Source organism: Lutibaculum baratangense AMV1 (assembly GCF_000496075.1).
GTDB classification, from domain to species: domain Bacteria; phylum Pseudomonadota; class Alphaproteobacteria; order Rhizobiales; family Tepidamorphaceae; genus Lutibaculum; species Lutibaculum baratangense.
The window spans coordinates 1-56,185 of sequence record NZ_AWXZ01000019.1 but is presented as its reverse complement, the minus strand read 5'-3'; the positions used below and the strand labels follow the sequence as shown (position 1 = coordinate 56,185).

The window sequence follows — 56,185 nt, the reverse complement described above, 5'->3', positions numbered from 1 at the left end:
GCGAGCTCCCGCTTGATCGCGCGGATCGCCTCGGGAGCCTCGCCGTCGGCGCGGATGCAGGCGTGGAGCGTGACCATCCTGCGCTTCTCCGTGATGGCCCAGACGTGGATGTGGTGGACCTCCTCCACAGCGTCGATCGCCGCGACGAGGGCGGGGCCGATCCGCCGGGAATCGACCTCCTTCGGCGATGCCTCCAGGAGGATGTGGGCGCTCTCGGAGACGACGCGCCAGGCCGATCGCAGCACGATCGCCGCGATGACGACCGAAAGGATCGGGTCGATCGGCGTCCAGCCCGTCGCCATGATGACGCCTGCGGCGATCAGCGCGCCGACGGAGCCGAGGAGGTCGCCGAGAACGTGCAGCGCCGCGCCGCGCATGTTCAGGTTGTCCCTGTCCCCGCCATGCAGCAGGCAGAAGGCGACGATGTTCACGACGAGCCCCGCGACGGCGACGGCCATCATCAGCCCGCCCTCGATCGGGCGCGGGTCGGCGAAGCGCTGCCACGCCTCGTAGACGATCCAGCCGCAGATGAAGAACAGCGTCAGCCCGTTCGCGAAGGCGACGAGGATCTGGAACCGGTCGTAACCATAGGTGCGTTGCCAGTCGGCCGGCCGCCGCGCCAGGCGGAAGGCGAACCACGACATGGAGAGCGCGGCGAAGTCGGTCAGCATGTGGCCCGCGTCGGCGATCAGCGCCAGCGAGCCCGACAGGACGCCACCGACCACCTCCGCGAGCATGAAGACACCCGTGAGGGCGGCGGCGATCGCCAGGCGCGTCTCGCTCGCATGCGCGGCGTGGTCGTGGTGGCCGTGCGAGTGGTCGTGCCCGTGATGGTGGTGATGTTCGCCCATCCGGATCGCCTCAGCGGAAGGTCTTGCGCGGGTCGAAGGCGTCGCGCACCGCCTCGCCGACGAAGATCAGGAGGCTCAGCATGATGGCGATCACCGCGAAACCGGTGAGGCCGAGCCACGGCGCCTGCAGGTTCGCCTTGCCCTGCGCCAGGAGCTCGCCGAGCGAGGGCGAGCCCGGCGGAAGGCCGAAGCCCAGGAAGTCGAGCGAGGTGAGCGTGGTGATCGAGCCGTTCAGGATGAACGGCATGAAGGTCAGCGTCGCGACCATCGCGTTCGGCAGAAGGTGGCGCCACATGATCGTCAGGTCGCTGACGCCGAGCGCGCGCGCCGCCGCGATGTACTCGAAGTTGCGCCCGCGCAGGAACTCCGCCCGCACCACGCCGACGAGCGCGACCCAGGAGAACAGGAGGAGTATCCCGAGCAGGAGCCAGAAGTTCGGCTCGAAGAAGGCCGCGATGATGATCAGGAGGTAGAGCGACGGGATCGACGTCCAGATCTCGATCGCGCGCTGGAAGATCAGGTCCGTCCAGCCGCCGAAATAGCCCTGCAACGCGCCCGCCACGACGCCGACGATCGAGGAGAGAATCGTGAGGATGAGGCCGAACAGGACCGACAGGCGGAAGCCGTAAATCAGCCTCGCCACGACGTCGCGAGCCTGGTCGTCGGTCCCGAGCCAGTGGAAGTTGCCGATCGTGCAATTCGGGTCGTCCTGGCCCTCGTAATAGGCTTGGCAGCGCGTTTCCTCGTCCATCATCCAGAAGGGCGGGGCGGGCGCGGGCACGGGAATCTCGAGGTCCACAGTCTGGTAGCTGTAGCGGATCGGCGGCCAGAGGATGAAGCCGTCCTCCTCGATCAGCTCCTGCACGAACGGGTCGCGGTAGTTCGCCTCCGTCTCGAAGTCGCCGCCGAAGGTCGTCTCGGGATAGAAGTTGAAGACGGGCGCGTAGTACTCGCCCTGGTACTGCACGAGGATCGGCTTGTCGTTCGCCAGGAACTCCGCAAAGAGCGAGAGAACGAACAGGACGAGGAAGATCCAGAACGACCAGTAGCCGCGCTTGTGCGCCTTGAAGTTCTGCCAGCGGCGGCGGTTGAGGGGCGACAGCGCGAAACGGCCGGTCCGCGTCGGCTCCGGCGGCGCCGCCTCCGCGCCCGGCGTCGGCGGCAGGGGCACCTCCGTCTTCGCCTCCTCCGGGGTCTCGCCCTCCTGTGCGCCCTTCCGGCGCAGGTCCTCGCGGGTCTCGATCATCGCGTCACACCTCCCGCGCCTCGAAGTCGATCCGCGGATCGACCCAGGTGTAGGTGAGGTCGGAGATCAGGTTCACGATCAGGCCGAGCAGCGAGAAGATATAGAGCGTGGCGAACACGACGGGATAGTCGCGGTTGATGATAGATTCGAAGGAGAGGAGCCCGAGCCCGTCGAGGGAGAAGATCGTCTCGATCAGGAGCGATCCCGTGAAGAAGGCCGAGATGAACGCGCCGGGAAACCCCGCGATGATGATGAGCATCGCGTTGCGGAAGACGTGGCCGTAGAGCACCCGGCGCTCGCCGAGGCCCTTCATCCGCGCCGTCGTCACGTACTGCTTGCGGATCTCGTCGAGGAAGGAGTTCTTCGTGAGGAGCGTCGTCGTCGCGAAGGCGCCGAGCGCCATCGACGTGATCGGCAGCACGAGGTGCCAGAAATAGTCGAGGATCCTCTCCGGCCAGGACAGGCTCTCCCAGTTGTCGGACACGAGCCCGCGCAGGGGGAAGAGGTCGAAGAAGCTGCCGCCCGCGAAGAGCACGATCAGGAGGATCGCGAACAGGAAGCCCGGTATGGCGTAGCCGACGATGACGACCGCGCTCGTCCAGGTGTCGAAGCGCGATCCGTCCCGCATCGCCTTCGCGATCCCGAGGGGGATCGAGATTCCGTAGGACAGAAGCGTCATCCAGAGGCCGAGCGAGATCGAGACCGGCATCTTCTCGATGATCAGGTCGATCACCGAGATGTCGCGGAAGTAGGAGCGGCCGAAGTCGAAGGTCGCGTAGTTCACGATCATCATCAGGAAGCGCTCGTGCGGCGGCTTGTCGAAGCCGAACTGCTGCTCGAGCTCGCGGATGAAGTCCGGGTCGAGACCCTGCGCGCCGCGGTATTTCGCCTGCACGCCCTCGCCGGCGCCTCCTGCCGCGCCGGCGCCGGAACCGCCGACGTCGCCCTGGCCTCCGCCGCCGATCCGCGCCGTGGCGGAGACGTCCGTGCCCTGAAGCTGCGCGACGATGCGCTCGATCGGCCCGCCCGGGGCGAACTGCACGATGACGAAGGACACGAGCATGATCCCGAGGATCGTCGGGATCATCAGGAGGAGGCGTCGGAGGATATAGGCGCCCAAGCGGTCTCTCCTACTGAGCCTGCGGGGTGGTGTTCTGGGCGGGCGAAGCCCACCAGAGATCGATGACGCCGCGCGTGTAGCGGGGCTTCTCCGCCGGGCGCTCGAAGAGGTCCCAGTAGGCGATCGTGTGCTCGCGCTTGTGCCACTGGGGGATCCAGTACCGGCCGCTCCGGAGCACGCGGTCGAGCGCCCTCGCCGCCGTCACCTGCTCCTCGCGGCTCGACGCGTTGACCACCCGGTCGGTGAGCTCGTCGATGACGGGATCGGCGATGCCGGCGAGGTTCGGGGAGCCCGGCGTGTCGGCGGACGACGACGTCCAGAAGCGCTTGATGCCTTCGCCCGGGGTCGGCGACATGGAATAGCGCCTCGATACGAGGTCGAAGTCGTAGTCGTTGAGCCGCGACTGATACTGCGAGGCGTCGACGATGCGCAGGCTCGGTGCGATGCCGAGCATCTCGAGGTTGCGCATATAGGGCTGGATCACCCGCTGGAAGGTGGAGCTCGCGTCGAGGAACTCGATGCGGAACGGCTCACCCCGTTCATTCCGGAGGACCCGGTCCTCGATCTCCCAGCCCGCCTCCTTCAGGAGGTCCACGGCGCGGCGGAGGAGCCTCCTGTCGCGCCCCGACCCGTCGGAGACGGGTGGGGTGAAGGGTGGGCCGAAGACCTCGTCCGGCACGCGGCCGCGATAGGGCTCGAGCAGCGCGAGCTCCTCCGGCGACGGCTCGCCCGTCGCGAGGAGGTCGGAGTTCTCGAAGTAGGAGCTCGTTCGCTCGTAGAGGCCGTAGAACAGCGTCCGGTTCGTCCACTCGAAGTCGAAGGCGCAGATCAGCGCCTCGCGCACGCGCGGGTCGGCGAGGTGCGGCCGGCGCGTGTTGATGAACCACCCTTGCGCGCCCGACGGCGTCTCGTCCGGCAGCGTCTCGCGCTTCACCCGCCCGTCGAGCACTGCCGGGAAGTCGTATCCGGTCGCCCAGGTGCGCGACGTGAACTCCTCGCGGAACGTGTACTGGCCGGCCTTGAACGCCTCGAAGGCGACGTCGCGGTCGCGGTAGAACTCGTAGCGGACGACGTCGAAATTGTACCTGCCCCGGTTCACCGGCAGGTCCTTCGCCCAGTAGTCGGGCACCCGCACGTAGTCGACCGAGCGCCCGGCCCTGAACGGCCCCACCCTGTAGGGGCCGGAGCCGAGCGGGGGCGTCATCGTCGTCGCCTCGAAGTCGTTGTCCGTGTAATAGCGCCGCGACACGATGGGCAGGCCCGTGATCAGCTGCGGCAGGTCGCGCGAGCGTGTCGGCTTGAAGCGCACCTCGACCTCGTGCGGGCCGATCGCCGTGGCGTCCTCCATGTCGAGGATCGACTGGCTGATCGAGGGGTGTCCCTTCTCCTTCAGGAGGAGGAACGAGAACGCCACGTCCTCCGCCGTCAGCGGGGTCCCGTCGTGCCAGCGGGCCTCCGGTCGCAGGTCGAAGCGGTAGATCGTTCCCTCGGCGTTCGCCTCGACCTCCCGTGCCACGAGGCCGTAGACGGCGTCCGGCTCCTCGAAATTGCGCACCATAAGGCTGTCGAAGATGATGTCGAGCCCGACCGGCGCGTCTCCCCGCAGGATCAGCGTGTTCATCGTGTTGAACGTGTCGGGGTTCTGGTTGAACGCCCAGGAGGAGGGAACGAGCGCGATCCTGCCGCCCTTCGGTGCCTCGGGATCGGCGTAGGCGAAGTGCCGGAAATCCGGCGCCAGCGCGAGGTCGCCGAAGATCGACATTCCGTGCCGCGCGGCGACGGGAACGCCGGCCTCCGGCGCGGCGATCGTCGTGAACGGACGGAGCGCGCCCGCGGCCGCGAGCCCGGCGAGCACGACCCGGCGTGTCGGGCGATGAGGCGTCATCGCCGTGTCAGGATCCACTCTTGATCGTCGCAGCCTTCTCCTCGTCCCACCACCAGATCAGCGGACTGAAGGCGTAGTCCGGCATCGTCTCGGGCAGGCCGAACCTGTCCCAGCGCGCCGTCCTGATGTCGGGCGTGTAGAATTGCGGCACGAGATAGTGGTTCCACAGGAGAACGCGGTCGAGAGCCCGGCTCGCGGCGACCAGGGTCTCGCGGTCCTCGGCGTAGATGATCCGGTCGATCAGGCGGTCGACCGCCTCGTTCTTGATGCCGATCGTGTTGCGGCTTGCGGGCGTGTCGGCGGCGGCCGAGCCCCAGAAGTCGCGCTGCTCGTTCCCGGGCGACAGCGACTGCGGGAAGAGGTCGACCGTCATGTCGAAATTGAAGTTGTCCATCCGGTTCTGGTACTGCGCGCTGTCGACGTTCCGGATCGTCCCCTGGATGCCGAGGCGCTCGAGGTTCCGGATGTAGGGCGACAGGACGCGCTCCGTGTCCGGCTGCGCCGTCAGGAACTCGACCCGCATCGCCTCGCCGGTCTCCCGGTTCACGCGCTGGCCGCCCTCGACGATCCAGCCCGCCTCGGTCAGGAGCTCGCCGGCGCGCGCGAAGTTCTCCCGCACGTTGCGGCGATCGCCGCCGACCGGGTTCTTGTATTCCTGCGTGAACACCTCCGGCGGCACCTTGTCGCGCACCTCTTCGAGAATCTCGAGCTCCTTGCCCTCCGGCAGGCCCGTGGCGGCCAGCTCGGAGTTCGGGAAGTAGCTGCCGGTGCGCTCGTACTGGCCGTAGAAGATGTTCTGGTTCAGCCACTCGAAGTCGTAGGCGAGGTTGAACGCCTCGCGCACGCGGGGATCCTGGAACCGCTCGCGGCGCAGGTTGAAGATGAGGCCCTGCATGGGCTCGGCCTGCTTCGTCTGGAACGTCTCCAGGACCACGTCGCCGCGCCTCGCGGCCGGGAAATCGTAACCGGTCGCCCAGCGGGTCGCGCTGTTCTCGGAGCGGAAGTCGAAGCGGTCGGCCTTGAAGGCCTCAAGCGCCACCGTCATGTCGCGGTAGTACTCGTAGCTCAGCTCGGCGAAGTTGTTCGAGCCGACCCTCACCGGCAGGTCCTTCGCCCAGTAGTCCTCCACGAGCTCGTAGGTGATCGAGCGGCCGGCCACCGCCGACTTGATGCGATACGGCCCGGAACCGAGCGGCGGCTCGAGCGTCGAAGCCTTGAAGTCGCGCTGGTTTCCGTTCGCGTCGGTGCCTTCCCAGTAGTGCTTCGGCAGCACGTAGATCTGGCCGGTGATCTGCGGCAGCTCGCGGTTGCCCTTCTCGTCGAAGGTGAAGGTGACCTCGTTCTCGCCGGTGACCTCCGCTTCCACCACGTTGCGGTAATAGGCGTTGTAGAAGGGGTGCGCATCCTTCAGCGCCTCGAGGCTCCAGACGACGTCCTCCGCCGTCACCGGCGTGCCGTCGTGGAAGCGCGCCTCGGGGCGGAGCCTGAAGGTGACGGAGGAATAGTCGTCGGGATGGCTGACCGATTCCGCGACGAGGCCGTACTCAGAGCTCGGCTCGTCGAGCGACGTGGCCATCAGCGTGTCGTAGGTCAGGCCGAGCCCGGTGGCCGGCGAACCCTTGATGTTGAACGGGTTCAGCGTGTCGAAGCTGCCGATCGCCCCCTGGCGGAAGCGGCCGGCCTTCGGCGCGTCCGGGTTGACGTAGTCGAAACGCTCGAACCCCGGGCCGTATTTCAGCTCGCCGAACAGCGAGAGCCCGTGGTTCCAGTCCCGCTCCGTTCCGCCCTCCTGGGCCGCGGCGGCGTGCGCCGAAAGGGCCAGGCTGGCGACGAGAAGCAGGCGGCCGGCGAGGCTCTTCATCTTCGTTCTCCGCAAAGAGGCAAAGGCAAGGTCGAGGCTAACTTAGCGGAGGAGGCCGTGGCTTGCGACGGGCCGCGGGCAATATGACCGATATTTAATGGCCGCACCTGCCGCGCTCGGCCAAGAAAAAGGGCCCCGCAGGGCCCTTGATCCATCGCCGTGAAGGTGCGCCTCACTGCAGCGGCTGCGGGTTCTCCTGCAGCGTGTAGAGGTAATGCAGCAGGGCGTGCCGGTCGTCCTCGTCGCGGATGCCGGCGAACGCCATCTTCGTGCCGCGGGCGAACTCGCGCGGGTTCGCGAGGAAGGCGTCGAGATTCTCAAGCGTCCAGTCGCCCTCGATACCCTGCAGCGCGTCGGAGTAGTTGTAGTCGTCGAGGCTCGCGATGTCGCGATCGACGACGCCGTAGATGTGGGGGCCGACCCGGTTCGGCCCGCCCTCCTCGAGGCTGTGGCAGGCCGTGCACTTGCGCGCCTGGGCCTGGCCCTCCTCGACGTCGGCGGCCGCGACCGCGGCGAGAAGCGCGCTGTCGCCACCGGCGGCTGCGGCCTGCTCCTGCTCGGCTGCGGCCTCCTCTTGCGCCGGCTCGGCGGCACCCTGCTGGTCGCCCGCGGGGGCTTCCTCTGCGGGCGCTTCCTCCGCGGGAGCCTCCTGCTGCTCACCCTGCGCGGACTGCTCCTGCCCGGCGGCAGGCTGCGCGTCCTCGTCCGCACCCTCGGCCGGAACGGGCGTCTCGTCGCGGGCCCCGGCGATCGACTCCTGGTCCTCGGGGGCCGGCTGCACCGGAGCGCCTTCGCCCTCGGGCGTCTGCTGCACGTCGGTGCCGAGATCGGGGCTTGCCTGCTGCGGCTCGCCCGAAGGCTCGGCCTGGTCGGTCGCCTGGGCGCCCTCGGCCTCCTCCTCGGCGGCCTGCTCCTGCGGCTCGGGTTCGGTCGGCTGTTCCGTTGCCTCGCCGTCCTCGAGCGTCGGCTGTGCGGCGCCGTCCTCTGCCGCCGCCTCGTCTCCGGCCGGCTCCTCCTCGGGCTCCGGCAGCGGCGGCGGGTTCTCGGTCTGGCTCGCGAGGTAGGCGATCAGGTCGGCCCTGTCCGCGGCGTCGCGGACGCCGGCGAACGCCATCGCGGTGCCGGAGATGTATCCGCGCGGATTGGCGAGGAAGCCGTCGAGATGCTCGTAGGTCCACTCGAAGCCTTCGCCGGCCAGCTGCTCGAAGGCCTGCGAATAGCCGAACCCCTCGACATGCGTGATCTCCGCGCCCACCACGTCATGCAGGTTCGGTCCGACCTTGTTCGCGCCGCCGGCCTCGAAGGAGTGGCAGGACACGCATCGCCTGGCGATGGCCTCGCCGGCGCTCGCATCCGCGGAAGCCAAGAGCACCGCGAGCTGCGGGCCCTCTTCCTCGGCAGGCCCGGCGCCCCCTTCGCCTGCTTCCGGAACGGCCACGGCCCATCCCGGTTGCTCGGGCGCTTCGGCATGGAAAAGTGCTTCTCCGAGCACGCCGATGGCCATGGTGGCGAGGAGAGTGCCGAGGACCGCGCCGGCAATCTTGTTGAATTCGAAACTATCCATTCGGGGCGGGGCTCCAGAGTGTCCGGTGCGCCGGCTCGAACATGGTCGGTCCGGCCGGCGCGGCAGGTCGGAAGGCCGGTGGTTGATACTCGGAATTGCTCTAACAAGGCAACCTGTATAAACGACGCAGCCGTCGATCGGAAACGCCTGAAAGGACGTGGCCTTGTCCGCCCTCGTCGTCATCCCCGCCCGCCTGGGCTCCCCGCGCATTCCCCGCAAGCCGCTTTCGGTGATCGCCGGACGTTCGCTCATCCTGCATGTGCTCGACCGCGCACGCGAGGCCGATGTCGGCCCCGTGGTGGTGGCGACGGACGCGCCGGAGGTCGCCGATCTCGTCAGGGCGGAGGGCGGCGAGGTGGTGATGACGCGCTCCGACCACACGAGCGGTTCGGATCGTGCCGAAGAGGCCGCGCGGCTCTACGATCCCGAAGGCAAGGCCGACGTGGTGATCGATTTCCAGGCCGATCTGCCGACCTTATCGGCTGAGATGGTGAGAAGCGTCCTGCCGCCGCTTCAGGACGACGAGGTGGCGATGGCCACCCTTGCCGCGCCGATCGTCAGCTATTCCCAGCGGAGCGATTCGAGCGTCGTGAAGGTCGTCGGGTCCACCATCGCCGAGCGCCGCATGCGCGCGCTCTACTTCACCCGCGCCGCCGCGCCGTGGGGGGATGGGCCGCTCTACCACCATGTCGGGCTCTACGCCTGGCGCCGCACGGCTCTGACGCGGTTCGCATCCCTCTCGCGCAGCGTGCTGGAGCGGCGCGAACGGCTCGAGCAGCTCAGGGCTCTCGAGGCCGGGATGAGGATCGATGTCGTCATCGCCGACGACGCGCCCGTCGGCGTTCACACGGCCGCCGATCTCGTGCGCGCCGAAGCCGCGCTCGAGGCGCAATGAGCGGGACCGGTTGGAGTGCTGATCCGATGAGCCGCCGCATCGTCTTCCAGGGAGAGCTCGGCGCGAACTCCCATTTCGCCTGCCGGGATGCCTTTCCAGACCACGAGCCCGTTCCCTGCGCGACCTTCGAGGACGCGCTTCTGGCGGTCGCGGACGGCAGCGCCGAGCTCGGCATGATCCCGATCGAGAACTCGGTCGCAGGCCGCGTCGCCGACATCCACCACCTGCTGCCGACGGCCGGCCTGCACATCGTCGGTGAGTACTTCCTGCCGCTGCACCACTATCTGATGGCGCCCAAGGGGGCGAGCCTTCAGACGGTGAGGACGGTGCACAGCCACGTCATGGCGCTCGGCCAGTGCCGCAAGGCTATCGCGAAGTACGGCCTGAAGGCGGTCGTCCATGCCGACACCGCGGGCGCCGCCCACGAGGTCGCCGACAGCGGCGACATGACGCGGGCCGCCATCGCCTCCGCGCTGGCCGCGGAGATCTACGGGCTCGACATCCTCGTGCGGGACATCGAGGACGAGGCGCACAACACGACGCGCTTCATCGTGCTCGCGAAGCATCCGGCCTGGGCGGCGCGCGGCTCGGGCTCGATCGTCACGACCTTCCTCTTCCGCGTGCGCAACCTGCCGGCCTCGCTCTACAAGGCGCTGGGCGGCTTCGCGACGAACGGCATCAACATGACGAAGCTGGAGTCCTATCAGCTCGAGGGGCACTTCTTCGCGTCGCAGTTCTTCGCCGACATCGAGGGCCATCCGGAAGATCCGGCGGTCGCCCGCGCCTTCGAGGAGCTCGACTTCTTCTGCCGCGAGTTCAAGGTCCTGGGCGTCTACCGGGCGAGCCCCTACCGCGACAAGATCCGCGAGACGCTGAACGGCGGCTAGAGGCTGGCCGGGGCCGCGCGCTCAGTCGCCCTCGGCGAAGTGGCGCATCAGCTGGTGCGCGATGGCGGTGGGCGGCGGCACGAAGATGCCCTCCGGGTGCTCCTTCGCGATCATGCGGGTGACGTCCTCTCTCGAGAACCATCGCGCCCAGGCGATCTCGGCCGGGTCGATCGTGAGCTCTCGCCCCTTCGCCTCGGCGAGGCAGCCGATCATCAGCGAGGAAGGGAAGGGCCAGGGCTGGCTCGCATGGTAGGTGACACGACCGACCTCGACGCCGGTCTCCTCGACGACCTCCCGGCGCACGGCATCCTCGATCGTCTCGCCGGGCTCCAGGAAGCCGGCCAGGGTCGAGACCATGTTCTCGGCGAAGCGGGGCTCGTGCGCGAGCAGGCATGCTTCGCCATGGGTCACGAGCATGATCACGACGGGATCGGTGCGGGGGAAGTGCTTGGCGCCGCAATGGCCGCAGTCCCGGCGGTAGCCGAAGTCCGCGAACCGCGTCGGGTGGCCGCACGTCCCGCAATAGCCGTGCCGCCGGTGCCAGTCGAGGAGGCTCTTCGCCTGCGCCACGACACCCAGCAGGTCGGGCGGCAGCAGGCCCTGGACCGCGATCGAGCGGGCGTCGATCGCCTTGATCGTTTCCTGGGGCGGCTCCTCCGGGACGGGAAGGGCGAAGACCGGACCCTCGTCGTCGTGCCCCAGGAGCAGGGGATCCGCCGGGGATGCGCCGAGAGCCTCGGCCTCCGAGCGGGAGAAGAGAAGTCCGAAGCCCTCGCCGTCGAGCCTCAGCAGCGCTCGGTCGTCCGTCATGAGAACGCATCTCGCGCTCCCGAACGCAGCCTCGACCCTCGGTCCGTCCTGGCGAAGCGTCGAGCGGCGGTCGAGACGATTGGCGGAGAAGCCTGCCTTTCGGCTATTGTCTGGCGTCGTCACAGGCGCACTTAGCTCCTAGGGCCGTTGAGAGGGCGCTGCATGAGGCCCTCATACCGACAAGCGCCGCGGGCGTCCAAGGGAACGGTCCGCGCGATCATCGGGCGGCGTGCGAGACGATCCGCCGGGTGCGGTTGAGCCGCAAGCCGCCCAACGCTTCGAGAAGGCAAGAGCGATGAGCGATTCCAGAACGAAGCCGCGCACGAAGGCGCAGCCGAAGACGGAGCGGCCGCGCCTCTACAAGGTCATTCTCATGAACGACGACTTCACGCCCCGCGAGTTCGTGGTGTCGGTGTTGAAGGCGGAGTTCCGGATGAACGAATCGCAGGCGCAGCAGGTCATGATGACGGCGCACCGGAAGGGCTCGTGCGTCGTGGCGGTCTATCCGCGCGACGTCGCCGAAACGAAGGCGACGCGCGCCTGCGACGCCGCTCGCAGCCGGGGCTACCCGCTCCTGTTCACGACGGAGCCGGAGGAGTAGTCTGGATAAAGGCGAACCCCGCGTTTCTCGGACAGAGGCCCTGCTTGCGCGACTTCTCGAACGAGATTCATCGGCTGGAGACGCAGATCGAGCATCTGTCAGACCAGATCGAGCGGTGTCGGAAGGCGGATCTGGCGGCGCGGCTCGCGATGCTCCTCGGCGCGGCGTGGCTCGCCGCCGTCGTCATGGGCTTCCTGCCGGGAGACGGCGCGGCCGTTCTCGTGGCGATCGCCGCGCTTCTGTTCGGCATCGTCCTCTTCGGGTCTAACCGCTCGACCTGGCGCGGGCTTCGCGAGCGGCTCGAGGCCGCAGAGGCGCAACGCAACGCGCTGATCGACCGCAGCGACCTCCTGTCCGTTTCCGAACCCCGGCTCCCTGAGTCCTTGTCCCGCTGATCCTTTTTCCTTCCGCCCCCATGGTTCGGCGCCGGGCGCGAGGGCATCTTCTGCAACTTCCCGAGCTTCCGGACGTTTTCGGTCCTGGCTCGGTGGGGCGGTCCATTTCGGGCGCCGGGCATCCCCCCACGGCCGGCCCTGGCGAAGCGTTCGGCTCGGCCCGGAGGCGGCGCCCGGCATCCTGACAACGGCTCCTCCTCAAGGAGCGGAGAAGAAGGCGAGCGACGGGCATGATCAAGGACAGGACGCGGGTACTCGTGACCGGCGGGTCGGGATTCATCGGCTCCCATCTGTGCGAGCGGCTGCTCGAAGACGGTCACGAAGTCTTGTGCGTGGACAATTTCTTCACGGGGCGGCGGATCAACATCGAGGGCCTGCTCGACAACAGGCGCTTCGAGCTGTGCCGGCACGACGTGACGATCCCGCTCTGCATCGAGGTCGACGAGATCTACAACCTCGCCTGTCCCGCCTCGCCGGTCCACTACCAGCGCGATCCCGTCCAGACGGCGAAGACGAGCGTGCTCGGCGCGATCAACATGCTCGAGCTCGCCAACCGGCTGAAGGCGAAGGTGTTCCAGGCGTCGACGTCGGAGGTCTACGGCGATCCGACCGTGCACCCGCAGCCCGAGGGCTATTGGGGCAACGTCAACCCGATCGGGGTGCGAGCCTGCTACGACGAGGGCAAACGCTGCGCGGAGACCCTGTTCTTCGACTTCTGGCGCCAGCACCAGCTGCGCATCAAGGTGGCCCGCATCTTCAACACCTACGGGCCGCGCATGAAGCCGAACGACGGGCGCGTGGTGTCGAACTTCATCGTGCAGGCGCTGCGGGGGGAGGACATCACGATCTATGGCGAGGGCCAGCAGACGCGGTCCTTCTGCTACATCGACGATCTCGTCGATGGGCTCGTCCGCCTCATGAACTCGCCCGACGACGTGAGGGGGCCGTTCAACATGGGCAATCCCGACGAGTTCACGGTGCGCGAGCTCGCCGAGATGGTCATCGACCTCACGGGGTCGCGCTCCCGCATCGTCCATCACCCGCTTCCCGCCGACGATCCCAAGCAGCGGCGTCCGGACATCACTCAGTCGAAGAAGAAGCTCGGCTGGCGGCCCGTCGTCCCGCTTCGCACCGGCCTCGAGCGGACGATCCGCTACTTCGACGAGCAGCTCGCCAGCGGAGACGTGCTCGAGCTGCTGGAGGCCTGAGCCGCGGTGGGAGCCAGCGCTTCACTTGGACGCACGCGAGTGATGGTAACCGAACCTTAATCCGCCCAGGGCTCGCCAAGCCGGCCCGGAAATGCTCTCATCGCACCATGCGGTCACCGAGCACCATCTACGTTCCCCGGACGGACCTGCGCGCCATGCGCGAGCTTGTCGAGCGGTTCATCCAGCGCCACGAGCGGGAAGGCCGCCTGCTGGACGCGGACGTGATCGCGGAGGCGCTTCGGCGCTACCTGCCGGAGGACACACAGGACGAGCGCACGCTGCGCGAGCTTCGCAGGCTCGTCATCGCGGTGGCGAGCGAGCGCTTCGTGCCGGTCCGCTGGGGCCGGATGGCCATGCCGAAGCCCCCGGCCGCGCCGCCGGCCCGGGCCCCCTCGCGTCCCGGGGCCTGAACCACGGGTCCCGCGACAACGTCGGTAGAGGGAATGATCGAGGTCGCGCCCGGTATCGCTCTCGACGAGTCCGAGCTTCAGGAGAGCTTCGTGCGGGCCTCGGGGCCGGGCGGCCAGCACGTGAACAAGGCGTCCACGGCCGTGCAGCTGCGCTTCGACGCCCGCCGCTCGCGCGCCCTCCCGGACGACGTGGCCATCCGGCTCATGAAGGCGGCCGGATCGAGGCTGACGCGCGAGGGGGTGATCGTCATCACCGCCGATGCCCATCGAAGCCAGCAGCAGAACCGGGACGACGCCCGCGAGCGCCTCTTCGAGATGATCCGCGAGGCCGCCAGGCGGCCCGTCGCGAGGCGCCCGACGAAGCCGACCCGGGCCGCCAAGCAGCGCCGGCTCGAGGCGAAGGGCAAGCGCGCCGCCGTCAAGTCGCAGCGGACGAAGCCGATCCTCGACTAGCCCGCCCAAGAATGCCGCGGCGTGCCCGCTCCCAATCCGGCGACCGGTAGCCGTGATCGGCGATGCCGACAATTGTAGCCGTGCGCTTCAGAAAGCCATGAGGGCGAGAGGCTATCTTCCCCGCCTTCCATGGAGATCGGAGCCGCTGCACTCATGGCCACAACGAGCAGGAGGGAAGCCCGCCGTCTCGCCGCGCTTCGATCCGTGGATATCCTCGACACCCATCCGAGCGAGGAGTTCGACGCCCTGTGCCGGGCGGTCGCAAGGGTGATGGAGATGCCGATAGCCCGGGTGGCGCTGATCGACGAGGACCGCCAGTGGCTGAAGGCGGCCCATGGCACGCCGCGCGTCGAAGCGCCGCGCGCCTTCACCTTCTGCAACCACACGATCGAGCAGGACGACGTGCTGGTCGTCGAGGACGCGGAGGCGGACGCGCGCTTTGCCGCCGCCGTGCGGTCGGGTGCGCATGCCGGGATCCGCTTCTATGCCGGGGCGCCGATCCTGCTCGCCGGCCGCCATCCGGTCGGCGCGCTCTGCGTCATGGACAGCACGCCGCGCACCCTCGGAGCGCGCGAGACAGAGGTCTTGAAGGAGTTCGCCGCCGTCGCGGCCGGGCTGATCGAGGGGCATGCCCACGCGCGCCAGGCGCGGCGCGATCGGTGCAAGCTCTCCCGGCAGGTCGGCAAGCTCATGCGCCAGGAGAGGGACCTCGACCGCCGCGACAGGATGCTGCTGCAGACCGAGCGCATGGCCCAGATCGGCGGCTGGGAATGGGACGTGGAGAGGCGGCGCATCCACCTCTCTGTGGGGATGTACAGGCTTCTCGGCCGCACCGGCCGTACCCGCCGCGAGGTCAACGAGGTCATGCGGTTCTTCCCGCCGGAGTCGGCGCGCGCCGTTCACGCGGCCGTCTACCAGGCCCGCACCACCGGCGCGCCCTTCGACATCGAGATCGAGTTCCGCAGCGTCGCCGGCGAGATGCGCTGGGCGCGCATCGTCGGCGAGGTGGAGCGGCACGAGGGCGCGGCCCGGCGCGTCTTCGGCAGCTTCCAGGACGTGACCGAGCATCGCAGGCTGCACGAGCGGCTCTGGCAGACGGCGAACTGCGACGACCTGACGGGGCTCGCGAAGCGGGCGCGCTTCACGCAGACCTTCGAGGAGGCGCTCGTGGCCGCCCGGTCGGCCGGCGAGCAGGTCGGGCTGCTCGTCATCGACCTCGACCACTTCAAGCACGTCAACGACACGCTCGGCCACCGGGCCGGCGACGTCATGCTCATGGTCACGGCCGACCGGTTGCGCGGCTCCGTCGGCCCGGAGGACTGCGTCGCGCGGCTGGGCGGCGACGAATTCGCCGTGATGGTCCGCCGCGCCGCCGGCGCGGAGGCGCTGCTCGATCTCGGCAGGCTCGTCTCCGAACGGCTCGCCGAGCCGATCGACTACGAGACCGAGACGCTCTCTCCGGGCGGCAGCGTCGGGTGCGCGCTCGCGCCGCTGCACGGGGCCAGCGCCGACACGCTGATGCAGAACGCGGACATGGCGCTCTACCGGGCCAAGAGCTCCGGCCGCGGCGGCGCGGCGATCTTCGAGCCGCGGATGCGGCGCGCCGTGCAGGTACGCGCCGAGCAGATCACCACCTTCCGCGACGCCTTGAAGACGGGACGGGTGGTCCCGTTCTATCAGCCCCAGATGCGCCTCTCGGACGGGCGGGTCTGCGGCTTCGAGGCGCTGGCGCGGTGGCGGATGCCGGACGACCGCATCGCGACGCCCCAGGCCTTCCGGCATGCGCTCGAGGACGGCGACGTCTGCACCAGGCTCGGCCTCGCGATGCTGGAGCAGGTGGCGGCCGATGCGCGTCGCTGGATCCGCGAGGGGCTCGATCCCGGCAGGATCTCGGTCAACGCCACCTCGGCCGAACTCATGCGCCCGGACTACTGCGACCGCGTGCGCCAGATCCTGGACCGCCACGGCCTGGACGGAAGCCTGCTGACGGTGGAGGTGACGGAGACCGTGTTCCTCGGCAGCGGCGCGGGGCGCGTCGAGCAGAGCCTCCTTGCGCTGCGCGAGATGGGCGCCTCGATCGCGCTCGACGATTTCGGCACGGGCTTCGCGTCGCTGACGCACCTCAAGACCTGCCCCGTCGACACGATCAAGATCGACCGCTCCTTCATCGCCGGGCTCGGCAAGCGCGCCGACGACCAGGCGATCGTCGCCGCCATCATGCATCTCGCGCGAAGCCTCGGCATCGAGACGGTGGCGGAGGGGGTCGAGCGACGAGAGCAACTCGCCTTCCTCCGCATGATGTCGTGCGACAAGATGCAGGGCTTCCTCCTCAGCGCGGCCGTGCCGGCGGACGAGGTGCCTCTCTTCCTGGAAGCGCGCTACTCGGCCCTCACGGCCTGACGAGCGGCGCAGGGATAGCCCGAACGCGGTTCGTCCCGGCGCGCCGCCCGAAGCCTTCCCAAACGAAAGAAGGCGCGGCCGGGGCCGCGCCTTCGCATGCCGTCTGAACGCCCCTCAGGAGCGCGTGAAGAGGATCAGGTCGTTGTCCGGGGTCACCTGGGCCGCGACGATGCTCTCCACCTGAAGGCCGCTGCCCTCGATCTGCTGGAGAAGCACGGGGTTGCCGCGGATCGCATCCTGAAGGTTCGTCACCTGCTGCGGATTGTCCTCGACAGCCTGGTTGACGCGGTCGACCGCCTCCGGTCCCGCGCGCTCGTCGATCATCACGACGCCGATGCGCTGCATGGACGAGTTGGAGATCGCCTCGACGGACTCGCTCGAATCCGAGATGGAGGACACCACCGTGTCGACGGTCATGCCGGCACCGGCCTGACCGGGGGCCGCCTCACCGGTCTGCGCGGCCGTGCCGGGCGCGGTCTGCGCGCCGGTGGCGGCGCCCGCGTCCGGCGTGCCGTAGGTCGAGCCTGGCGTTCCCGTGGCGCCCGGCGTTTCCGTGGTTCCGGTCGCGCCCGGCGTGCCGGTGGCGCTCGGCATCTCCTGGCCGCCCATCGTGTCGGCCTGCTGGGCGACGCCGGCGACCGTCATCGCGGGTACGGCGATCACGGCGGCCGCGGTCGTCATCAGAATCCTGTGCATCGTCTTTCCTCTTCCGAGTTGGGACTTTCCTGCGTCGAGGCAGGGCGAGACACAACGCATGCTCTCCGGGGCCGGGTCCGGGCGGAAGGTTGGGCATTTCAAGGCGATTTCGTGGGGCGGGACGCGTGGCTGCCGCACCACTTGCCGCCGCGGTCGTCCTGCGGGCGTCCAACCTGCGGGTGCCATGCCGACCGGGGACAGTGCCACGCCCCGACCATGGCGGTGAGGCCCCGTCGGCAGTGCACGGCCCCTCTGCGTTCCCGCCACCTTTTCGCCGTGTTCGGAGCGGTCTGCGCGCGACCGTACCAAACCGCGTGCGAGCCCGGGCGGACGACTGGGTCGACCGTCCGCTCTCCTCCCGGGCTCGGATATCTCGCCGTCCCGGCGGCGATGGCGCGGCTTGAGCCGTCTTTGTTTACTTGCCCTTAGGGTTACGAGGGAGCTGTCAACAAAACTTCTGGCCGCCACAATCTCTCCATGCGAACCGCTCACCTTGATTCCGATCAATGACGATCGGTTAGCGAGCGAGGGTTACGGCTTTGAAGGATGCGGACGAGCACGAGCGCATGCTGGTGAGGGTCACTGCCAACATTGTTTCAGCTTATGTCGGTCAGCACGGGCTCTCGGCGCTGGAACTGCCCACCCTGATCGGCGACGTGCACCGGGCCTGCCGCCATCTCGGTCAACAGCGGGAGCCGGAGGAGGTGCTCGAGCCGGCCGTCGCGCCCAACAGGTCGGTGAAGCGCGACCACATCGTCTGTCTCGACTGCGGGAAGACCTTCAAGTCGCTCAAGCGGCATCTGAGGGCAGAGCACAACCTGTCGCCGGAGCAGTACCGGGAGCGGTGGGCGCTGGCCGCGGACTATCCGATGGTGGCGCCGAACTACGCCGCCACACGCTCGCGCCTCGCCAAGGAGATGGGTCTCGGAGGCAAGATCGAGGACTCCGGCAGGGGCAAGAGCGGCGCCTAGGCAGCTCGCCCTGCCTGCGGCTCGAGGACGACGCCCGGCCCCCGCGCCGGGCGTCTTCGTCTCCCGGTTGTTTCGCCTCGTGGCGCGGACGCAACGACAAGGGGCGGGGCATCACGCGCGTCCGGGCGCGTCGTCCTCCCGGTCCTCCTCCCGCTGCCCCAGCAACTCCTCCCGCATGATCTTGAGCCGCGCCCGCTGGGCGTGGCGGATATGGCGCCGGGCCGCGGCATCGGCGCGCTCCGGATCGCGTGCCGCGACGGCCTGGATCGTTTCCAGGTGCTCGGCATGCGCGGTCTCGTAGCGTCCCTCGACCCTGAGGCTCGTTCCGCCGAGAAGCGCCATCGAGTCCCTTAGGTTGATCAGCGATCGCTCGAGGTAGCGGTTGTGCGCGGCCCGGTAGAGGGCGGAGTGGAAGAGCCGGTTCAGCTCGGCGAGCTGGTGCGGGTCTCCCCTGATCGCTTCCTCCGAGGCGACCATCTCCTCGAGCTCCTCGATCTCCGCCGCCGAGGCGTGGCGCGCGGCGAACGCCGCCGCCGTGCCCTCCAGCACCTCGCGCAGGTCGTAGAGCTCCATCGTCTGCTGGTGGTCGAGCCTCGATATGATGGCGCCGTGCCGCGGCACGAAGGAGATCAGCCCCTCCGATTCCAGGCGCCGGATTGCCTCCCGTGCCGGGGTGCGGCTGATGCTGAGCCGGTCGGCGATCTCGACCTCCCGGACGCGCGTGCCGGGCGGGAGCGTGCCGTCCTGGATGGCCTGCTTCAGCTTCTGGTAGGCGATTTCGCCGCGCGAGGCTTCGGTGCCCATCGTGTTCCATCTCTGTCTCGCTCGCACTCGCTCAATGGCGGTTCACGAGCGTATACGCATGCACCAGCTTCGCGAGCCGATGCCCTCGTCGTGTCCGAGGGAATCCTGAGTGGCAGCATAGCAGCTATGGCACGCCGCTTCTGCGACGGCGGCCTGTTGAAAATCGTGCCATGCTCGTATACACCCGCATACACGTGCACGGAGGGGGAGGATGAGCAGCGAAACGGCCCGGGACCGGGCGAGCGAGATCCTTGCGCGGCGCTACGACGTTCTCGTCGTCGGCGGCGGCAACGCGGCGCTCTGCGCGGCGATCAATGCCAGGCGCGGTGGTGCGGAGGTGCTGGTCGTCGAGGCAGCGCCGAGATTCTATCGCGGCGGCAACACGCGCCACACGCGCAACCTGCGCTGCGCGCACGACGAGGCGAACGAGGTCCTCACCGGCCCTTATCCGGAGGAGGAGTTCTGGGACGATCTTCTCCGGGTGACCGGCGGAGAGACGGACGAGGAGCTCGCGAAGTTCACGATCCGGGAGTCGAAGGAGCTCTGGGACTTCATGAACGAGCAGGGCGTGCGCTTCCAGCCCTCGCTGGGCGGAACGCTCAGCCTGGGGCGGACGAACGCCTTCTTCCTCGGCGGCGGCCGCGCCCTCATCAACGCGCTCTATCTGACGGCCGAGAAGCTCGGCATCGAGGTCCTTTACGACGCCGAGGTCACCGATCTGGAGATCGAGGACGGCTTCTTCTCCGCCGCCGCGGTCAGCTATGCCGGGCGTGAGCATCGGGTGGAGGCGAAGGCCCTCGTCGCCGCGGCCGGCGGTTTCGAGGCCAACATCGAGTGGCTGACGGAGGCGTGGGGGCCGGAGGCCGAGAACTTCCTCATCCGCGGGACACCCTACAACAAGGGCTCGATGCTGCGCATGCTGCTCGACCGTGGCGTGAAGCAGATCGGCGATCCCAAGCAGTGCCACGCCGTCGCGATCGACGCGCGGGCGCCGAAATTCGACGGCGGCATCTCGACCCGTCTCGACTGCGTCGTCTTCGGAATCGTCGTGAACCGCAATGCCGAGCGCTTCTACGACGAGGGCGAGGACTTCTGGCCGAAGCGCTATGCGATCTGGGGACGGCTCGTCGCCGCGCAGCCCGACCAGATCGGCTACGCGATCATCGACTCGCGCTCGATCGACAAGTTCATGCCGTCGATCTTCCCGCCGATCGAGGCGGGTTCGATCGAGGAGCTTGCGGGCAAGCTCGAGCTCGATCCCGGGAAGCTCAGGGCCACCGTCGACGGATTCAACGCGGCGGTTCAGCCGGGCAATTTCGATCCGAACGCGCTCGACGACTGCCGCACCGAGGGCCTGGCGCCCGAGAAGACGCACTGGGCGCGCACGATCTCCGAGCCGCCCTTCTACGCCTATCCCTTACGGCCGGGGATCACCTTCACCTATCTCGGCGTGCGCGTGAACAAGCGCGCGCAGATCATCATGGATGACGGAAAGCCGTCCGCGAACATGTTCGCCGCGGGCGAGATCATGGCCGGCAACGTGCTGGGCCAGGGCTATCTCGCCGGCATCGGCATGACCATCGGCGCCGTGTTCGGCCGCATCGCGGGACGGGAAGCGGGGAATTATGTTCGCAACTAAGGATCTCGAGGAAGCCGACCGCCTGATGCGGATCTGCAATGCCTGCCGCTACTGCGAGGGCTTGTGCGCCGTGTTCCCGGCGATGGAGATGCGTCGGACCTTTTCCGACGGTGACCTGAACTACCTCTCCAATCTCTGCCACCAGTGCGGCGCGTGCTACTACGACTGCCAGTACGCCCCGCCGCACGAGTTCGACGTGAACGTGCCGCGCACCCTGTCGAAGGTCCGCACCGACTCCTATCGCTCCTATGCGTGGCCGCGAGCCTTCGCCCCGATGTTCGAGCGGAACGGGCTGATGGTGGCGCTCGTCGCGTCGCTCTCCGTCGCGGTCTTCCTCATCGGCTTCATGGCCTGGTCGGATCCCGGCGTCATGTTCTCGACCCAGACGGGGGAGGGCGCGTTCTACCGGATCATGCCGCACAATGCGATGGTGGCTGTCTTCGGGGCGGCGTTCCTCTACGCGATCTTCGCGATGTGGATGGGGTTCAACGCCTTCTGGAAGGACATCGGCGCCTCCGGCGAGCGCCTCGAGGGCCAGTCGGTCTGGCAGGCGATGAAGGACGCGGGGCAGCTTCGCTATCTCGACGGCGGCGGTGTGGGCTGCATGAACGAGGACGAGAGGCCGACCGACATGCGGCGGCACTACCACCACGCGACCTTCTACGGCTTCATGCTCTGCCTCGCCTCGACGTCGGTCGCGACGATCTACCACTACGCCTTCGGCTGGGAGGCGCCCTATTCGTGGTACAGCCTGCCGGTCATCCTCGGCACGGTGGGCGGCATCGGTCTCGTCGTGGGGCCCGCCGGGCTGCTCGGCGCGAAGTGGACGCGCGACCGGGCGATGTCGGACACCGGCCGCTTCGGCATGGACATCGCGTTCCTGGCGATGCTGTTCCTGGTCGGCGCGACCGGCCTGTTGCTCCTCTTCCTCAGGGCGACGCCCGCCATGGGAACGCTGCTCGCGATCCATCTGGGCTTCGTCTTCGGCTTCTTCATCACCATGCCGTACGGAAAGTTCGTCCACGGCCTCTACCGCTTCGGCGCCCTCGTGCGCTATGCGATGGAGCGGCGCGCGGCGGGCCTCGTCGGGGCCTGATCGAAACTCTCGGGAGACAACGAGCATGCACACGGCGATCCCCTGCCTCTTCATGAGGGGCGGCACGTCCCGCGGACCCTACATGAACCGCGCCGACCTGCCCGAGGACGAGGCGACCCTGACCGAGGTCCTGGCCACGATCATGGGCTCGGGGCACCCGCTCGAGATCGACGGCGTGGGCGGCGGCGCGGCGGTGACGAGCAAGCTCGCGATGATCTCGCCGTCCGAGCACGAATGGGCCGATGTCGACTATTTCTTCGCCCAGGTGATGATCGCCGAGCGCGGCGTCGACTACAGCCCGAGCTGCGGCAACATCCTCTCCGGTGTCGGCCCCTACGCGATCGAGACGGGCCTCGTCCCCGCACAGGACGGCGAGACGACGGTGAAGATCCGCAACACGAACACCGGCGCCCTGATCGAGGCGGTGGTGAAGACGCCGGGCGGCGAGGTGCTCTACGAGGGCGACGCGGCGATCGACGGCGTGCCCGGCACGGCGGCCCCGATCGTGCTGAACTTCATGGACGTCATCGGGTCGAAGACGGGCAAGCTCTTCCCGACGGGCAACCCGCGCGACCTGATCGACGGCATCGAGGTCACCTGCATCGACGTCGCGATGCCGATGGCGATCGCGCGCGCGGAGGATTTCGGCCTCACCGGCTACGAGACGAAGCAGGAGCTCGACGAGAACAAGGCGTTCTTCGAGCGCATGGAGCCGATCCGCCGCGTCGCCGGCGCGATGATGGGCCTCGGCGACGTCTCGAAGAAGGTCGTGCCGAAGTTCGGCCTGCTCGCCAAGCCGAGGGCCGGGGGCGCGATCACCTCGCGCTACTTCGTGCCCGAGACCTGCCATCCGAGCCACGCCGTGACCGGCGCGATCTGCGTCGGCAGCTGCGTCCTCTCGCCGGGCACGGTGGCGGAGGGGCTGGCGGCGTTCGAGCCGGGCCCGACGGTGCCGATCAAGATCGAGCATCCGATGGGCGCGATCGACGTCCAGTTCGAGGGGTCGTTCGGGACCGGCGACTTCGAGCTGAGGAAGGCGGGCGTCATCCGCACCGCCCGCAAGATCTGGAAGGGCGAGCTCTACGTGCCGAAGAGCACCTGGACGCGCTAGGTCCGGCGCGGCCGCCGCTCGTTCCGGCGCCCGGGGTTGCCATCCCGGGCCATATCGTGCGAGGCCAAGCCACTCCTGTCCGTCCAGCACCCAGGAGACGCTCTTGCCGAACCTCTCTCTCAGGCCGAACGTGCCGTTCGACCTCGCGCCGCTGTCCCGCCTCCTCGCAGACGAGGAGGAGCTCGCCCTCGTCAATCCGAGCGCGAAGGCGCCCTTCGATCCGCTCGAGTGGCAGGAGAAGTGGCTGAACGAGCCGGACGACGCCTCCTACTACCTCGTCGACGAGGCCGGCCGCGAGGTCGGCTTCTTCGCGCTACGGATCGGCGTCGGGCCGGAGGTGCGCCACCTCGTCTACGTCTTCGTCGAGAAGGACGCCCGCGGCGGGGCGGGGGGCAGCTCGCCGCCTTCGCCGAAGAGGCCGCGCGAGACCTCGGCGCGCTCTCGGTCACGCTCAAGGCCGAGACCGACAACGAGGCCGCCATGCGGCTCTACCAGGGCGCGGGCTACGAGGAACTCGGCCGCCGCCACGGCATGGCGACGATGCGCAAGGATTTCGCCTGAGCGATCTGTCCCGGCGGACCGTCTGCAGGGCCGCCGCGCCCGTCAGGCGGCCACGTGGCTGACATAAGCCAGCCCGCCGAAGAAGATCGCCGCCATCGAGGCGACGACGAGAAACGCGACTATGTCGCGCAGCACGTCGATCGTGTCGCGTAGATATGCCATGACCTCTCTCCTGGTCGTGGTGTTGGTTCGTTGAATATCGAACGCGGACGCGCCCGGCTGGTTCTCTCTTGGTACCTCCCGTACCGGACCTCTCGCGTCTCCTGAGGCTTCCCCTTCCTGCTGCACCGCGACCTGTCGTATTTTGGTCGTGGGGGCTGAGCACGCGTCGCGTGCCGGGGGGAGGACTGCAGGTGGTGAAAGACGAGGTTTCCCGGGCGGCGGTGCCGCTCGATCGCGATGTCTTCATGCGGACGCTGCTGCGCGAGCTGAGCGGCACACTCCAGGATGTGGTCGGTCTGGAAGAGGCGTCCGGCTATATCAGCGTCGTCGGCGCGGCGATCGGTGAGCAGCTCGATGCGCAGTACCGGAAGGCGCTCTCCGTCGACCGTCTGACGCGCGAGCAGGTGGCGCAGGTCCTCGTCGACCTGAAGGCGCGGATCGAGGGGGATTTCTACGTCGTCGAGGAGCGGGAGGACCGGATCGTCCTCGGCAATCGGGCGTGCCCTTTCGGCGAGAAGGTGCGCGACCGTCCGGCACTCTGCATGATGACGTCGAACGTCTTCGGCCACATCGCGGCGGAGAATCTCGGCTACGCCCGTGTCTCGATCGAAGAGGCGATCGCCCGCGGCGATCCCGGCTGCCGCGTCGTCGTCTATCTCGTTCCGGACGACAATCCCGATCCCGACGCGCGGGAGTATTTCAGGCAGGCGGATGTCTGAGATGTCCGACTTCGAGAGCCTCGCGGCCTTCGTTCGCGAGCCGCTCCTCGTGATCGAGGGCATGGACCGGATCGCGTTCGCGAACAGGGCGGCGATGGCTGCGTTCGGCCGCGACGTCGCCGGCCGCGAGCTGCGTGCGCTTCTCGCGGGGCCGGAAGAGGATTTCGCCCGCTACCTCCGCCGCGCGTCGGGGTCGAGCTCGCCGATCATCGGCTCTGCTCCGTTCAGGCTTGCCTCCGGCGAATGCCGGAAAGTTCAGATCGAGGCTGCCCTCCTTTCGCCGGACGGTGCCCGATCTCGCCTGATCCTGCGCTGCCGGATGCGGGGGCCGGAGGAATTCTCGGTCCTCCAGCACAAGATCAAGAGCCTCAACGCCGAGATCCGGAAGCGACAGCAGATTCAGGTCATGCTGGAAGAGGCGCTTGACCAGAAAAGCACCCTGTTGCGCGAACTGCACCACCGCACCCGCAATCACACCCAGATGTTGATAGGCATGTTCTCCGCCGCGGCGGCCCAGGCGGAGAGCGAGGAAACGAGAGCGCTCGTCGAAGGCGCGCTCGCGCGCCTCCGTGCCATCGCCGCAGCGCAGCAACTCATGTACGAGATGGAGCGGCTGAACGAGGTGTCGGGGCGACGGCTCGTTGAAACGGTCTGCACCTCGGTTGCCGCTTCCGCGCCGTCTGATGTAGAGATCGCCGTCGACGCGGAGGATGCGGACTTCTCGAACGACGTAGCGGTGCCCCTCGCGCTCGTTCTGAACGAGCTCCTGTCGAACGCCCTGAAGCATGGGCTCCGCTTCGGCCCAGGGCGCGTGGAGGTCTCGCTGCGGCGTGAGGGCCGCGACCTGGTGCTTCGGGTCGCCGATCCCGGACGGAGCGTGCAGGAACTGCCGGCAGGGCGGCGCCTGTCGGGCCTCTCGATCGTCAGGGGCTTGTGCCGGCAGATCGGCGGCACGTTCGAGATCACGAACGAGGGTTGCACGGTCGCGTCGGTGAGGATGGTCGATCCGGGCCTCGGGGAGGTCGGAACACGATGATGACGAGGATCTCTGTAACGGACCTCTCGGCGCCGGCGGCGTGTCCCGCCCCGCTCCTGGCCGTCGCCGGTGGTGCCGACGGCGAGGGGGAGGCCGCAGCGTCGCCGGGCTCGTTCGCCGGCGGTCGGCCGGGCCTCCGTCGGATCCTGGTCGTGGAGGACGACTGGTTCATCGGCCTCGAGATCGAGACGATCCTCAAGGAGGCCGGGCATGAGGTCGTCGACGTCGTCGCGACGGCGGATCTCGCCGTCCGGCGGGCGATGGAGACGACGCCCGACCTCGTTCTCATGGACATACGCCTGATGGGGCCCCGCGACGGCATCGACGCGGCCCTGGAGATCAGGAGCCGCGCCGACATTCCGTGCATCTTCGTCAGCGCCCACCAGGACGAGGCGACGCGGCGCAGGGCAGAGGCCTCAGCGCCTGCGGGCTGGGTGGCGAAGCCCTTCTCGCACGCCCAGCTTCTGGCCGCGATCGCGGCGGCCGGCGCCGGCTGAGGCGGCCGCCGCGGCGGAGCTCACTGCCGGTTCGGGTCCTCGGCCTGCTGCCCGTCCTCCTGCTCCCGGCGCTCGAAGGTCTGGCCGGCAAGCTCGGTGCAGGAGCCGGCCGTCTCGCTCAGCTCGAAGCCGCTCTCGGTCGTCTCGAAGCCGCAGGTCATGGGGAACTGCGCCCGGCCGACCGAGCCGGTCGCGTCCATCAGCGTCAGCCGCCCGTCCGCGTACTCGTAGCGCCCTTCGACGCTGCGGTTCCTGCCGGTCTCGGTCATCGTGAAGCTGCCGTCGGCTTGGAAGGTCGCTTCCATCGGCCCCGCGACATAGGTGCCGGGCTCGAGCCCGGCCGCGATCGCGGCTTCATGGGTGTTCGTCGCCTGCTGGTCTCCTTCGGACGACTGTGCGTCGGCTTCCGTCGCCTCCGCGCCGCCTTCGGCCGGCTGTTCGCCAGCCCCAGTCGCCTCTGTGCCGCCTTCGCTAGACGCTGCGCCGGCTGATCCCTCGGTGCCGCCATCGGCCGGCTCTGCGCCCTCCGGAACGGCCTGCGTCGGCGCCTGCGTCCCCTGAGACCCGGATCCGCTCTCGTCCTGACCGGTCGCCGCGGCGCCCTGCGTCTGACGGGCCTCTCCCTGCTGCTGGGCCTGCCCCTGCTGCTGGGGCTGTCCCTCCTGGGCGATCCGCTCTTCGGCGGCCGCCATCGCGTCGGCCTCCTGCTGCTGCAGCTGCTGCAACCGCTCCTCGACCCGCGAGAGCTGCTCCGTCCGCTGCGCGAGCGCGGCGGCGAGCTCCGTCACGCCGTCCTGCAGCTCGGCGCGCTGCTGGCGCGTCTCCTCGAGGCTCGCGCGAAGCGCCGCCTGCTGCTCCTGGAACTCCTGGACCGACCGCTGGAGCTGCTCTCGCTGAGCGGACAGCGTCTCGGCCTCCCGGCTCGTCTCCTCGAGGCGTGTCTCGGCGTCGGAAGCCTCCGTGCGGGCTTGCTGGAGCCGCTCTTCAGCCGTGGCGACCTCTTCCGACAGCGATGCCGCCTCCTCCGTGAGCCGGGCAATCGTCTCGCGTGCCGCAGCCTCGTCGGCGCGCGCTGCCTCGACCCGCTGCCCGACGTCGCGAAGGTTCTGCTCTGCCTGCGTGACCTGCGCCTGAACCTCCTCGAGCTGGCCTTGTGCGTCCTGCAGGGCCGCCTCCGCCTCGGTGGCGCGGGTCTCGAGCTGTGTCGCCTCGTCGGACCGCGCCTGCAGCCGCTGCTCGGCGTCGGCGATCTCCGCTTCCAGGCTCTGCAGCGTCCCCTGCGCGTCGTCGCGCTGGCTCGTCAGCTCCGTTCGCTGGGTCTCCAGATCCGACACCTGCGTGCGCAGGTCCTCGAGCTGGCCGCTCGCCTGTTCCTGTTCGGCGAGCTGTGTGCGGGCCGCCTGCACCTGTCCTTGGAGATCCGCCACCTGCTGCTCGTGGTCGTCTCGGGCTGAGGAGTTCGAGATCAGGAGGATGATGACCACGATCCAGCCCACCACGGCGAGGGCCGCTAGGGCCATCGGGAGGGGCGGCGGAGTTCGTTCTGCATGTCTGATGGCACGGCTCTGGGCTCCCGCTTGGCAGTGTCAGGTGCTTAACGAAGAAGGCGGTGTTCCGATCCCCGCATCATGCCGACAGGCCGACGAAATCGCCAGATGCCGTGTCCGGTCGTCCTCCGCGGCCTTCAGAACGGCCAGATCAGCGGCACGACGAGCACGGTCACGATGCCCGCGATGAGGTTGAGGGGGGCTCCCACCCTCAGGAAGTCGGTGAACCGGTAGCCGCCGGCCGAGTAGACGAGCGTGTTCGTCTGGTAGCCGATGGGAGTGGCGAAGCTCGCGCTCGCCGCGAACATCACGGCGACGACGAAAGGTCGCGGGTCGAGGCCCATGCTCGCCGCCAGACCGATCGCGACGGGCGTGAGCACCACGGCGACGGCGTTGTTCGTGACGAACTCGGTCAGCGCGGAGGCGAGGACGTAGACGAATGCCAGCATCGCCCAGGGCGGCAGGTCCCTCATGAGGGGGCCGACCGCCTCGACGATCATCTCCACCGCACCCGTCTTCTCGAGGGAGCGCCCGATCGTGATCATCGCGAGGATCATCACGATGATGCGCCAGTCCACGGCGTCGAAGGCCTCCTCGCTGTCGATGCATTTCGTCATGAGCACGAAGGCGACGCCGATCCAGGCGGCGGCGGCGATCGGCATGAAGCCGAGGCCGGAGATCGCCACGACGGCCACGAGCGCGATGGCCGCGATCGGCGCCTTCGCCGTGCGCAGCGGGCGCTCGCGCGTCTCGGTCAGGCTCACGAGCGACATGTCGTCGGCGAAGCGGGCGAGATCTTCCGGCGCACCCTCGATGAGGATGGTGTCGCCGATCTCGAGCGGCACGTTCTCCAGCCGCTCCGCTATGTTCTCGCCCTGGCGGTGCAGTGCCAGCGGATAGACGCCGTAACGGCGCCTCAGCCGCGCCTCGCGCAGCGTGCGTCCCAGAAGTCGCGCGTGCGGACCGAGCAGCGCTTCCGCGATCACCGTCGGCCGGCTCGCGACCGGTTCGACCGGATCGGCCTCCGTCACCGGCAGGGCCTCCACCGAGTTGCCGTCGCGCAGCGTGAGGAGGTCGGTCACGGGAGACTTCAGGACGACGATGTCGCCGGCGGCGAGCTCCACCTGGTCCATGTTCCGGCGCAGCGATTCATCGCCTCGCACCACGTCGACCACGCGGCGGTCCTTGCTCGCGAAGAGCGGGACCTCGCGCGGGTTCTTCCCGATCATCGGCGAGGTGTGAGCGATCAGGAGCTCGACGAGGAACTGAGGGCGCCGGCGGTTGCCCAGGAGACCCGCCACGGTCTGCCGGTCGGGCAGGAGCCAGCGCCCCACGAGCACCATGTAGAGCGCGCCCGCCGCTGCGACGGCCGCGCCCGCGAGCGTGATCTCGAACAGGCCGAAGGGCTCGAGGCCCGCCTGCCGCGCGACGCCGTCGACGAGCAGGTTCGTCGAGGTGCCGATCATCGTCATGGTGCCGCCGAGGATCGACGCGAAGGACAGGGGCATCAGGAGATGCGATTCCGACACCCCCGCGCCCCGCGCGAGCGACACGGCCACCGGGATCATCATGATCACGAGCGGCGTGTTGTTCATGAAGGCCGACGCGAACATGGTCGTGAGGAGCAGGCCGACGAGGACGGCGCTCTCCCCCAGGCTCGCCAGGCGCCTCAACTGCCCCGTCAGCTGCTCCAGCATGCCCGTGCGAACGAGCGCCGCGCTCAGGATGAACATCGCGACGATCGTCGGAGGGCCGCTGTTCGACAGCGACTGCAGCATGTCGGGGGTGTCGATGATGCCGAGGACGAGGAGGAGGGCGACGCCACCGATGGCGACGACCTCGGGCGGGTAGCGCTCGGCCGCGAAGACGGCGAAGAGGAGGACGACGACCCCGAGCGCGATGAAGGGGGCGAGCCACGGAGCCATCGTGATCATCTTGGGCGACGGCGTCCCGCCCGGCATGAAGCGCATGGCGCCGGTACGACCCGGCCATGCTGCTCGTCGTCAAATCTGGATGCCCCCACGGCAAACCCCGCACCCGCCATCGGAGGCGGCAACGTATCCGCTTTGCGGGCCGCCCGAAAGTGCCTCGCATTGCCCCTCGCGGCCGGCGGCCATACATAGCGGGCCGTCGACACCGACCGATCAGACCAACTGGAGGACTGACAAGATGAAGCGCAGTGCCAAGGCTCACTGGCAGGGCGGACTGAAGGACGGAAAGGGCACGCTGACGGCCGACAGCGGCGTGCTCTCCGAGACGCCCTACGGCTTCAACACGCGCTTCGGCGACGTGAAGGGCACCAACCCGGAGGAGCTGATCGGGGCGGCGCATGCCGGCTGCTTCTCGATGGCCCTCTCGAATGAGCTCGGCCAGGCCGGCATCTCCGGTCCGACGATCGACACGAAGGCCGACGTGACGCTGGACCCCGGCAGCGCGTCCATCACTTCCGTGCACCTGACGGTGCGGGTGGCGGCCTCGGGCGCCGACAAGGCGGCCGTCGAGAAGGCGGCTGCGGGGGCGAAGGCGAACTGTCCCGTGTCTAAGGTCCTGAACGCCGAGATCACGATGGATCTCACCGTCGAGGTCTGAGCGATGCGCGAGGCGCGGGCGGCCCGCGTGCCATCCCGCATCCGCGCTGCGCGATCGCCGCGTCAGCGGTAGAGATCGGCCCGCGTCGGCGGAAGACCGCTCGGGCCGCGCTTCCTGCGCCGCGTCGCGACCGTCTGGTTGATCTGCACCGTGCCGCGCTCGAAGGCCAGCGCACATCCGGCCAGGTAGAGGAGCCAGAGCCGCGTCCGCGGCTCGCCGATCTCGGCGATCGCCTCCGCCTCGCGGGCCTGCAAACGGTCGGTCCAGAGGCGGCACGTCCGGCCGTAGTGCTCGCGCAGGTTCTCCACGTCGTGTACCTCGAAGCCGTGCGCCTCGAGGTTCTGGAGCGTCATTCCGATGTGATCTAGCTCGCCTCCGGGGAAGATGTACTTCACGAGCGCCTTGTGTTCCGCGCTTTTGCGCCCGAAAGCGCGCCGCGAACGCTTCATCCGCCGCGTGATGGCGTGGTGGAGATAGATGCCGCCGGGGACAAGGAGGTCGCGTACCTTCGCGAAGTAGCTGTCGTAATTCGCGAAGCCGACATGCTCGAACATGCCGATCGAGGCGATCTTGTCGAACGGCCCCTCGAGATCCTGGTAGGGCTTCACCTCGATGGTGATCCGGTCCTCGAGGCCTTCCGCGGCGATGCGCTCGCGGGCGAGCGCCGTCTGCGCCTCGGACAACGAGACCCCGTGCGCGACGACGCCGTGGTGCTTCGCCGCATGGATCAGGAGCGCGCCCCAGCCGCAGCCGATGTCGAGAAAGCGCTCGCCGGGCTTCAGCCGCAGCTTCCGGCAGATGAGCTCGAGCTTGTCGAACTGCGCCTGGTCGATGCCGTTGTCCCAGCCTGTGAAGTAGCCGCAGCTATAGACCATCCTCTCGTCGAGGAAGAGCCGGTAGAAGTCGTTCGACACGTCGTAGTGGTGCCGGATCGCCTCTTTCGCGGAGCCGCTCGTGAAGCGGTCCTGTCCGGCGAGGCCCGACGGTCCGCCTGCTGCCGACGAGCCGAAATAGACCGACGGCAGATCACGGGCGAGGCGCCAGCGTGGCAGGGCCTTGAGGCGCGACTTCAGGCCGCCCTCCGGTCGCAGTCCGGCGATATCGAAGATCGTGCCGCCCTCGATATCGATCGTCTTCTCCGCCCACAGCTCCACCGCGGTGTCGAGCGAGGGGCGGCGAACCAGGCGCGTGACCGCGTCGGGGCCGTTGATCTTGACGGTCGGCCCCTCGGCCGGGCCGATCCGCTCGCCGGTCCACAGGCTCACGGCGAACGGCGCGCGAAGGGTCTCTGCGACGGCGCGGGCGATCCGCGCCGTCCTGTCGTCGGGTGTCGTCATGGCCGTGCTCCTGCGGCGTGTCGCTGCATTTGGAGCAAGGGGTATCAGGAAATGTGCTCGGCGTAGAACAGGTGGGCGCCGATCGTGCCGATGCGCTTGAGCTTCTTCGCCCAGCGGGGGCTCACATAGTCCGCGTGGTAGTGCGTCGCGCTCCAGAAGGCCGCTCCGATCCGATCGCTCGCCCGGCATTCCTCGTCACAGGCGAGCAGCTCCGCGCTGTGCGCGACGGCAGCCTTCCACGAGGTCCGGTCGGTGATCGCCTCGGATTGCCCGTCACAGGCGAATGAAAACTGGCAGGCGTTGCGACGGTGGGCGTTCTGGTAGACGACGCCGCAGACGGTGTCGGGATAGCGCGGGTCTTCGACACGGTTGAGGATCACCTGGCCGACCCCCCTCTGTCCCTTCGAGCTCTCCCCGCGAGCTTCGAAGTAAATGGCCGTCGCGAGGCACTTGGCCTCGTTCTTGTCAATCTTCGCCTCGTCGGCGTGGGCGGGCGTCAGGCAAAGGTACGCGGTCACGGCCGCAATGGATGCGGTCGAGCAGAATTTGGATAGCAACGTCTGGTTTTCCCCGTTAGCGCCACCCCTCCGGTGGCTTGATGCTCGCTCCCTGTTCGCGAGCTGCGGGCGAAATGCCTGCCAAGTTGGGCGTCGGCTCGGAGGAGACGTGGCGAAAGCAAGGAAAATATTCAGTGAAATCGGGCGCTTCTACCCGAATGGTTAGCGAAGGGTTAATGAGCCTCTTGAGGCCTGCGGCCAGCACGATACCGCTCGCCACGACGCGGCGCCGGAACGGGGCTACTGCACCGGCATTCCTTCGCTCCGACGCGCCACAGGCGGCGTCGCAACCGATGGAAGGCAACGTCTCATGAAGATCCGTGCACTTGCGGCGACGGCGATCTTGCTCGCCCTTTCCGCTCCGGCCTCGGCCCAGGATGTGGCCGATCAGGCTTTCGTCGATGAGGCTGCGGCAAGCGGGATGTTCGAGGTCCGCTCGAGCGAACTCGCGCTCGAGATGGCCCAGGACGAGAACGTCCAGTCCTTCGCCCGGCAGATGGTTCAGGACCACACGGCGGCGAACGAGCGTTTGAAGGCCGTCGCGCAGGAGGAGGGGCTGACGGTCCCGGGCGAGTTGCCGGATACGCAGGCATCCAAGCGCGCCGAGCTGCAGGATACCGGCGAAGCGGTTGATTCCACGTATCTCGAAATGCAGGTGGAAGCCCACGAGGACGCCATCTCGCTCTTCCGGCAATGCGCCGAAGGATGCGAGAGCGAGGCGCTCCGCGGCTTCGCGAGCGAGACGCTGCCGACGCTGGAGCAGCACCACGAGCATGCGACGTCGCTCGCCGGCACCTCGACTAACTGACGTTCCGCACGCTCTCCGGAAGGCGACCAGCCCCCGCCCGCTCCCTGCCTGGAGGGGGTGCTTTCGACCGGGCCTAGCCTTCCCGGCCCGTCACATCCGCGGAATGTTCCGTGCCGACATCCGGCGTCGATTGCCTCGCTTCCCCTTCCGGCTCCGTCGGCTCGGCCGGAAGCGCCGCGGCTTCGGTATCGCGAGCGCGGCGGACGCGCAGAGGCGGCGCGTCGCCCTTCTTGTCCTCGCCCCACCACAGCGTCATGTGCGGGAACGGGATCTCGATGCTCGCCTCGTCGAAGACCTCCTTCAGGATCTCGTTGTAGGCGCGGCCGACGGCCCACTGGTCCCCCGGCCGCGTCTTGATGCGCGCGCGCACCATGACTGCCGAATCGGCGAACTCCGTCACGCCGTGCATGTCGAGCGGCTCGAGGATCTTGGGCCCGTGCTCGGTTTCCATGAGCCTGTCGAAGGCGATGTGCATGTGCGCCTTCACGTCGGCGATGTTCTCGCGGTAGGCCACGCCGATCTCGGCCTTGTGGTAGCCGAAGCCGCGCATGAAGTTCGACACCGAGTCGACCGACGAGAACGGGATGAGGTGGTAGATACCGTCGATGTCTCGCAGGCTGACCGACCGCACCGTCAGCTTCTCCACCACGCCCGAAATGCCGCCCACCGCGACCACGTCGCCCTCGTTCATCGCGTTCTCGAACTGGATGAAGATGCCGGTGATGATGTCCTGGACGAGCTTCTGCGCGCCGAAGCCGATCGCGAGGCCGAGGACGCCCGCGCCAGCGAGCAGCGGGCCGATGTCCACGCCGATCTCGGACAGCGCGATCATCGAGCCGAACAGGATCACGGCGATCGTGAAGGCGTTCTTGAAGAGCGAGAGCAGCGTCCGCTCGCGCGCCGTCGGCACCTTCCCGAAGGAGGGATTTAGCCGGTAGTCGATCCACGACGACATGGCGAGCCAGATCGCGGTGGCGACGAGCGCGACGATCGCCGCCGAAGTCAGCCCGCCGAGAAAGGCCGCGCCCGCCTCGTCGTCGGCCCAGGCCAGGACGTCGATCACGCGCCAGGCGTGCAGGATCGCGAGGACGACGAGGGCGAGAAGAACGAACCGCACCACCTTCAGGATGGTCGGAACGAGTCGGTTCAGCCGACTCTCGAGCAGCGGCAGCCGCGCCTTCACGTCCTCCGGCAGGCTGATGCCCCCGGTGATCATGCGCGAGATCAGCGCCATCACGATCGCCGCCAGGACGATCGCCGCGAAGGACTGCAGCGTCGCGCTGATCATGTAGGAGAGCGCTTCGCCGGGCCGCGACAGCCAGATGACGAAGAACACGAGCACATAGAGGATCGCCGCCGCGTGCCACAGCCGCGCGAGCACCGCCGCCGCACTGCGGCCGAAGCTGCCCATCCTGTGGCCGAAGCGCTGGATGGCGCCTGCCACCTCTCGCCGGCTGTGCAGGATGACGAATATGGCCATGCCCGTCGCGAGGAGTGCGATCAGCATGCGGAGGCCGCGGCCGGCGAAGAACGAAACGTTGATGTTCACGATCGGGACGAACAGCAGGAAGCCGTAGCCGATCAGGCCGACGAGCCGCGACGTCCAGAAGTACCAATAGCCGGCGGCCTTGTCGGACATGCCGATGATCCGCAACTCGCCGCGCGTGGGGCTCAGAATCATGCGCAGGACGACCTTGATCGTCTCGACCACGAGGAACGCGTTCAGGAACAGGCTCTGGTTGATGTTGATCCCGCCTGCCTCGCCCGTGGTGAGCGCGAAGACGTAGCCCGCAGCCCAGGCGAAGAGAACCGCTGCCTCGTCGACGACGGCCAGGACGACGAGGCCGACGAGCGTGCCGACGAAGGTGCGCCCCCCCGCCGCGCGGGCGACTGCGTCGAAGAGCCGGCGCGCGAAGAGGCGCACCAGATAGTAGGCGGCGAACGTGACGCCGGCGACGATCGCGAGCCTCAGGGCCGCGTCACCGAACCTCTCCCAGTCGACCGCGATCCGCCCGGTGGCCACCCCCGTCAGCCCCCGGAACGACGAGAGCGCCCGCTGCGTGAGGTCCGTCGCGGTCTCCGCGATCGCCTGCGCGTAGTCGGAGAGGCCGTCCGCCACCCTCGTGGCCTGCGTCGGCTCCTCGACCTCCACCGACGAGGCCGCAGCCGCGGCATCGGTTTCTTCGGTGCCGGCAGCCACCTGTCGCAGGAGCTCGAGCAAGGCTGCGCGGCTGTCGGGATCCTCGATCGTGTCGACGAGGACCCGCACGCTGTCGGCGGGAAGCCTCGCCGGCGCCTCGCCGGCTGGCTCCTCCGCGGCTTCCGGGCTCTGCGGCGAGAAGGGCGACTGGGCGAAGGCGGGAAGCGTCGTGCCGAGGCCGAGGACCACGGCGATGCACGCGAGGATGAGGCAGAGGCGGCGCATTCTGTTCCGGCTGTCGTTGATCTCGGGTGGCGGGTTCAACTAGCGCAGCTGCTCGGCGCGATCGAGCCCCGGCGCCGCCAGGATCTTCGGGCGGCACGGCCGATCGCACCACTCCGGCAGAAAATCCTGGCACAACAAGAAGAATCTCCGGTGCGCGGGGCGGTCGCATCATGCCGGTGACAAGTCATTCCGAGGCGATCGCGGAGGCATCCCTGAATCTATCGAAAGAGCGGTGCGAGCGGCAGGCTCCCCTGCGGCCACTTCCGATCCGTCGCTTGCTTCGGTTGCTTCAGCGTGCGCCCGGGGCGGCGCCCGCAGGTCTTCGGGCAGGTGCGGAAACCTTCATGGCATACCACACAAAAAAATTCTTTTGAACCCTGAAAGTTTCAGCGCAAAAGGGTATGGTTCTCTTCGTTGGGTGGCCGCAGCAGCTGGTGGGGCGCCGCCCGGGGCTCGCGCTGAGCGGGTGGGGTAAGCCGGCGGTGCTGGAGCATGTAGCTCGCACCGTGGGCTCCGGGATGGCGGAAACGGCATCCCGATCTCGAGCGCGTCTCGGGCGGCCCGTCATTCACGGCAGGGAACATCCTGGCCCTCGAGGGCCGCTCGTAATCCCTGCGGTCACAAAAGAACCCGCGCCTCCGCGGACCGCTGGAGGCGCGACTGAACACTTACGGGGCTACCGGGCTCTTCCCAGCCTGCCTCGCAGGGGGCAGGGGAGCGCCGGTCTTCGCCGCGAAGCAAAGGAGAACGCCAATGACAGCTTCCTACAACGCGGATCTCACAGCCGATAACCAGCGCTACGACGGCGATCCGCTGGAGGTAAGGGACACCGGCCAGTACCGGGCGGAATACGTGAAGAGCTTCGTCGAGAAGTGGGACGAACTGATCGACTGGGACGCACGGGCCACGAGCGAAGGCGACTTCTTCATCGACGTGCTCCGTTCGCGCGGCAAGCACAAGATTCTCGACGTGGCCTGCGGTACCGGCTTCCACTCGGTCCGGCTCGTCGAGGCCGGCTTCGACGTCACGAGCGTCGACGGCTCCGCGGCGATGCTCTCGCAGGCGTTCGAGAACGGCAAGCGGCGCGGCCTGATCCTCAAGACGGTGCAGTCGGACTGGCGCTGGCTGAACAAGGACATCCAGGGCAAGTATGACGCGATCATCTGCCTCGGCAACTCGTTCACGCATCTTCACGACGAGTCCGACCGGCGCCGGGTGCTGGCGGAGTTCTACGCCGCGCTGAAGCACGACGGCATCCTGATCCTCGATCAGCGCAACTACGACGCCATCCTCGACGACGGCTTCTCCTCGAAGCACAAGTACTACTATTGCGGAGACCAGGTGACCGCAGAGCCCGAGCATATGGACGAAGGCCTCGCGCGCTTCAGGTACACCTTCCCGGACGGGTCGGAGTACCACCTCAACATGTTCCCGCTCCGCAAGAAGTACACGCGCCGCCTCATAGAGGAGGCCGGGTTCCAGCGCATCCACTCCTACGGCGACTTCCAGGAGACGTACCAGGAGAGCGATCCGGACTTCTACGTCCACATCGCGGAGAAGGCGATGCCGCGCTCGCGCAAGGTCAAGGCGCCGGATCCCGACCAGCCGAAGAACGTGCGCGCGGTCACCGAGGAGTATTACGACTCCTCCGACGCCGACCAGTTCTACTACAATATCTGGGGTGGCGAGGACATCCACATCGGCCTCTACGACAGCACCAAGGACATCAAGGAGGCGAGCCGCCTCACGGTCGAGATGATGACCGACATGCTGTCGAAGATCGGCCGCGACACGCACGTGATCGACTTCGGCGCGGGCTATGGCGGCGCGGCCCGCTACCTCGCGAAGAAGCACGGCTGCCCGGTCAACTGCCTCAACGTCTCCGAGACGCAGAACAACACGAACCGGTACCTCAACCGGCGCCAGGGCCTGGCCGACCTCGTCTCGGTGCTGCACGGCGTCTTCGAGGACGTCCCTGAGCCCGATTCCGCGTTCCAGGTCGTGTGGTCGCAGGATTCCTTCCTGCACTCCGACGACCGCGAGCAGGTGCTGCGCGAGGCCTTCCGGGTGCTGAAGAAGGGCGGCGAGCTGATCTTCACCGATCCGATGCAGGCCGACGACTGCCCCGAGGGAGTGCTGCAGCCGGTCTACGACCGCATCCACCTGCAGAGCCTCGGCTCCTTCAAGTTCTACAAGGAGGCGGCCGAGCGCGTCGGCTTCGAAACCGTCGAGCTCAAGGATCTCACGCCGAACCTGCGCGAGCACTATTTCCGCGTCGGCGAGGAGCTGAAGGCGAACTACGACCAGATCGTCGGCCGGGTCTCCAAGGCCTATCTCGACAAGATGATCGTCGGTCTCGACAACTGGGTGAAGGCCGCCGACAGCGGCTACATGGCCTGGGGCATCCTGCACTTCCGCAAGCCCTGACGCGCCAGCCCGGAACCTCCCACTCCGACCAACAGCCGCGGCCTGCCGGCCGCGGCGCATATCCCCTCACGACAATCCAGAACCTTCACGGAGGAACATAAACCATGTCCAATAAAAGCTGGCTGTTCACCAGTGAGTCCGTCTCCGAAGGGCACCCCGACAAGGTCTCCGACCGCATCTCCGACGAGGTGGTGGACGCGTATTTCGCGGCCGACCCGAATTCGAAGGTGGCCTGCGAGACCCTGACCACCACGAACTTCATCTGCATCGCCGGCGAAGTCCGCGGGCCGTCCTCGGTGATCAAGGAGGTCGAGGGTCTTGCGCGCAACGCCGTCAAGGACATCGGCTACGAGCAGGACGGCTTCCACTGGAAGAACGCCGAGGTCATCGTGAAGCTGCACGAGCAGTCCGCCGACATCGCGGTGGGCGTCGACGAGGGCGGCACCGACCAGGACGAGGGCGCGGGCGACCAGGGCATCATGTTCGGCTACGCCTGCAACGAGACCGAGGAGCTGATGCCCGCTCCGATCGTCTTCTCGCACCGCATCCTGCAGCTGATGGCGCAGGCCCGTCACGCGGGCAACGAGCCGGGCTTCGGCCCCGACTCCAAGAGCCAGGTCACGCTGCGCTACGAGAACGGGAAGCCGGTCGCGGTCGACACGGTCGTCGTCTCGACCCAGCATACCGAGGACATGAGCCAGGACGCGGTCCGCGAGCGGGTGAAGCCCTACATCCAGAAGGGTCTTCCCGACGGCTGGAACTGCCCCGAGGAGCGCATCCTCGTGAACCCGACCGGCCGCTTCGTCATCGGCGGCCCCGACAGCGACTGCGGCCTGACCGGGCGGAAGATCATCGTCGACACCTATGGCGGCGCCGCGCCCCATGGCGGCGGTGCCTTCTCGGGCAAGGATCCCTCCAAGGTCGACCGCTCGGCCGCCTACATCTCGCGCTACCTCGCGAAGAACGTCGTCGCCGCCGGCCTCGCCGACAAGTGCCTCATCCAGCTCGCCTACGCGATCGGCGTCGCCGAGCCGGTGGCGGTCTATGTCGACACCTACGGCACCGGCAAGGTCGCGGACGACGAGATCTCCAAGAAGCTGCGCGAGCTCGTGAAGCTGACGCCGCGCGGCATCCGCAATCACCTGCAGCTCGACCGCCCGATCTATGCACGGACGGCGGCCTACGGCCATTTCGGCCGCACGGCGGAGGCGGATGGCGGCTTCTCCTGGGAGAAGACCGACATCGCCGACGAACTCGCCCGCGCCTTCGGCGGCCGCGCCACCCGGGCGGCCTGACGACCACGCCGACGAGGCGGCCGGCCGGGCCCGCGCGCCCGGCCGGCCCCACGCATTTGTCCAATCTTTCTCCGGACGCTGTCGCCGCGCCTATTGCGCGCGCACCGGCTGCCGGGGGCGGTTGGAGGCAACGAGAAGGAAATTCACATGACTGCCGCAATGAAGCTCGACACGGCCGGCGACTACATCATCGCCGACATCGGACTGGCCGACTACGGCCGGAAGGAGATCGAGATCGCCGAGGCGGAGATGCCGGGCCTGATGGCGACGCGCGAGGAATACGGCACCTCGCAGCCCCTGAAGGGCGCCCGCATCGCCGGCTCGCTCCACATGACGATCCAGACGGCCGTTCTCATCGAGACGCTGAAGGCGCTCGGTGCCGACGTCCGCTGGGCCTCGTGCAACATCTATTCGACGCAGGACCACGCCGCGGCCGCGATCGCGGCGGCCGGGACGCCGGTCTTCGCCTGGAAGGGCGAGTCGATCGCCGACTACTGGGACTATACCCACAAGATCCTCGAGTGGCATGACGGCGGCACGCCGAACATGATCCTCGACGACGGCGGCGACGCGACGCTTCTCGTCCATCTCGGCAAGAAGGCCGAGAAGGATCCGAGCGTCCTCGACAACCCGCAGAACGAGGAGGAGCGCGAGCTCTTCAAGTCGATCCGCAAGACGCTCGCGACGAAGCCCGGCTGGTACTCCGAGCTCGCCAAGAGCATCAAGGGCGTCTCGGAGGAGACGACGACCGGCGTCCACCGCCTCTACCAGATGGCGAAGGAGGGCACGCTCAAGTTCCCGGCGATCAACGTGAACGACAGCGTCACGAAGTCGAAGTTCGACAACAAGTACGGCTGCCGCGAATCGCTCGTCGACTCGATCCGCCGCGCCACCGACGTGATGATGGCCGGCAAGGTGGCGGTCGTCGCGGGCTTCGGCGACGTCGGCAAGGGCTCGGCCGAGTCGTTCCGCAATGCGGGCTGCCGCGTCCTCGTGACCGAGACCGACCCGATCTGCGCCCTGCAGGCTGCGATGGAGGGCTACGAGGTCGTCACGATGGAGAACGCCGTGCCGCGCGGCGACATCTTCTGCACCGCCACCGGCAATGTCGACGTCATCACCGTCGACCACATGCGGGGCATGAAGGAGCGGGCGATCGTCTGCAACATCGGCCACTTCGATTCCGAGATCCAGATCGAGGGCCTGAACAACTTCAAGTGGACCGAGATCAAGCCGCAGGTCGACGAGGTCGAATTCCCGGACGGCAAGAAGATCACGATCCTCGCCAAGGGTCGGCTCGTGAATCTCGGCTGCGCCACCGGGCATCCGAGCTTCGTGATGTCGGCGTCGTTCACGAACCAGGTGATCGCGCAGATCGAGCTCTGGCAGAACAACGGCAAGTACCAGAACCAGGTCTACGTGCTGCCGAAGAGCCTCGACGAGAAGGTCGCGCAGCTCCACCTCGACAAGGTGGGCGCGCAGCTCACGCGGATGACCGAGAAGCAGTCGAACTATATCGGCGTGCCGGTCGAGGGGCCGCACAAGCCTGAGCACTACCGCTACTGAGCGGGAGGGCCCGAGGGTCGTGGCGCGAGCCGGGCCCTGCCGAGGCATGAAGGCGGCCCGGATGCGTTCCGGGCCGCCTTTCGTTCAGCGCTGCGCGAAGCTGATGTCGGTCGTCGTCGTGACGGGGCCGCCCGGCTCCACCTCGTCGTCGATGCGGACGGCGAAGCTGCCGTCGCCGGCATTCGTGATCGTCATCTGGGATTCGCGGTCGCCGTTGACGTCCTGGGGCCAGGTGATCACGAGGTGGATCGCATCCCCCTGCCTCTTCCCTGCGAGCCGGGCCGGGCCGATCTTCGAGCCGATATAGGTGCCGGTGTAGGTCCCCGTCGCCGGGTCGAGGGTCAGGTCCGCCCCGATCTTCCGGCTGAAGATGATGGCGGCGCGGCAGGTGCCGTCGATCGACACTCTCGTCGCGCCGGACTGGCCGTTCGCCGTGCACGACACCCGGTGATGGTTGTCTTTGGCATTTCGCTGGACGGTGCCGGAGCCGGCCCACTGGCCGTCGAACCGGCTGAGGAAGGCTTCCGGCGCGGCATAGGCCGCGCCGGAAAGCGAGGCGGCAACCAGGGCTGCCACGATTGGTCGGCGCATCGGATACCTCCTAAAGACAATGCTTGCGGAGGTAACGTTACGACAGGATGAAGGGTTCAGCGCGCCGTGGATTCGACCTGCACGCCGGTGGGCGGGGTGATGGCTTCCGCTTCAGGTGCCGTCGCGGCCCAACCGAGCGCAACGAGAGCGTAGAGAGAGACAAGAGCGATCGAGACGATTTTGGCCACGCGTCCGTGGTTGTCGTCGGCGGCCTCGGCCGGCGTCGTCATTTCAGCCCCCTTGAACGAGCTTGGGTGTGGATCGTGCGCATGTCAGCGCGGTCGGGTTAAGAACATGTAAGATTCGCGGCGGTTCCACGGCGGGAGGCGCTGGAGTCGCCGCTTTCGCGGCACCGTGTCCCCGATCCCACACCTTCCGAAGGGGAAGCCGCGGCCCCCAGCGCCGCGCGCTGCTCCAGGTCTGCCGCACCTGCGGAAGTGCGCACTTTCCGCGCGTCGCCTTATCCCTGTCTTAGCCTCTCCCGGACAAGGATCGGCTGGCACGCCATGTGCAGGCCGGAAGCCGAGGCCGCGCATCTCCCCGCGCGGCGTGCCAGGAAGGAACATCGCAGATGACCGCTTCTCATCCATCTGTCCCGCGGCGGGTCGACTGGGTGGACGTTGCGAAGGGCTTCTGCATCGTGATGGTCGTCATGATGCACTCCACCCTCGGCGTCGAGGCCGCGGCCGGGGCCACCGGATGGCTCCACCACGTCGTGGAGTTCGCCAAGCCGTTCCGGATGCCGGACTTCTTCCTCGTCGCGGGCCTGTTCCTCGCCCTGCGCATCGACCGGCCGTGGCGCGAGTACCTCGACGCGAAGGTCGTCCACTTCGCCTACTTCTACGTGCTGTGGGTGACGATCCAGTTCGCGATGAAGAGCCCGCCGATCCTTGCGGAATCGGGTGCGGAGGGTGTCGTCCGCGAATATCTGCTCGCGTATGTCGAGCCTTTCGGCACGCTCTGGTTCATCTACCTCCTGCCGATCTTCTTCGTGGTGACGAAGCTCCTGCGCCGGGTTCCGGTCGTCGCCGTGCTGGCGGTGGCGGCGGCGCTGGAGATCGCGCCGATCCACACCGGCTCCGTCGTCATCGACGAGTTCGCGGCACGCTACGTCTACTTCTATGCCGGCTACGCGCTCGCCCCCCACATCTTCGCCTTCGCGAGCCGGATCGCCGGGCGGCCCGCCCTGGGACTCGCCTATCTCGGCGTCTGGGGCGTCGTGAATGGCACGCTCGTCGCGCAGGGCGTCGCAGACATGCCGTTCGTCGGCCTGGCGCTGGGCACAGTCGGAGCGATCGCCGTCGTCACCTTCTCCGTTCTGCTCGTCGGGACGGCGGCGGCCGAACCGCTGCGCTACTGCGGCGAGCGCTCGATCGTCATCTACCTCGCCTTCTTCGTCTTCATGGCGGGAAGCCGCGTCGTGCTCCTGAAGACCGGCATCATCCCCGACCTCGGCACCGTGTCGCTGATCGTGACGGCGGCGGGCGTCGTGGGGCCGCTCGTCCTGGCGGCGATCGTCAGGCCGACGCCGCTCGCCTTCCTCTTCCGCCGTCCTGCCTGGACGCGGATCGACCGGCGCGAGCCGAAGCTCGTGCCGGCGGAGTGAGGGAGGCTCAGGACCCGCTGCCGGCGGAATCCGCCTTGTTCGCTCCCGCGAGAGCGAGCAAGGCGTGCGAGAATGCGAAGGTGTTCTCGCCGCGCCTCACATAGTCCCTCGGGACACGGGTCAGCACACTGAGGATCGCATGGGCGGTGCCGCGCCAGTGAAAACCGGCGTCGTGGTCCTCCCAGATGATCGCGGGGACATCGTCGGCCCAACCCGTGTTCGACCGGAAAAGCTCGACCTCGAACCCTTCGATGTCGAGCTTCACGATCAGCGGCGCCTGGTGCGGCCGCCGGGCGAGGAGCTCGGGCACGGTGACGGCCGCGACCTCGCCGTCGTCGCTCTCGCTCGTCTCCCAGCCCCAGGGCTGCCCGCCGGGATTGGAAAGCGAGACGGCGACGTTGCGGTCGGAGATCGCCGCGTGCACCGGTATGATCTCTTCGTACGGCGCCGCGTTCCTCTGGAGGATCGCGAAGTTCGCGGGCTCGGGCTCGACTGCATAGATCCGCGCCCTCGGGAAGTGCCTCGCGAACCAGATGCTCGCGAGCCCGATATTGGCGCCGGCATCGACGATCACCGGCTCCTTCCCCTGATCCACGAGCGCGCGGTAGTGTGCGTCGAGCCGCCGGGCATATTCCCGCCACCTGATTTCGTATTCCCGCCTGCCGAAGACCTGGTTCAGGATGCTGACGTCGCTCGTCCCGGGCCGGTAGTGGATGGGGTGGGGCAGGGCGTGCAGGCGGATCGTCGCGCTCTTCCCGCCCCTGCTGGCGGCAGGCTGTAAGGGAAGTTCGGCCCACGAGGCCCGCGCGATCGCCGCGGGAGAGGCCCGGCGAGACAACGACGTCAGGATCCTCAGGTGTCGGACGAGTTGGCTGCGCATCTGTTCCTCTTCAGGGCGGTCACCTTCCAATACCAGACACCCTCGAGGCTCCACAGACGGAAGGGACGGCTTTTCGACACTCGCAATGAGCGACCGCAGAGGGCATATTCCGCCCCATGCCCGAGCACCAGAAGCGCCCCGTCACCGCCGGCGACCATCTCTACCTCGTCGACGGCTCCGCATACATCTTCCGCGCCTATCACGCGCTGCCGCCGCTGACGCGGAAGTCCGACGGCCTGCCGGTGGGCGCCGTCCACGGCTTCTGCAACATGCTGTGGAAGCTCCTGCGCGAGGCCGACGGCGAGACGCCGACCCATCTCGCCGTCATCTTCGACCATTCGGCGCACTCGTTCCGCAACGAGATCTACTCCGACTACAAGGCCCATCGCCCGGAGCCGCCGGAGGATCTGAGGCCGCAGTTCCAGATCATCCGCGACGCGACGCGCGCTTTCAACGTCCACTGCATCGAGCAGAAGGGCTACGAGGCCGACGACCTGATCGCGACCTACGCCTGCGAGGCGCGGGAGGCCGGCGCGACCGTCACGATCGTCTCGTCCGACAAGGACCTGATGCAGCTCGTCGGCGACGGCATCGAGATGTACGACCAGATGAAGGACAAGCGCATCGGCGTGGCCGAGGTCGTCGAGAAGTTCGGCGTCGAGCCGCGCCTCGTGCGCGACGTCCAGGCCCTGGCCGGCGATTCGATCGACAACGTGCCCGGCGTGCCCGGCATCGGCGTGAAGACGGCGGCCCAGCTGATCCTCGAATATGGCGACCTCGAGTCGCTGCTCGCGCGTGCGGAGGAGATCAAGCAGCCGAAGCGCAGGCAGAACCTGATCGAGCACGCCGAGATGGCCCGCCTCTCCCGCAAGCTCGTCGAGCTCGACTGCCACATGCCGCTCGACGTGCCACTCGACGAGCTCGGCGTGCAGGAGCCGGACCCGCGCCGGCTGCTCGCCTTCCTCAAGGCGATGGAGTTCACGACCATCACCCGCCGCGTCGGCGCGGCAACGGGCGTCGACCCGGACGAGATCGAGCCCGGCGAGGTGTCGATCGCGCATTGGGAGGGGGCGAAGCCCGAGGCTCCGCCGGCCGAGGCCGCCCCCGAGGGCAAGGGCGAGCCGGCGCCGGAGCAGCGCAGCACGGCCGCGGCGGACGGCGTCTGCGCGGCGGTCTTCGCCGCCGAGGCCGCCGTGAAGGATCTGCCCTTCGACCATGCAAGCTACGAGACCGTCACGACCCTTGACCGTCTCGACACCTGGATCGCCGAGGCACTGGCGCAGGGGCACGTCGCCGTCGACACCGAGGCGACCTCGCTCTTCCCGATGGAGGCGGAACTCGTCGGCGTCTCGCTCGCGACCGCGCCGGGCCGCGCCTGCTACGTGCCGCTCGCCCACCGGAAGGCCGACGGCCTCTTCGAGGGCGACGGCGCAGACCTGCAGCAGGTCCCCATGGCGGAGGCGCTGCAGCGGCTCAAGGTCCTGCTCGAGGATCCGGGCACGCTCAAGATCGCCCAGAACATGAAGTACGACTGGCTGCTGCTGAAGCGATGCGGGATCGACATCGCACCGTTCGACGACACGATGCTGATCTCCTACGCTTTCGAGGCGGGGCGGCGTGCGCACGGCATGGACGAACTGTCGAAACGCTATCTCGGCCACACGCCCATCGCCTACAAGGACGTCGCCGGCTCCGGAAAGAGCCAGGTGACCTTCGATCTCGTGGATGTCGCGCGGGCGACCGAATACGCCGCCGAGGACGCCGACGTGACGCTCAGGCTCTGGACGGTGCTGAAGCCGCGCCTCGTCGACGGGAAGGTCGTGACCGTCTACGAGACGCTCGAGCGCCCCCTCGTCACCGTGCTCGCCCGGATGGAGCAGGAGGGCGTCGAGGTCGACCGGGCGATGCTCGCCCGCCTGTCGTCCGATCTCGCCCAGTCGGCCGCCCGCGTCGAGGACGAGATCTACGAGCTCGCGGGAGAGCGCTTCACCATCGGCTCGCCGAAGCAGCTCGCCGAGATCCTGTTCGGCAAGATGGGGCTGCCCGGCGCGCGCAAGACGAAGACCGGCGCCTGGACGACGGGGGCGAGCGTTCTGGAGGATCTCGCCGCCGAGGGCCATGCCCTCCCGGCCAAGGTCCTCGAATGGCGGCAGATCACGAAGCTGAAGTCCACCTACACCGACGCGCTGCCGGGCTACATCAACAGGGACACGGGCCGCGTCCACACCTGCTACTCGATGGCCTCGACCACGACGGGCCGCCTGTCGTCGTCGGAGCCGAACCTGCAGAACATCCCCGTTCGCACGGAGGAGGGGCGGAAGATCCGCAAGGCCTTCGTCGCGCCGAAGGGCATGAAGCTCGTCTCCGCCGACTACAGCCAGATCGAGCTCCGCATCCTCGCCCACATGGCCGAGATCCCGCAGCTCGTGACGGCGTTCGAGGAGGGGCTCGACATCCACGCCATGACGGCGTCGGAGATGTTCTCCGTGCCGATCGAGGGCATGGACCCGTCCGTCCGGCGGCGCGCGAAGGCGATCAATTTCGGCATCATCTACGGCATCTCGGCCTTCGGTCTCGCGAACCAGCTCGGCATCCCGCGCGGCGAGGCGGGCGATTACATCAGGCGCTACTTCGAGCGCTTCCCCGGCATCCGCGACTACATGGACTCCACCAAGGCCTTCGCGAAGGCGAACGGCTACGTGACGACGCTCTTCGGCCGCAAGGCGCATTTCCCGAACATCAACACGGGCTCCGCCGCCGAGCGCGCCTTCCTCGAGCGCGCGGCGATCAACGCGCCGATCCAGGGCTCCGCGGCCGACATCATCCGCCGCGCCATGATCCGCATGGAGGAGGCGCTGCACGTGGCCGGCTCGCCCGCGCGCATGCTCCTGCAGGTGCATGACGAACTGATCTTCGAAGTGCCGGAGGATGCGGTCGCCGACACGATCCCGCTCATCCGCAAGGTGATGGAGGAGGCAGCCCTGCCGGCCGTCCAGCTGAAGGTGCCGCTGCAGGTCGACGCGCGGGCCGCCGACAACTGGGACGAGGCGCACTGACGGAGCGGGTAGGGCAACCCAAAGGTTGCGCATGGGTCCGGAGTGTGTCACTCATTGTGCAACCTGGAGGTTGCGCTTATGGAAAAGATCATCGACACCACCGACCGCATCGAGAAGACGATCGAGATCGCCGCACCTGTCGAGAGGGTGTGGCAGGCGCTGACGGACCACCGCGAGTTTGGCCAGTGGTTCAGGGTAACGCTCGACATGCCGTTCGTGCCGGGAGAGGTCGCGCGCGGCAAGGTGGCCTATCCCGGCTTCGAGCATATCGGGTTCGAGGTGACGGTCGCGGCGATGGAGCGGCCGGGTTACTTCGCCTTCCGGTGGCATCCCTATCCTGCGGATCCGCAGGTCGACTATTCGCAGGAGGAGCCGACACTGGTCGAGTTCCGGCTCGAGCCCGTGGAGGCGGGGACGCGGCTGACCGTGGTCGAATCGGGCTTCGACAGGCTACCGAAGCATCGGATGCCGGAAGCCTTCCGCATGAACGAGGGCGGCTGGGAGCAGCAGGTGAAGAACATCAAGGCACATGTCGAGGCTCCCGGCACATAGCGAGTTCGATCCGGCGGCGGTCTTCGCCGCGCTCGGCGACCCCACGCGGCTCTCCCTCCTCGCCCGGCTGAGCGAGGGCGAGCCACGCTCGATCTCGGCCCTGTCGGCCGATACGGCGATGACCCGTCAGGCGGTGACGAAGCACTTGCGGGTGCTCGAGGGGAGCGGCCTCGTCACGAGCCAGCGCGCGGGCCGGGAGAGCCTCTATGCCTTCCAGGCGGAGCCGCTCATCGCGGCGCGCGCCTATCTCGACCGCGTCTCCGGCCAGTGGGACGATGCGCTCGACCGCCTGAAGCGGTTCGTGGAGGACGGCACCTCATGATGCCGGGCGGATCGCCTTGCCTGCCCGACCATGCCGCGCCGGAGGCCGGCGGCGCGGCCGCCTCGAGACTCACGGCCCAGAGAATACCATGGACCTCTTCGCACGCCTTCTGATGCGGGCCGCCATGTGGGTGCGGCACCCGCCGTCGACGCGCACGCTGATCACGGTGTTCGCGGCGATCGCCATCGCCCTCGCGCTGGCGGGCATCGAGACGTTCGTGGGCTGGCCCGACTGGCTCACGGCCGACAGGGTACGCCATCCCTTGGGCATGCGCTGATCGTCGTGGGGCGCGCGCGGGCAGGCCTTCAGAAGCAGCCGGCGATCGCGCCGAGGATGCGCTCGACATAGACGCCGTCGCCGAACTTGAGCCAGAGAACCGTCCCGGCGAAGAGCAGTGCCGCGAAGACGGCCGCGCTCCCGAGGATCGGCGGCGTCCAGGCAGGCTCGGGTTCGGGGGCTCGTGGGTCCATGCCGGGCAATGTGCTCCCCGGAGGTGCCCGATGCAAGGCGGTGTCCGACGCAGCTTGCGCAAGTGAAACGGGCGGCTCCCTCTGGGGGAGGCCGCCCGCTCTACGCGTGATCGTGGGAGGTCAGCTCACGATCACCTTCGTGCCTACTTTAACGCGATTGTAGAGATCGATCACGTCCTCATTTCGCATGCGGATGCATCCGGAGGAGACGGCCCGACCGATCGTCCAGGGCTCGTTCGAGCCATGAATGCGATAAAGCGTTGATCCGAGGTAAAGAGCGCGCGCACCGAGCGGGTTGTTGGGGCCGCCGACCATATGCTTCGGCAGTCCCGGCTGGCGCTTGCGCATCTCCGGCGGCGGCGTCCAGCCCGGCCACTCGGCCTTGCGCGTGACGCTGTGCGTGCCGGCCCACTCGAAGCCGGGGCGGCCGACGCCGACGCCGTAGCGGCGCGCCGTGCCGTCGCCCTCGACGAGGTAGAGGAACTTCTCGTTCGTATCGATGACGATCGTGCCCGGCGCATGCCGGCCGGAATAGGGCACGACCGTCGGCAGGTAGCGCTCGTCGATCTGCGGTCGCACAGCGGCCTGGGCGCGGGCGCTCGGATGCACGGCCGCCTCGCGACGATAGGTGGTGGTGGAGCGTCGCGGCTCCGGGGCCTGGACCATCGGAGCGGCACGATAGGGCTGGTCCGGAGAGCGGTGCCAGCGCGGCTCGACCCGCGCCGCCTGCCGGTGGTCCTGTCCGGGCGTGCGGAAGCGGGGCTGCGGCACCTCACGGTGGCGGTAGGCCGCCTGCGGCTGCGCGCTCTGCCCCGTCAGGGCGTTCATCAGGGCCGGGAAGGGCATCTGCGACTGGGCCGATGCCGGCAGGGCGAACAGCGCGGCGCCCAGCGCCAGCGCCGAGAAGGCGATCTTCTTCATGTCGGACGCACTCTCACCTGTTCTCACGGGATCGGTGGCGGGACCCACCGAATGTCCGGAGAACCTAGGGGCCGGGCGGGAACGGCCCAGTTAAGCCGATGATCCGACTCGGCTTCTTTCGAGTCCCAGGGTTGACGAGGCGTTTGTCCGCATCGTTACCGGCTTCTTGCCGCTACCGGCCCTTTGCTCTAGGAAGGCCACGCGATGCCGGGGCGTCAGCCTGCGGACCCAGTCCTCTCTTCATTCAAGAACACGATGGCCAAGACCGACAAGGCGGACCGGCTGAAGGCGCGACTTCCCCGCGGCCTCCAGGACCTCGAGAGCGACAGCCTGCGCGTCACCCACGCGACGCTGCAGAAGATCCGCGCCGTGTTCGAGCGCTACGGCTTCGATCCGCTCGAGACGCCGGCGATCGAATACACCGACGCGCTCGGCAAGTTCCTGCCCGACCAAGACCGGCCGAACGAGGGCGTGTTCTCGTTCCAGGACGACGACGAGCAGTGGCTGAGCCTGCGCTACGACCTGACGGCGCCGCTGGCCCGTTTCGTCGCCGAGAATTTCGATCGCCTGCCGAAGCCCTATCGCAGCTACCGCAACGGCTACGTCTTCCGCAACGAGAAGCCGGGGCCGGGGCGCTTCCGCCAGTTCATGCAGTTCGACGCCGACACGGTCGGCGCGCCGTCGGTCGGCGCCGACGCCGAGATCTGCATGATGGCGGCCGACACGATGGACGCGCTGGGGCTTCAGGGCCAGTACGTCGTGCGCGTGAACAACCGCAAGGTGCTCGACGGCGTGATGGAGGCGGTCGGCCTCGCGGGCGACGAGCATGCCGCGACGCGGCTGACCGTGCTCCGGGCGATCGACAAGCTCGACCGGCTGGGCCTCGACGGCGTGCGCGCGCTCCTCGGCGAGGGCCGCAGGGACGAGAGCGGCGACTTCACGAAGGGCGCGGCACTGGAGGCCGAAAGCGTCGCCGTGATCATGGGCTATCTCGAGACGGGGCTCGAGCTGCCTGAGCTGCGCGGCACGGTGGCCGGCGCCGAGGGCGTGGCGGAGCTCGCCCAGATCGAGGCGCTGATCGAGGCGTCGGGCTATTCCGACCGCGTGAAGATCGACCCCAGCGTCGTGCGCGGCCTCGAATACTACACGGGCCCGGTCTACGAGGTGGAGCTGACCTTCGAGACGGTGAACGAGAGGGGCGAGACGGCGCGCTTCGGCTCGGTCGCCGGCGGCGGGCGCTATGACGGGCTGGTCGCGCGCTTCCGCGGCGAAAAGGTCCCGGCGACGGGCTTCTCGATCGGCGTGTCGCGGCTGCTCGCGGCGCTCGGGGCGCTCGGCCGGCTGGAGCAGACGAATGTACCGGGGCCGGTCGTCGTCCTCGTGATGGACAAGGACCAGACGGCGGTCTACCAGCGCATCGTGTCGGAGCTCAGGGCTGCCGGCATCCGCGCGGAGATGTATCTCGGCGGCTCCGGCATGAAGGCGCAGATGAAATATGCCGACCGCCGCGGCAGCTCATGCGTCGTCATCCAGGGCGGCGACGAGCGCGAGCGCGGCGTCGTGCAGGTCAAGGACCTGATCGAGGGCGCGAAGGCGGCCGAGACGATCGCCGACCACGAGGAGTGGCGCGAGGCGCGGCCCGCCCAGGTCGAGGTGCCGGTGACGGAGATCGTCGCGACGGTGCGAGGCATCCTCGCGCGGCACGGGCTCGACGGCCGGTGAGCCTGCCGCGCTCATCAGACGCTTGAGATTTCGCCGCCGGTCTGCCAACGGAAGGGCCGGCGACCTCCACGACCCGACGGATTTCCCAATGACGCCAGCCGCACGAGACAATGCCGAGCGCCGGGCGCTCATCGACCTCTTGGCGTCGCGCCACCATCTCGTGACCGAGCCCGCGATACTGCAGCCGGCCACTGTTTTCCTCGACCTCACCGGCGAGGACATCCGCCGCAGGCTCTATCTCGTGCAGGACCCCGAAGGCCGGGAACTCTGCCTCAGGCCCGACTACACGATCCCCGTCAGCCGTGCCCACCTGGCCGAGGGCCGGGCCGAGCGGCCGGCGCGATACGCCTACATGGGACCGGTCTTCCGCTACCGGCCCAGTGGCGCGGGGCCTGGCGAGTTCACGCAGGCGGGCGTGGAGATCTATGGAGCGCCCGATCCCGAGGCGACCGATGCGGAGGTCATGTCGCTCGCGCTCGAGGCCGTGCGGCTCTTCGGGCTCGAGCGGCCGGCGCTCCGGATCGGGGACCCTTCGATCCTCATGCGCTTCGTCGAGGAGCTGAAGCTGCCGGAGCCGTGGCCGCGGCGCCTCCGGGCGGGCTTCGGTCGCAATGGCGGCGTTCTCGACGTGCTGCGCCAGGCGGCGAACCCGCCTCCCGCCAACGACAGGGCACGCTTCCTCGCCGCGCTCGCGAGGGGCGATCAGGGCGCGGCGCGGGCAGCCGTCGAGGAGATGGTCTCGATCGCCGGCATCGCGCCGGTCGGCGGCCGGACGCCGGAGGAGATCGCGCAGCGTCTCGTCGAGCAGGCCGAGCTCGCGGTGGCGGGCGGCCTGGACGAGCGGGCGATCGCGCTCCTCCAGGAGGTCGCGGGCGTGCGCGGTGGCCCGCGCGAGGCGCTCGACCGCCTCGAAACGCTCGCCCGCGCGGCCGGCGTCGAGGTGGGCGCGGCGCTCCAGTCCTGGCACCGCCGGCTCGACGCGCTCGAGGCGAGCGGCGCCGGCGCGGCCGCCATGGAGTTCGTCGGCGATTTCGGCCGGCGCCTCGACTACTACACGGGCTTCGTCTTCGAGATCGACGATCCGGCGCGGCCGGAGGTGGGGCCGATGGTGGGCGGGGGGCGCTACGACCGGCTCCTGAGCCTGCTCGGGGCGCCCGAGGAGGTCGCCGCCGTCGGCTGCTCGATCTGGATCGACCGGCTGGAGCAGGGGAGGGCGCAGTGAGCGCGGATTCGCTGATCATCGCGGTGCCGTCCAAGGGGCGCCTGCAGGAGAATGCAGACGCCTTCTTCGCGCGCGCCGGCCTCGTCGTCGAGCGCGGCCGTGGCGCGCGCGACTATCGCGGCTCGTTCAAGGGCATTCCCGACGTCGAGGTGTGGTTCCTCTCCGCTTCCGAGATCGCCCGCGAACTGGCCGAAGGGAAGATTCACCTCGGCGTGACGGGCGAGGACCTCCTGCGGGAGCAGATCCCCGAGACCGAGCGCGCCGTCGAGCTCGTGACGCCGCTCGGCTTCGGTTATGCGCGCGTCGTGGTGGCGGTGCCGCAGCTCTGGATCGACGTCCGCACGATGGCGGACCTCGACGACGTGGCGCAGGGCTTCCGCGCCCGACACGGCCGGCGGCTGCGGGTGGCGACGAAATACGTGAACCTGACGCGCGCCTTCTTCTCCCGTCACGCGGTCGGCGACTACCGGATCGTCGAGAGCGCGGGCGCCACCGAAGGTGCCCCGGCCTCGGGCGCGGCCGACCTGATCGTCGACATCACGACGACCGGAGCGACGCTTGCCGCGAACGCCCTGAAGGTGCTCGACGACGGGCTGATCCTCGCGAGCGAGGCGCATCTGACGGCCTCCCTCACGGCTTCCTGGACCCCTGAGCGGCTCGGCTCGCTGCGGACGATCCTCGACCGCATCTCCGCAGAGGAGCGCGCCCGCACGACCCGAGAGGTCCGCGCCGCCCTGCCGGCGACAGCGGATCCGGCCGTTCTCGCCGCAGAGAACGGCGCTGACCTCCTCGCCCACGAGGCGGGGCGGGCGGTCTTCCACTGCCCGAAGGGGGCGATACACGAACTCGCGGCCGCGCTGATCGCCGCCGGCGCGACGGCCGTCGGCACGGCGTCGCTCGACTACGTCTTCCGCGCGACGAACCCGCTCTTCGACCGGGTGACGGCGAGGCTGGCGGACTTGCAACGCTAGTGCTTCGGCACCGTGGCTGCAGCTTGAATCCCGTTGCGCGCCGGCCGGCTCCGTTGCAGATTGTACGCGTCGGACGGAGGTCCGGCCTGACGAGACGCGACGGTCGCGCACTTCTTTAAGCGGCCGTCACCGCGTTCCCCCGCAAGCCAAAACTCTCCGCCTCGAGCCAGCGCGAGGGCCTCTCGCGTGTTCGGCCGCCGTGTGACCCACGCGGCCTTCGAGGTGCTGCCAAAATGTCGTTCCTGCTTTCCGTGATCGCCTTCTCGGTGGTGACGTTCGCCTTCCTCGTGGTCGAGCGGATCTACCGTTCTCCGACGAAGCCGCAGTGGCTCGATCGCGAGATCGTCGCCATGCCGATCTGCGTCGGCTTCACCGCCGCCTTCGCCGGCTCCTTCGGGGCCGTTCTGGCCTCCGCCCTCTTACTGCCGCTGCCGATCTGGGGCGACGTCGCGAGTGCCATAGTCGTCGTGGTGGCGGCCATGCTCGCGATGCGGGCGCTGTTCCGACTGATCAGCCCGCGCCGCCTCGCGCACTGAGAGGGTAACGCGCGCCGGAGGCGGGGGCACCGCCGGCGGGGCTCGACGAACCTCAGGAGCTCAGCCTCGCGATGAGCTCCATGGCCGCTGCCGGCGCGCGCACCTTCCCCTCGTGAATGACATAGGCGAAGACGTCGCGCGGCCGCCTGTCCGCCGGCTCGCCCACCGTCGGAAGGTCCTCCGGCACGCCGCCTCCGGCCCAGACCTTCAGGCGTTCCGACCATGCGTCGAGCGCGGCCGGCTCGTAGCCCGTCGCAACGTCGTCGCGCCCCGTCTGCAGCCGGGCGTAGACGAAGTCGCCGATCGGGTCGGCGATCGCGGGGTAGCTCGCGTGGTCGGCATAGACGACAGGGATTTCGTGGCGCCTCAGAAGCGCGACGAACTCCGGGACACAGAAGGAGGGGTGGCGCACCTCGACCACGTGGCGCAGCCTCAGCCCGTCCGCCTCTTTCGGCAGGAGCTCGAGAAACGCCTCGAAATCCGCCTCGTCGAAACGCTTCGTCGGGGCGAACTGCCAGAGGATGGGACCGAGCCTGTCTCCCATCTCGGTGATGCCGCTCTCGATGAAGCGCCTGACCGAGTCGCCGCCCTCCGCGACGACCCGCCGGTTCACCGCGTAGCGCGGGCCCTTGAGGGAGAAGACGAAGCCGTCCGGCGTTTCGGACGCCCATTTCCGGAACGTCGCCGGGCTCTGCGAGCGGTAGAACGTGCCGTTGATCTCGATCGAGGTCAGGTGCTCGGCCGCGTAGGCCAGTTCCTTCGTCTTCGGCAGCTTCTCGGGATAGAACGTGCCGCGCCAGGGCTCGAAGATCCAGCCGCCGATGCCGCAGCGGATGGTGCCCGATGTCTTCGACATGAAATATCCCTTTCGATGCGGTCCGGCGGAGAGGGACGATGAGACGGGCGGCGCCCCTTGTCCACCCGCTTCGCGATGCACGATAAGGTCTGACTGCGTCGGCCGCGCGCGCGGCGAAATAGGGGGAGGAGAGGACGCATGCGCATGAGCGCCATGACGGGGATGACGGCGGCGCTGGCCATGGCGTCCGCCCTTGCGACCGGCGCACGGGCAGCGTGCCCGGACGACACCGCGGTGGCGCGGCTCGCCGCCGACCTGCTGACGAAGACGCCGGCTCAGGCCCTCGAGGTCGAGACGATGGAGGACGCGCTCTGCGCGCAGGACAAGCTCGTGCGGGCGCTGGCGGCCGAGTTCGGGCCGCCTGTCGGCCACAAGGCGGGCCTCACGAGCGAGCCCGCGCAACGCATGTTCGGCGTGAGCGAACCCGTGCGCGGGCGCCTGTTCGGGCGGGCGATGCTCGAGAGCGGCGCGTCCGTGCCCGCGCTCCACGGCGCGGTGCCGCGCTTCGAGGCCGATCTCGTCGTCGTCGTGGCCGGCGAGGGCCTGAACGAAGCGGAGACGCCGCTCGAGGCCCTCGGGCACCTGTCGGCCGTGCACCCCTTCATCGAGCTGCCGGATCTCGTGGTCGCCGATCCGAGGGGCCTCGATGGGCCGACGCTCACGGCGATCAATGTCGGCGCCCGCATGGGCGTCCTCGGCGAGCCGGTTCCGGTGGAGGCATCGCAGGCCTTCCTCGACGCGCTGGCGGATATGACCGTCGTCGTGATGGCGCAGGACGGCGAGACGCTGTCGAGCGCGCCGGGGGCGGCCATCCTCGGCCAGCCGATCGAGGCGGTCCTGTGGCTGAGGCGCGCGGGCGTCGTCTTCGAGGCGGGCGACCTCGTCAGCCTCGGCTCGTTCGGCCCGCTGATGGAGCCGAAGCCCGGGCTGACGGCGACGGTCACCTATGAGGGCCTCGCCGGCAGCCCGAGCGTCAGCGTGACGTTCGAGTGAGGACGGCGCGGCCGGGAGGGGCCGCACCGGGAGCGCAGGGCCTCAGAGGTGCCGCGTCCACCATGCGGCATAGGCCTCCGAGCCCCCGTCATTGACGATCACGCGGGGCGGCGAGTTGTTCCCCGCCACGTCGATCTCGATGCGGTCACTGTCAAAGCTGTGGAAGCGCATCCGCACCTCTTCCCCATAGGTGAGCATCTGCTCCTCGAGGATGCCGACCGCCACGCGCTCGCCGAGCCGGACCGAGTCGTAGTAGTCGCTGTAATAGTGGACGCCCGCCATGTTGCGGCCGATCGCGACGTTGGCGGCGAGCTTGTTGAGCTCGCCCTCGATCGTCTCGCCCTTTGCGGTGCGGCCCTTGTTCTCGAGCCTAGCCCCGTCCGTGGTCGGGACATGGACGTCGAGCGGCCAGGGATGCCGTTTCCAGTCGCTGTCCACCGTGTCGAAGAAGGCCTTGAGGATCGTCACACAGCCGCCCGCAACCGTGGCGTGGCCGGCGCGCGGGCTCTCCCAGGCGCGCCAGGTCGCCTTCTGCCAGCCTGCGCTTCCCCGCATCTCGACATGGAAGGTCTTCGGCAGCGTCACCGGCCCGTTCGGCGCCATCCGCGGGTCACTGCTCGTCAGGTTGTCGAACCATTTCGACGATCCGTGGTTGATCGCCTCGACGAGGCGCTCGTAGTCCTGCGGCCGTTTCAGAAGGCCGCAGCCGTCGTGCTCGAGCCCCTTCGTGAAGTTCGTGACGTAGCTCCCGGCATACGCCCCCTCCTCGCCGTTCGTCGTGGTCGTTCCGGGCCCTCGGCCGGGGGCGAGCCCGAATGCCTGCCCGCGAATGCTGTCCGAGAGCGATGCTCGCGACGGCCCGGCGGGCGCGGGTTTCGGATTCCTGATCGGCATGTTCTTCCTCCCTGGCTCTCACGCGCGTGCCACCCGTTGGACCGCGCGTGCAGCGCCAGAAAGAATACACGTATAAGTTGTAGATGGACAAGAGGCTCGTGCTGCCTTCGCTCATCCCCTCGCGAACGAAAAAGGGGCGGTGCTGAAGCACCGCCCCTCAGACT

Annotated in this window: 52 protein-coding genes (1 of these 52 cut by a window edge); 31 read left to right on the top strand and 21 right to left on the bottom strand. The window is 68.5% G+C overall.

The window, feature by feature from the left end:
- The 6 genes from N177_RS08035 to N177_RS21645 form a co-directional block, all read right to left on the bottom strand.
- Positions 1–851, bottom strand: partial view of a cation diffusion facilitator family transporter gene (locus tag N177_RS08035; RefSeq protein WP_023431799.1) — the 5' portion only. 88 nt of this gene lie to the left of the window's left edge; only the first 851 of its 939 coding nucleotides appear in the window; the start codon lies at positions 849–851; its stop codon lies beyond the left edge, outside the window.
- 10 nt (positions 852–861) lie between these two features.
- Positions 862–2,097 (bottom strand): ABC transporter permease, encoded by a 1,236-nt coding sequence (locus N177_RS08030; protein WP_023431798.1) that lies wholly within the window; start codon positions 2,095–2,097, stop codon positions 862–864.
- 4 nt (positions 2,098–2,101) lie between these two features.
- Complete coding sequence (locus N177_RS08025) at positions 2,102–3,217, bottom strand: microcin C ABC transporter permease YejB (RefSeq protein ID WP_023431797.1); 1,116 nt, start codon at positions 3,215–3,217, stop codon at positions 2,102–2,104.
- Positions 3,218–3,227: 10 nt separating this feature from the next.
- Positions 3,228–5,102, bottom strand: coding sequence for an extracellular solute-binding protein (locus N177_RS08020; RefSeq protein WP_040485418.1), 1,875 nt, complete (start codon positions 5,100–5,102; stop codon positions 3,228–3,230).
- Positions 5,103–5,109: 7 nt separating this feature from the next.
- Complete coding sequence (locus tag N177_RS08015; RefSeq protein ID WP_023431795.1) at positions 5,110–6,963, bottom strand: extracellular solute-binding protein; 1,854 nt, start codon at positions 6,961–6,963, stop codon at positions 5,110–5,112.
- Between the two features lie 172 nt (positions 6,964–7,135).
- Complete coding sequence (locus N177_RS21645) at positions 7,136–8,527, bottom strand: c-type cytochrome (RefSeq protein WP_023431794.1); 1,392 nt, start codon at positions 8,525–8,527, stop codon at positions 7,136–7,138.
- A gap of 163 nt (positions 8,528–8,690) precedes the next feature.
- Between N177_RS21645 and N177_RS08005 the strand changes: the two genes are divergently transcribed.
- Both N177_RS08005 and N177_RS08000 read left to right on the top strand, forming a co-directional pair.
- Positions 8,691–9,422 (top strand): 3-deoxy-manno-octulosonate cytidylyltransferase, encoded by a 732-nt coding sequence (locus N177_RS08005; protein WP_023431793.1) that lies wholly within the window; start codon positions 8,691–8,693, stop codon positions 9,420–9,422.
- A gap of 26 nt (positions 9,423–9,448) precedes the next feature.
- Positions 9,449–10,309: a prephenate dehydratase gene (locus N177_RS08000; protein ID WP_023431792.1), complete on the top strand. Its 861-nt coding sequence runs from the start codon at positions 9,449–9,451 to the stop codon at positions 10,307–10,309.
- 21 nt (positions 10,310–10,330) lie between these two features.
- On the opposite strand, the gene nudC is transcribed toward N177_RS08000, so the two are convergent.
- On the bottom strand, positions 10,331–11,242 hold the full coding sequence (nudC, locus tag N177_RS07995; protein ID WP_040485400.1) for an NAD(+) diphosphatase: 912 nt from the start codon (positions 11,240–11,242) through the stop codon (positions 10,331–10,333).
- A gap of 172 nt (positions 11,243–11,414) precedes the next feature.
- On the opposite strand from nudC, the gene clpS reads away from it, so the two are divergent.
- The 6 genes from clpS (at position 11,415) to N177_RS20550 (ending at position 16,586) form a co-directional block, all read left to right on the top strand.
- Positions 11,415–11,720: an ATP-dependent Clp protease adapter ClpS gene (gene clpS, locus N177_RS07990; RefSeq protein ID WP_040485399.1), complete on the top strand. Its 306-nt coding sequence runs from the start codon at positions 11,415–11,417 to the stop codon at positions 11,718–11,720.
- Between the two features lie 44 nt (positions 11,721–11,764).
- A complete protein-coding gene (locus N177_RS07985; protein WP_023431789.1) occupies positions 11,765–12,115 on the top strand; it encodes a hypothetical protein in 351 nt (116 codons plus the stop codon).
- Between the two features lie 230 nt (positions 12,116–12,345).
- Entirely contained in the window at positions 12,346–13,323 is a 978-nt protein-coding gene (locus tag N177_RS07980) for a UDP-glucuronic acid decarboxylase family protein (RefSeq protein ID WP_023431788.1), read from the top strand.
- A gap of 155 nt (positions 13,324–13,478) precedes the next feature.
- Entirely contained in the window at positions 13,479–13,733 is a 255-nt protein-coding gene (locus tag N177_RS07975) for a hypothetical protein (RefSeq protein WP_023431787.1), read from the top strand.
- 33 nt (positions 13,734–13,766) lie between these two features.
- Positions 13,767–14,186, top strand: a complete 420-nt coding sequence (gene arfB / locus N177_RS07970; RefSeq protein WP_023431786.1) for an alternative ribosome rescue aminoacyl-tRNA hydrolase ArfB — start codon at positions 13,767–13,769, stop codon at positions 14,184–14,186.
- A 153-nt stretch (positions 14,187–14,339) separates the two neighbouring features.
- Positions 14,340–16,586: a putative bifunctional diguanylate cyclase/phosphodiesterase gene (locus tag N177_RS20550; protein WP_160170920.1), complete on the top strand. Its 2,247-nt coding sequence runs from the start codon at positions 14,340–14,342 to the stop codon at positions 16,584–16,586.
- A gap of 114 nt (positions 16,587–16,700) precedes the next feature.
- Here N177_RS20550 and N177_RS07960 read toward each other — a convergent pair whose 3' ends face one another.
- The gene (locus tag N177_RS07960) at positions 16,701–17,282 is read right to left on the bottom strand and encodes a hypothetical protein (protein WP_023431783.1); all 582 of its coding nucleotides are present in this window, start codon (positions 17,280–17,282) and stop codon (positions 16,701–16,703) included.
- Between the two features lie 566 nt (positions 17,283–17,848).
- On the opposite strand from N177_RS07960, the gene N177_RS07955 reads away from it, so the two are divergent.
- The gene (locus tag N177_RS07955; RefSeq protein ID WP_051402297.1) at positions 17,849–18,253 is read left to right on the top strand and encodes a Ros/MucR family transcriptional regulator; all 405 of its coding nucleotides are present in this window, start codon (positions 17,849–17,851) and stop codon (positions 18,251–18,253) included.
- Between the two features lie 111 nt (positions 18,254–18,364).
- On the opposite strand, the gene N177_RS07950 is transcribed toward N177_RS07955, so the two are convergent.
- Positions 18,365–19,057, bottom strand: a complete 693-nt coding sequence (locus N177_RS07950) for a GntR family transcriptional regulator (RefSeq protein WP_023431781.1) — start codon at positions 19,055–19,057, stop codon at positions 18,365–18,367.
- 211 nt (positions 19,058–19,268) lie between these two features.
- On the opposite strand from N177_RS07950, the gene tcuA reads away from it, so the two are divergent.
- The 7 genes from tcuA to N177_RS07915 all read left to right on the top strand — a co-directional run bounded on the left by tcuA (position 19,269) and on the right by N177_RS07915 (position 25,878).
- The gene (gene tcuA, locus N177_RS07945) at positions 19,269–20,696 is read left to right on the top strand and encodes an FAD-dependent tricarballylate dehydrogenase TcuA (protein ID WP_023431780.1); all 1,428 of its coding nucleotides are present in this window, start codon (positions 19,269–19,271) and stop codon (positions 20,694–20,696) included.
- Positions 20,683–21,792 carry a tricarballylate utilization 4Fe-4S protein TcuB gene (tcuB, locus tag N177_RS07940; RefSeq protein ID WP_023431779.1) on the top strand — a complete coding sequence of 370 codons (1,110 nt, stop codon included), beginning with the start codon at positions 20,683–20,685 and terminating at the stop codon, positions 21,790–21,792. The genes tcuA and tcuB overlap by 14 nt, the downstream gene beginning before the upstream one ends.
- 25 nt (positions 21,793–21,817) lie before the next feature.
- A complete protein-coding gene (locus tag N177_RS07935; protein ID WP_023431778.1) occupies positions 21,818–22,903 on the top strand; it encodes a 4-oxalomesaconate tautomerase in 1,086 nt (361 codons plus the stop codon).
- 103 nt (positions 22,904–23,006) lie between these two features.
- Positions 23,007–23,531, top strand: coding sequence for a GNAT family N-acetyltransferase (locus N177_RS07930; protein ID WP_244444252.1), 525 nt, complete (start codon positions 23,007–23,009; stop codon positions 23,529–23,531).
- A 289-nt stretch (positions 23,532–23,820) separates the two neighbouring features.
- Positions 23,821–24,345 carry a methanogen output domain 1-containing protein gene (locus N177_RS07925; protein ID WP_244444251.1) on the top strand — a complete coding sequence of 175 codons (525 nt, stop codon included), beginning with the start codon at positions 23,821–23,823 and terminating at the stop codon, positions 24,343–24,345.
- A gap of 1 nt (position 24,346) precedes the next feature.
- Entirely contained in the window at positions 24,347–25,381 is a 1,035-nt protein-coding gene (locus N177_RS07920) for a sensor histidine kinase (protein WP_023431774.1), read from the top strand.
- Positions 25,378–25,878, top strand: coding sequence for a response regulator (locus N177_RS07915; protein WP_023431773.1), 501 nt, complete (start codon positions 25,378–25,380; stop codon positions 25,876–25,878). Before N177_RS07920 ends, N177_RS07915 begins: the two co-directional genes overlap by 4 nt.
- Positions 25,879–25,898: 20 nt before the next feature.
- Here N177_RS07915 and N177_RS07910 read toward each other — a convergent pair whose 3' ends face one another.
- Entirely contained in the window at positions 25,899–27,398 is a 1,500-nt protein-coding gene (locus N177_RS07910; protein ID WP_023431772.1) for a coiled-coil domain-containing protein, read from the bottom strand.
- Between the two features lie 164 nt (positions 27,399–27,562).
- Entirely contained in the window at positions 27,563–29,350 is a 1,788-nt protein-coding gene (locus tag N177_RS07905) for an SLC13 family permease (protein WP_200863376.1), read from the bottom strand.
- A gap of 244 nt (positions 29,351–29,594) precedes the next feature.
- Between N177_RS07905 and N177_RS07900 the strand changes: the two genes are divergently transcribed.
- Positions 29,595–30,014, top strand: coding sequence for an OsmC family peroxiredoxin (locus tag N177_RS07900; RefSeq protein WP_023431770.1), 420 nt, complete (start codon positions 29,595–29,597; stop codon positions 30,012–30,014).
- 62 nt (positions 30,015–30,076) lie between these two features.
- Here N177_RS07900 and N177_RS07895 read toward each other — a convergent pair whose 3' ends face one another.
- Positions 30,077–31,351, bottom strand: coding sequence for an SAM-dependent methyltransferase (locus N177_RS07895; RefSeq protein ID WP_023431769.1), 1,275 nt, complete (start codon positions 31,349–31,351; stop codon positions 30,077–30,079).
- Between the two features lie 44 nt (positions 31,352–31,395).
- Complete coding sequence (locus N177_RS07890) at positions 31,396–31,869, bottom strand: cell wall hydrolase (protein WP_051402292.1); 474 nt, start codon at positions 31,867–31,869, stop codon at positions 31,396–31,398.
- Between the two features lie 349 nt (positions 31,870–32,218).
- On the opposite strand from N177_RS07890, the gene N177_RS07885 reads away from it, so the two are divergent.
- A complete protein-coding gene (locus N177_RS07885; protein ID WP_023431767.1) occupies positions 32,219–32,716 on the top strand; it encodes a DUF4142 domain-containing protein in 498 nt (165 codons plus the stop codon).
- Between the two features lie 73 nt (positions 32,717–32,789).
- Here the strand turns inward: N177_RS07885 and N177_RS07880 are convergent, their stop codons facing one another.
- Entirely contained in the window at positions 32,790–35,141 is a 2,352-nt protein-coding gene (locus tag N177_RS07880; protein WP_023431766.1) for a mechanosensitive ion channel domain-containing protein, read from the bottom strand.
- A gap of 753 nt (positions 35,142–35,894) precedes the next feature.
- On the opposite strand from N177_RS07880, the gene N177_RS07875 reads away from it, so the two are divergent.
- The 3 genes from N177_RS07875 to ahcY all read left to right on the top strand — a co-directional run bounded on the left by N177_RS07875 (position 35,895) and on the right by ahcY (position 40,429).
- On the top strand, positions 35,895–37,568 hold the full coding sequence (locus N177_RS07875; protein WP_040485397.1) for a glycine/sarcosine N-methyltransferase: 1,674 nt from the start codon (positions 35,895–35,897) through the stop codon (positions 37,566–37,568).
- A gap of 104 nt (positions 37,569–37,672) precedes the next feature.
- On the top strand, positions 37,673–38,863 hold the full coding sequence (gene metK, locus N177_RS07870) for a methionine adenosyltransferase (protein ID WP_023431763.1): 1,191 nt from the start codon (positions 37,673–37,675) through the stop codon (positions 38,861–38,863).
- A 147-nt stretch (positions 38,864–39,010) separates the two neighbouring features.
- Positions 39,011–40,429, top strand: coding sequence for an adenosylhomocysteinase (gene ahcY / locus N177_RS07865; protein WP_023431762.1), 1,419 nt, complete (start codon positions 39,011–39,013; stop codon positions 40,427–40,429).
- A gap of 84 nt (positions 40,430–40,513) precedes the next feature.
- Here the strand turns inward: ahcY and N177_RS07860 are convergent, their stop codons facing one another.
- Both N177_RS07860 and N177_RS21640 read right to left on the bottom strand, forming a co-directional pair.
- Positions 40,514–41,020 (bottom strand): hypothetical protein, encoded by a 507-nt coding sequence (locus tag N177_RS07860; protein WP_051402291.1) that lies wholly within the window; start codon positions 41,018–41,020, stop codon positions 40,514–40,516.
- A gap of 56 nt (positions 41,021–41,076) precedes the next feature.
- Positions 41,077–41,250: a hypothetical protein gene (locus N177_RS21640; RefSeq protein WP_023431760.1), complete on the bottom strand. Its 174-nt coding sequence runs from the start codon at positions 41,248–41,250 to the stop codon at positions 41,077–41,079.
- 341 nt (positions 41,251–41,591) lie between these two features.
- Here N177_RS21640 and N177_RS07855 point away from each other — a divergent pair, with 341 nt between their 5' ends.
- The gene (locus N177_RS07855) at positions 41,592–42,626 is read left to right on the top strand and encodes an acyltransferase family protein (protein WP_023431759.1); all 1,035 of its coding nucleotides are present in this window, start codon (positions 41,592–41,594) and stop codon (positions 42,624–42,626) included.
- A gap of 7 nt (positions 42,627–42,633) precedes the next feature.
- Here the strand turns inward: N177_RS07855 and N177_RS07850 are convergent, their stop codons facing one another.
- The gene (locus N177_RS07850) at positions 42,634–43,506 is read right to left on the bottom strand and encodes an FkbM family methyltransferase (RefSeq protein WP_023431758.1); all 873 of its coding nucleotides are present in this window, start codon (positions 43,504–43,506) and stop codon (positions 42,634–42,636) included.
- A 116-nt stretch (positions 43,507–43,622) separates the two neighbouring features.
- Between N177_RS07850 and polA the strand changes: the two genes are divergently transcribed.
- The 4 genes from polA to N177_RS07830 all read left to right on the top strand — a co-directional run bounded on the left by polA (position 43,623) and on the right by N177_RS07830 (position 47,713).
- A complete protein-coding gene (polA, locus tag N177_RS07845) occupies positions 43,623–46,562 on the top strand; it encodes a DNA polymerase I (protein WP_023431756.1) in 2,940 nt (979 codons plus the stop codon).
- 78 nt (positions 46,563–46,640) lie between these two features.
- A complete protein-coding gene (locus N177_RS07840) occupies positions 46,641–47,114 on the top strand; it encodes an SRPBCC family protein (RefSeq protein WP_023431755.1) in 474 nt (157 codons plus the stop codon).
- On the top strand, positions 47,092–47,436 hold the full coding sequence (locus tag N177_RS07835) for an ArsR/SmtB family transcription factor (RefSeq protein WP_023431754.1): 345 nt from the start codon (positions 47,092–47,094) through the stop codon (positions 47,434–47,436). Before N177_RS07840 ends, N177_RS07835 begins: the two co-directional genes overlap by 23 nt.
- Positions 47,437–47,524: 88 nt before the next feature.
- Complete coding sequence (locus tag N177_RS07830; protein WP_023431753.1) at positions 47,525–47,713, top strand: hypothetical protein; 189 nt, start codon at positions 47,525–47,527, stop codon at positions 47,711–47,713.
- A gap of 28 nt (positions 47,714–47,741) precedes the next feature.
- Here the strand turns inward: N177_RS07830 and N177_RS21635 are convergent, their stop codons facing one another.
- Positions 47,742–47,906: a hypothetical protein gene (locus N177_RS21635; RefSeq protein ID WP_160170919.1), complete on the bottom strand. Its 165-nt coding sequence runs from the start codon at positions 47,904–47,906 to the stop codon at positions 47,742–47,744.
- Between the two features lie 120 nt (positions 47,907–48,026).
- Complete coding sequence (locus N177_RS07825; protein ID WP_023431751.1) at positions 48,027–48,827, bottom strand: L,D-transpeptidase; 801 nt, start codon at positions 48,825–48,827, stop codon at positions 48,027–48,029.
- A 255-nt stretch (positions 48,828–49,082) separates the two neighbouring features.
- On the opposite strand from N177_RS07825, the gene hisS reads away from it, so the two are divergent.
- The 4 genes from hisS (at position 49,083) to N177_RS07805 (ending at position 53,278) form a co-directional block, all read left to right on the top strand.
- On the top strand, positions 49,083–50,549 hold the full coding sequence (gene hisS / locus N177_RS07820; RefSeq protein ID WP_040485395.1) for a histidine--tRNA ligase: 1,467 nt from the start codon (positions 49,083–49,085) through the stop codon (positions 50,547–50,549).
- 88 nt (positions 50,550–50,637) lie between these two features.
- Positions 50,638–51,771 (top strand): ATP phosphoribosyltransferase regulatory subunit, encoded by a 1,134-nt coding sequence (locus tag N177_RS07815; RefSeq protein WP_023431749.1) that lies wholly within the window; start codon positions 50,638–50,640, stop codon positions 51,769–51,771.
- Entirely contained in the window at positions 51,768–52,742 is a 975-nt protein-coding gene (gene hisG / locus N177_RS07810) for an ATP phosphoribosyltransferase (RefSeq protein WP_023431748.1), read from the top strand. Before N177_RS07815 ends, hisG begins: the two co-directional genes overlap by 4 nt.
- Before the next feature lie 233 nt (positions 52,743–52,975).
- Positions 52,976–53,278, top strand: coding sequence for a hypothetical protein (locus N177_RS07805; RefSeq protein WP_023431747.1), 303 nt, complete (start codon positions 52,976–52,978; stop codon positions 53,276–53,278).
- 52 nt (positions 53,279–53,330) lie between these two features.
- On the opposite strand, the gene N177_RS07800 is transcribed toward N177_RS07805, so the two are convergent.
- Positions 53,331–54,134, bottom strand: a complete 804-nt coding sequence (locus N177_RS07800) for a DUF72 domain-containing protein (RefSeq protein WP_023431746.1) — start codon at positions 54,132–54,134, stop codon at positions 53,331–53,333.
- Positions 54,135–54,272: 138 nt separating this feature from the next.
- Here N177_RS07800 and N177_RS07795 point away from each other — a divergent pair, with 138 nt between their 5' ends.
- Positions 54,273–55,127, top strand: coding sequence for a 2-keto-4-pentenoate hydratase (locus N177_RS07795; protein ID WP_023431745.1), 855 nt, complete (start codon positions 54,273–54,275; stop codon positions 55,125–55,127).
- 42 nt (positions 55,128–55,169) lie between these two features.
- Here the strand turns inward: N177_RS07795 and N177_RS07790 are convergent, their stop codons facing one another.
- On the bottom strand, positions 55,170–56,021 hold the full coding sequence (locus tag N177_RS07790; RefSeq protein ID WP_023431744.1) for a phosphatase PAP2 family protein: 852 nt from the start codon (positions 56,019–56,021) through the stop codon (positions 55,170–55,172).
- Positions 56,022–56,185: the final 164 nt, after the last annotated feature.

Coding starts and splice junctions, on each gene's coding strand:
- tcuA (WP_023431780.1), top strand. CDS start 19,269: ATGAGCAGCGAAACGGCCCGGGACCGGGCGAGCGAGATCCTTGCGCGG.
- N177_RS07980 (WP_023431788.1), top strand. CDS start 12,346: ATGATCAAGGACAGGACGCGGGTACTCGTGACCGGCGGGTCGGGATTC.
- N177_RS07920 (WP_023431774.1), top strand. CDS start 24,347: ATGTCCGACTTCGAGAGCCTCGCGGCCTTCGTTCGCGAGCCGCTCCTC.
- N177_RS07905 (WP_200863376.1), bottom strand. CDS start 29,350: ATGGCTCCGTGGCTCGCCCCCTTCATCGCGCTCGGGGTCGTCGTCCTC.
- N177_RS07840 (WP_023431755.1), top strand. CDS start 46,641: ATGGAAAAGATCATCGACACCACCGACCGCATCGAGAAGACGATCGAG.
- N177_RS07910 (WP_023431772.1), bottom strand. CDS start 27,398: ATGGCCCTAGCGGCCCTCGCCGTGGTGGGCTGGATCGTGGTCATCATC.
- N177_RS08015 (WP_023431795.1), bottom strand. CDS start 6,963: ATGAAGAGCCTCGCCGGCCGCCTGCTTCTCGTCGCCAGCCTGGCCCTT.
- N177_RS07815 (WP_023431749.1), top strand. CDS start 50,638: ATGACGCCAGCCGCACGAGACAATGCCGAGCGCCGGGCGCTCATCGAC.
- N177_RS07835 (WP_023431754.1), top strand. CDS start 47,092: ATGTCGAGGCTCCCGGCACATAGCGAGTTCGATCCGGCGGCGGTCTTC.
- N177_RS07885 (WP_023431767.1), top strand. CDS start 32,219: ATGAAGATCCGTGCACTTGCGGCGACGGCGATCTTGCTCGCCCTTTCC.
- N177_RS21645 (WP_023431794.1), bottom strand. CDS start 8,527: ATGGATAGTTTCGAATTCAACAAGATTGCCGGCGCGGTCCTCGGCACT.
- arfB (WP_023431786.1), top strand. CDS start 13,767: ATGATCGAGGTCGCGCCCGGTATCGCTCTCGACGAGTCCGAGCTTCAG.
- N177_RS08030 (WP_023431798.1), bottom strand. CDS start 2,097: ATGATCGAGACCCGCGAGGACCTGCGCCGGAAGGGCGCACAGGAGGGC.
- N177_RS07855 (WP_023431759.1), top strand. CDS start 41,592: ATGACCGCTTCTCATCCATCTGTCCCGCGGCGGGTCGACTGGGTGGAC.
- N177_RS07790 (WP_023431744.1), bottom strand. CDS start 56,021: ATGCCGATCAGGAATCCGAAACCCGCGCCCGCCGGGCCGTCGCGAGCA.
- N177_RS07950 (WP_023431781.1), bottom strand. CDS start 19,057: ATGGGCACCGAAGCCTCGCGCGGCGAAATCGCCTACCAGAAGCTGAAG.
- N177_RS08000 (WP_023431792.1), top strand. CDS start 9,449: ATGAGCCGCCGCATCGTCTTCCAGGGAGAGCTCGGCGCGAACTCCCAT.
- N177_RS21640 (WP_023431760.1), bottom strand. CDS start 41,250: ATGACGACGCCGGCCGAGGCCGCCGACGACAACCACGGACGCGTGGCC.
- N177_RS08020 (WP_040485418.1), bottom strand. CDS start 5,102: ATGACGCCTCATCGCCCGACACGCCGGGTCGTGCTCGCCGGGCTCGCG.
- N177_RS07960 (WP_023431783.1), bottom strand. CDS start 17,282: ATGCACAGGATTCTGATGACGACCGCGGCCGCCGTGATCGCCGTACCC.
- N177_RS07800 (WP_023431746.1), bottom strand. CDS start 54,134: ATGTCGAAGACATCGGGCACCATCCGCTGCGGCATCGGCGGCTGGATC.
- hisS (WP_040485395.1), top strand. CDS start 49,083: ATGGCCAAGACCGACAAGGCGGACCGGCTGAAGGCGCGACTTCCCCGC.
- N177_RS07860 (WP_051402291.1), bottom strand. CDS start 41,020: ATGCGCCGACCAATCGTGGCAGCCCTGGTTGCCGCCTCGCTTTCCGGC.
- N177_RS07805 (WP_023431747.1), top strand. CDS start 52,976: ATGTCGTTCCTGCTTTCCGTGATCGCCTTCTCGGTGGTGACGTTCGCC.
- N177_RS07850 (WP_023431758.1), bottom strand. CDS start 43,506: ATGCGCAGCCAACTCGTCCGACACCTGAGGATCCTGACGTCGTTGTCT.
- N177_RS07895 (WP_023431769.1), bottom strand. CDS start 31,351: ATGACGACACCCGACGACAGGACGGCGCGGATCGCCCGCGCCGTCGCA.
- N177_RS07795 (WP_023431745.1), top strand. CDS start 54,273: ATGCGCATGAGCGCCATGACGGGGATGACGGCGGCGCTGGCCATGGCG.
- N177_RS07915 (WP_023431773.1), top strand. CDS start 25,378: ATGATGACGAGGATCTCTGTAACGGACCTCTCGGCGCCGGCGGCGTGT.
- N177_RS07900 (WP_023431770.1), top strand. CDS start 29,595: ATGAAGCGCAGTGCCAAGGCTCACTGGCAGGGCGGACTGAAGGACGGA.
- N177_RS07830 (WP_023431753.1), top strand. CDS start 47,525: ATGGACCTCTTCGCACGCCTTCTGATGCGGGCCGCCATGTGGGTGCGG.
- N177_RS07935 (WP_023431778.1), top strand. CDS start 21,818: ATGCACACGGCGATCCCCTGCCTCTTCATGAGGGGCGGCACGTCCCGC.
- N177_RS20550 (WP_160170920.1), top strand. CDS start 14,340: ATGGCCACAACGAGCAGGAGGGAAGCCCGCCGTCTCGCCGCGCTTCGA.
- ahcY (WP_023431762.1), top strand. CDS start 39,011: ATGACTGCCGCAATGAAGCTCGACACGGCCGGCGACTACATCATCGCC.
- N177_RS07955 (WP_051402297.1), top strand. CDS start 17,849: ATGCTGGTGAGGGTCACTGCCAACATTGTTTCAGCTTATGTCGGTCAG.
- N177_RS07975 (WP_023431787.1), top strand. CDS start 13,479: ATGCGCGAGCTTGTCGAGCGGTTCATCCAGCGCCACGAGCGGGAAGGC.
- N177_RS07825 (WP_023431751.1), bottom strand. CDS start 48,827: ATGAAGAAGATCGCCTTCTCGGCGCTGGCGCTGGGCGCCGCGCTGTTC.
- clpS (WP_040485399.1), top strand. CDS start 11,415: ATGAGCGATTCCAGAACGAAGCCGCGCACGAAGGCGCAGCCGAAGACG.
- tcuB (WP_023431779.1), top strand. CDS start 20,683: ATGTTCGCAACTAAGGATCTCGAGGAAGCCGACCGCCTGATGCGGATC.
- N177_RS07875 (WP_040485397.1), top strand. CDS start 35,895: ATGACAGCTTCCTACAACGCGGATCTCACAGCCGATAACCAGCGCTAC.
- metK (WP_023431763.1), top strand. CDS start 37,673: ATGTCCAATAAAAGCTGGCTGTTCACCAGTGAGTCCGTCTCCGAAGGG.
- polA (WP_023431756.1), top strand. CDS start 43,623: ATGCCCGAGCACCAGAAGCGCCCCGTCACCGCCGGCGACCATCTCTAC.
- N177_RS07880 (WP_023431766.1), bottom strand. CDS start 35,141: ATGCGCCGCCTCTGCCTCATCCTCGCGTGCATCGCCGTGGTCCTCGGC.
- N177_RS21635 (WP_160170919.1), bottom strand. CDS start 47,906: ATGGACCCACGAGCCCCCGAACCCGAGCCTGCCTGGACGCCGCCGATC.